Below are 57,671 nucleotides of genomic sequence, written 5' to 3'. Positions count from 1 at the left end.
ATGGAGGGTTTATAAGTAAAGATCAAAAGAAAATTATTAGAAATCAATTACCTTCTTTTAAAATTCAAAACAACATTTTAGTTCGTTTAGGATTTTTTGTGCTGGGATCATTTTTATATTCATCGATTTGTAGTTTAGTAACTGTAATTGGATTGTCTGGTGAAGAATTTTTTTTTAAAATTTGCTGCTTTCTTTTTGCAGGTGTTGGTATTGCCGGCGCAGAACTTATAACGAATCAAAAATTTTATAGACACGGCTTAGACGATGCTTTTATTTTGGGAACACTTTTGAGTGTCGGAGGAGGTGTTTTTGTAATTACAGAAGATTTTGAAACAGTTCTAACTCCTGCTATTTTTGTAGCAATTGCTTCTTTTTTAACTTACAAAAGATACCTGCATTTATTATCTATGCTTGTGTTCTGTTTTGCTTGTTCTGCCGTTTTGTTTTTCGGAATGTTTGAAATTGGAAATATTGGAAAAACAATTTTGCCTTTTGCGGCAATGCTGACTTCGGGAGTATTTTATTTTTTTACTAAACGAAAAATTAATAATCTAAAAGAAGTTTACTATTATAATGGCTTATTATTAGCTAATAATTTCTGTTTGATTTTATTTTATCTTTCTTGTAATTATTTAGTTGTAAGAGAGCTTTCATCAGAACTTTTAGGAGTTGATGTGCAGCCAGGACATGATATTCCTTTTGCTTATTTCTTTTACGCTTTTACATTTATTGTTCCAATTGTATATTTGGTTCAGGCATTAAGAACGAAAAACAGAATTATGCTCTGGATTAGTTTTGCTGCAATCGCTTTTAGTATTTTTACAATCCGTTTTTATTATTCGGTGTTGCCAATTGAAGCTGCATTAACTCTGGGCGGATTAGTAATGTTTGCAATTGCTTTTTTCTCAATCCAAAAATTAAAAAATAAGGAATCTGGACTAACCTTTAAACCAGATCGAATCAATCATTCAAATGCTATTTTAAATGCTCAAACTTTAATTGTAGCTTCAACTTTAGGTATGAAACCAGGAATTAAAACCGAATCTCCAATGGATTTTGGAGGAGGAGGATTCAGTGGAGGCGGATCTGGAGAAAGCTTTTAATTAATTATTAATTGTGAATGGTTGATTGTGAATTTGAAAATGAAAACTTATAACAAAAAACGCTGAATTTATATTCAGCGTTTTTTGTTTTTTTAATGAAGAATCTTAATCGAGATATGCTTCGTATTCTTCTATTTTAGTTTGTAAACGATTTTCTAAATACGTGTTACCGCCTTTTAATTTTTCCAGAATAATTGCTGCTTCAGCTTTATAATTTCTCCTTTTTAAATTGTCCCAGGTTTTAGGAGGTTTTTGTAAATTGGTAATTCTGTCCGCTAATTTTATTGCCCAGACTTCTTTTCTCAGCTTTAAAATTCGGTCTAAACTATCCAGCATTTTTTCTTCTTTAGGTAAATTGCTGTTTTTTGTAAGAGCAGAAACGCCTTTGGCAATTTCCAATCCAAATTCACGTTCCAGTTCCTCAAATGTGGTGTTGGTATCTTCTAAAGTGTCGTGTAATAATGCAACCTGCACCGCAAAGTTTAAATCAAAATTATCAGTATGATTCGATGCAATCAGGATTTCCATCGCCACATTACTCAAATGAATAACATACGGAAGATTAGAATCAGTAATAGTCTGATTATTTTCTAAATGCTTTATCGTGGCAAAAATTATGGTTTTTTGGTAAGCTGTTTGAACATCCATTCAGTTAATTTTAGAATTATTAAACTTTACTTTTCAAAGCCTCGGCATCAATATCACTGTGCGAAACATTGTAAACAGCTTTTCCGTTTTTAATTAAAATTAACTGAGGTGATTCATGATAAACTCCAAATCTGCTGGCAATTTCGTTTGAAACGTCTCTGTGAGCAATTAAATCCAGAAAATAAGCATCAACTACACCTTCCAGATCAAATTCTCTTTCAAATTGTTTTAATGCCATACGGCTGATACTGCATCTTGTACTATGTTTAAAAATAACAACCGGTTTTTCATTAGAAATGGCTTCTATTTCCATTAACTGAAGAATATCAGTTAATTCTGTCCAGTTTACTTTACTTTTTGATGCTTCTGAGTTCTCTGAACTTCCGAAGATTGAATTTAAAAAACTCATATTTGGCGGTTTTATGACTTTTTGACATTTAAAAATGATAAAAATCACGTTTTTAATGTCATTTTGTCTTTATTTTTACTATGGAATATAATTTGTCTATTCGAGTACAAAGTTAGATTATTTGAGTCAAAAATCTATCTCAATAAATTGTAACTTTAATGTAATCGAATATTTCAAACAAAAAATCAATCAAATCGAAAAAATATGAATATAAACAAGTTTACTATTAAATCGCAGGAAGCCATACAGTTGTCTCAGCAATTAGCACAACGAAACGGCCAGCAGCAAATTGAAAATGAACACATTTTCAAAGCTATTTTTGAAGTTGATGAAAACGTTGCGCCATTCATTTTAAAGAAATTAAATGTAAATGTGCCTTTGTTTTTACAAATTTTAGACAGTACAATTCAGAGTTTTCCAAAAGTTTCCGGAGGCGATGTTATGCTTTCGAGAGATGCAAATAAAGCTTTGAACGAAGCAGAAATTATTGCACAAAAAATGAACGACGAATATGTTTCGATCGAGCATTTAATCTTGGCTATTTTTGATTCAAAAAGTAAAGTTTCTCAAATTTTAAAAGATCAGGGAGTTACAGGAAAAGGTCTGAAAGCAGCAATCGAAGAACTTCGTAAAGGAGAGAGAGTAACTTCTGCTTCTGCCGAAGAAACCTATAATTCATTAAATAAATACGCTAAAAATCTAAATGAATTAGCACGTACAGGAAAATTAGATCCGGTTATTGGCCGTGATGAAGAAATTCGTCGTGTATTACAAATTTTAACTCGTCGAACTAAAAACAACCCAATGCTTATTGGTGAACCCGGAGTTGGTAAAACCGCTATTGCCGAAGGTTTAGCACATAGAATTGTAGATGGAGATGTTCCTGAAAACCTGAAAGATAAAATCGTTTTCTCTTTAGATATGGGAGCTTTGATTGCTGGAGCAAAATATAAAGGAGAATTTGAAGAACGTTTAAAATCGGTTGTAAAAGAAGTTACAGCCGCAGAAGGTGATATCGTATTGTTTATTGATGAAATTCACACGCTTGTAGGTGCAGGTGGAGGAGAAGGCGCAATGGATGCGGCTAATATCCTGAAACCAGCTTTGGCACGTGGAGAATTAAGAGCAATTGGTGCTACAACCTTAGATGAATATCAAAAGTATTTTGAAAAAGATAAAGCGCTTGAAAGACGTTTTCAAAAAGTACTAATCGATGAACCAGATACTGAAAGTGCTATTTCAATTTTACGTGGTATCAAAGAGAAATACGAAACGCATCATAAAGTTCAGATTAAAGACGAAGCAATTATTGCAGCTGTTGAACTTTCACAAAGATATATTACCAATCGTTTTTTACCAGATAAGGCGATTGACTTAATGGACGAAGCGGCTTCTAAACTGCGTATGGAAATCAATTCAAAACCTGAAGAATTAGATGTTTTGGATCGTAAAATCATGCAGCTTGAAATCGAAATCGAAGCGATTAAACGTGAAAAAGAAGAAAGTAAGCTGAAAATTTTAGGTATGGAATTGGCCAACCTTAAAGAAGAGCGAAACGAAATCTATGCAAAATGGAAACAGGAAAAAGATATCGTTGACGGAATTCAGGCTGTAAAACACGAAATAGAAGACTTTAAATACGAAGCAGAACGTGCAGAACGTGATGGTGATTACGGAAAAGTAGCCGAAATTCGTTATGGTAAAATAAAAGAAGCACAAGAACGTCAGGAAACTTTGCAAAAGCAGTTATTGGAATTTCAATCTGGTAATTCTTTAATTAAAGAAGAAGTTACAAGAGAAGATATTGCCGAAGTTGTAGCAAAATGGACTGGAATTCCAGTAACCAAAATGCTTCAGACAGAAAGAGAAAAGCTTTTACATCTTGAAGATGAATTGCACAAACGTGTAGTTGGTCAGGAAGAAGCGATTGAAGCTGTGAGTGATGCCGTTCGCAGAAGCCGCGCCGGTTTGCAGGATATGAAAAAACCTGTTGGTTCATTCCTGTTTTTAGGAACAACCGGAGTTGGTAAAACGGAGCTGGCAAAAGCCTTAGCGGAATATCTTTTTGATGACGAAAATGCGATGACTCGTATAGATATGAGTGAATATCAGGAACGTCATAGTGTGAGCCGTTTGGTTGGTGCGCCTCCAGGATATGTAGGTTATGATGAAGGAGGTCAGTTAACAGAAGCTGTTCGTAGAAAACCTTATTCTGTTGTACTTTTAGACGAGATCGAAAAAGCACATCCGGATACTTTCAATATTTTATTGCAGGTTCTGGACGAAGGACGTTTAACAGACAATAAAGGACGTCTTGCCGATTTTAGAAATACGATTATTATTATGACTTCAAATATGGGAAGTAATATTATTCAGGAGAAATTTGAAAACCTAAAAGGAAGCGTTGAGGCAGCAACTGAAGCCGCTAAAAACGAAGTTTTAGGATTATTAAAGCAAACTGTTCGTCCTGAGTTTATCAACCGTATCGATGAGATTGTAATGTTTACACCGCTTACTGTAGAAAATATTTCAAGAATTGTAAGTTTACAGTTAAAGAGTGTTACTAAAATGCTGGCTCTGCAAGGTATTACAATGGATGCGACTCCAGAAGCGATTGCTTATCTGGCAGATAAAGGTTACGACCCTCATTTTGGAGCGAGACCTGTAAAACGTGTAGTTCAAAGAGAAGTCTTAAATCAATTGTCAAAAGAAATTCTGGCAGGGAATATTACAACAGATAGTATTATCTTATTAGATGCTTTTGATGGTAATTTGGTTTTTAGAAACCAGACTGAAGAAGCTAAATAATTAAAGAGATGCACAGAAGATGCGTCTTCATGATAAAAAAACACCAGCAGAAATGCTGGTGTTTTTTGTTTATCAGATTATTATCTTATTTGTAAAATCTTTTTCATGTAAGAATTATTATATATTTGAATAATCAAATTAATCAACAGTTAAATCAATTATATATGAAAGAAAACCAACAAACTTTTTTATTGCTTTTAATTACTTGTATTTTCTGCATAACAAATAGTTATTCGCAGGAAAGCATAGTAGTTACAGGAGGAAATGCTTCTGGTGCTGGCGGTACGGCAAGTTATTCTATTGGACAAATAGCATATACAGTTTTATCAGGATCTGATCAAAACGCTATTCAGGGTGTTCAACAGCCATATGAAATAACAACCTTAGGCAATAATGAATTTGCCGAAATTAAGCTTACAATGACTGCTTATCCAAATCCGGTTATTGACGTGCTTAGTTTAGTTGTTAATGACGATACACTAGATGATTTATCTTATGGTGTATTTGATATAAATGGAAAAATGGTATCACAGAATCTAAAAGTAACAACTTCAGAAACAAGAGTTTCAATGCAGGGACTAAATCAAGGGGTTTATTTTTTGGTCATAAATAAGAATGCAAAAAATATTAAAACTTTTAAAATAATAAAAAAATAACATTTTAAACCGTAGAAAAATATATGAAAAAAATTACTCTAGCATTATTATTAAGTTCTTTTACAGTTTTATTTGCACAGGCTCCGCAGAAAATGAGTTATCAATCTGTTATTCGTAAAGCAGACGGAACATTGGCAGCGAGTACATTAGTGAATATAAAAACCAGTATTTTATTAGGTTCAGCAACAGGAACGGCTTCTTATGTTGAAACACAAACTACCACCACAAATACTAATGGATTAGCAACAATAGAAATTGGAGGCGGAACACCCGCTTCTGGAACTTTTGCCAATATCAATTGGGGAGCAGGATCACATTTTATTAAAACCGAAATAGATCCAACAGGAGGGAGTAATTTTACTATAAGCGGCACAAGCCAGCTTTTAAGTGTACCTTATGCTTTATATGCAGGCTCTGCTCAAAAACAAGGTAAAACAAGTATTGTATTAACAGGTGATATTACAGATGCACAAGCTGTTACACAATTACAGAATGAGTTAGGACCAAATACAGAAAATATTTATGTTTTAGGGACGACAAACCTTACAAATCTGGATTTAAGTGCTGTAAAGAATGTAGTTAATTTATCTGTAATGGAAAATTTAAAATTAGCTGCAATAAATTTTAATAATCTTAGTGAAATATATAATGAGTTGAAGATAGAAAATAACGATAAATTAGCAGCATTGTTATTTCCTGCTTTAAAGGCGGTACATGGATTCGATACCTATGTTTCTAGAAATTTATCATTAGTATCAATTTCCTGTCCTGTATTAACAAAATCAAAAAGCATCTATTTTCGAAGAAATCCTCTTTTAAGTTCTATAGATTTGCCTTTATTGGTTAAAGTTCATAATGGTGAAGCAAGTCTTAATTTTGATGAAAATGCACTTCCAAGCTCTCAGGTTAATTTAATTTTAAGCAGATTATTAAATATTTCTCCAGCTTCAGGAACTTATATTCAACTGCAGTATCAAAACCCTCCTGCACCGCCTACAGGACAAGGTCTTATTGATAAGACAACTTTAATAAACAGAGGTAACAGCGTTGCAACAGATTAAAGATTTGTTTTAGAATAAATATATTTAAAACACCAGCAGAAATGCTGGTGTTTTTTTGTTTATAACCGTGAATAATGAAACTTTTTTTAAAAGTCATATAAGTAAAGTTTTGGTTTAATTCTCAAATTTACAGTAACATAAAACAAATTATCATGAACAATATATTTAGAGGATTAATCGCCGGATATGGCGCAAAAAAGTTAGGCGGAGGGTGTTTTGGAACCATATTAGTTTTTATTATTATCTGGCTGTTATTAGGGCAGTGCAGTTAAAAATTAAATCCAATTTTAGTTAAAGAGATTCGCATAAAAAGTAGTAGATTCGCACAACTAAACATTAAACAAAGACAAATATAATGGCATCAGGTTTTTTCGTACTATTAGACGATATAGCAGCAATTATGGACGACGTTGCAGTAATGAGTAAAGTTGCAGCAAAAAAAACAGCAGGAATTTTAGGAGATGATTTGGCGGTAAATGCTGAAAAAGCTTCAGGATTTGCATCTTCAAGAGAACTGCCGGTTTTATGGGCAATCAGCAAAGGATCATTGCTTAATAAAATTATTATTCTGCCAATCGCATTTTTACTAAGTGCCTTTTTACCAGTTGCAATAATTGTCATTTTAGTTTTAGGAGGATTATTTTTAGCATATGAAGGTGCCGAAAAAATATATGAATTTGTATTTCCTCACAAACATGAAGAATCTGAAGGAATAACCGAAGAAACTTTGACTGAAGAACAAATCCTTGAAGCCGAAAAAGGTAAAATAAAATCAGCAATCATAACCGATTTTATATTATCTGTAGAAATCGTAATTATTGCTTTGGGTACGGTTATAGACCAGCCTATTACACAGCAGATTATTGTAACATCAATAATAGCCTTGATCGCTACTATAGGAGTGTATGGTATTGTAGCTCTTATTGTAAGAATGGATGAAGCAGGGTATAAGCTTATTAAGTTTAGTAAAGGAGAAAAAAGTATTTCAAAATTCATTGGAAATATCTTAGTAAAAGCACTTCCGTTGGTTATTAAAGGGTTGACTATAATAGGTACAATTGCATTACTATTAGTTGCCGGCGGTATCTTTGTACACTATATTCCGTATTTTCATCATTTAGCAGAAAAAATTAATATTCCTTCGATAATAAAAGAATTTGTAATTGGACTAATATTAGGTTTCGTTGTTTTAGGATTTGTAAATTTGTTCAAAAAGATTTTTAAAAAATAATTCTAATTTGAAATTTTAACATTTTTATACGCAACTAAAATCAATTATTACATCTATATATTATTAAGAACAATTTATTATACTATGAAAAAAATCAAATTACAATCTATTGCAGTGGTTCTAATGCTGGTAACTTTTTTGAGTTCATGCAGCAGTGACAACAATACACCAGATACTTCTGATGTTATTTTTAAAAGTTCTTTTGCAACTGATGTGAATGGACCAACAACCGGAAAAGTAAATCAAGAGCTGACTTATGTGATATCTTTTGAAGTAGAAAACAGCTGTGGAGAATTTCAGAGATTTACTGATGTTGAATTTAAAAAAGAACCAGGATTTCAAATTGAAGCTAAATATCCAAAAGCAGGATGCGAAAGTTCTACTCCTACAATAAAAAGAACTACATATAAAATTACTCCAACTCTAAAAGGAACTTATTATTTAAGAATTGCAAAATCTGATAGTGAATACATAGAAACAAAAGTTGTTATAGACTAAAACTAAAAGATTATTTAAAATAAGACCGCTTTACAAATTTTGTAAAGCGGTTTTTTTTATGGTTGTAATTCACAAACGCTGGATCATTTTTCGTAAGGAATTACGTTTGTTTTGTAAAATATTTTTACTGAATAACTTTTTGAAATTCAAATGTTTAATCTTTTTGTAAAACGAATTAACATTTTATCTAAGCAACCTTTGTAACTCAGTTACATCTTCATAGTAATTAACAATTAATTATTATTTTATATGAAAAGTTTTAAATTAAAATCTGTTTTGGTAGTATTATTTTTATCAATTGTATTTGTTTCGTGCAGTAATGATGATGATCATGCAGAAGCACCAGTAAAAACAAAAACAGCATTTGCTACAGAAATTAAAGGAGCAGGAACAGGAAAAGTAAATGAAGAATTGAGCTATGATGTAACTTATACAGTAGATAATGCCTGTGCTGAATTTGTAAAAATCAGCGAGACAACAATTGGTTCAGTAAAAGGATTTCAAGTTGAAGTAAAATACCCATCAGAAGTTTGCACGCAGCAAGTACCAGAACCTAAAAAAACAGTTTATAAATTTAAATCGGCTGTAAAAGGAACTTTTGAGATTAAATTCAAAAAATCTGAAACAGAATTCCTGACTCAAAAAGTTGTTATTGAATAATATTTTGAGTTGATATTCCAAGATAGAAAACCATTTTGCGATTGTTTAAAATTTTAAATTAATGCAAAATGGTTTTTTTATATAATTCAATTATTTCGATGCATTTCTTCGATGTTATATAAAAGTTATAGACTTTGCCATTCCTTTAAAAAGTATTATTTTTGCACTCTAAATTTTATGTCATGTCGAAAAGAAAGTATAAAATATCAGTTATTCAGTTAAATCTGAATGATGTAGCCGAAAATAATCTTAAAAAATGTATCAGCTGGGTAAGAGATGCTGCAAGCCAAGGTGCAGAAGTTATTTTACTTCCAGAATTATATAGCAGTCATTATTTCTGCCAAAGTGAAGATGTAGATAATTTTGCATTAGCAGAGCCACTTTACAGTACTTCATTTATTGCTTTCAGTGAGTTAGCAAAAGAATTAGGAGTGGTAATTATTGTTCCTTTCTTCGAAAAAAGAATGGCAGGAATTTACCATAACAGTGCATATATTATCGATACAGATGGTTCAGAAGCTGGTTTATACCGTAAAATGCATATTCCAGACGATCCGCATTTCTATGAAAAATTCTATTTTACTCCAGGGGACTTAGGTTTTCAGGCAATCGAAACTAAAAAAGGAACAATTGGAACATTAATCTGCTGGGATCAATGGTATCCGGAAGCGGCACGTATCACTGCTTTAAAAGGTGCTGAGGTTTTATTTTATCCAACAGCAATTGGATGGCATCCAAAAGAAAAAGAACAATACGGAGAAAACCAATACGGAGCATGGATGAATGTAATGAAAGGGCATGCTGTTGCAAATGGTGTTTTTGTTGCAGCAGCAAATAGAATTGGTCTTGAAAAATATATTGAAGGAACAGAAGGAATTCAATTTTGGGGAGCGTCATTTATCGCTGGACCTCAAGGAGAAATTTTAGCTCAGGCTTCTCATGATAAAGAAGAAATCTTGATTGCTGAGGTTGATTTAGATTTACAGGAAAATGTTCGTCAAAATTGGCCATTCTTTAGAGATAGAAGAATTGATGCTTTTGGTGATATTACAAAAAGAGCGATCGATAAATAATTCAGTTTATTTAAAATATAAAAAGGGCAAAATTGATATTTTGCCCTTTTTTTATAAGCTTCGAACAAGCGAATATTTATAACAAGAAATACACATTTGCATAAAGCTCCAGAGGAGCAAAATATTTATAGAATTTCAATAGGACAAATAAAAAAGCTCCAACGGAGCGACATATTTTTTACAATCTAATAGATATCACTCCGCTGGAGCTTTATATTGTAAAACATTATTCTTTGCTATAAATATTTTGCTCCTCCGGAGCTTTTATTAGATATCCATTAACTAGAAAGAAATCTATTGTCTGTTATATTATTAAACAAAAAGGCGGTTTCAATAATTTTGAAACCGCCTTTTTAAATATATAGACTAAGATTATTTTACTTGGAAAGTAACTCTTCTCACGATTTGACGTGCTTCTTTAGAGTTTTTGTTAACCGAAGTATCTTCTCCGTTAGCAATTACATTCAATCTTGAAGCATCGATTCCGGCGTTTACAGCTACTTTTTTCACTGCTTCAGCTCTTTTTCTTGATAATTCAGTATTGTAACTTGTTTTTCCAATTTCGTCAGCATAACCAATAATGTCAGCAGATTTTCCTGGATTATTTTTTAGATATTTCACTAAGAAATCAACACCAGATAAAGAAGCATTTGTAGGTTTAGATGAATTGAAATCAAAATAAACATTTACATAACCACCGTTAATTAACTCTTCAACCGTATTGTTTGTAGCAGTTCCGCTGCCTTTCTTTTCGTAAGTTTTATCTAAATAGCTTTCTAGCTCATCCGGCACACCATTTTGATTTGTATCAATAGATTGTCCTTTTGTATTAACAGCTACTCCTGCAATAGTATTAGGTTCTAAATCGTATAAATCAGCAACTCCGTCTTTGTCTGAATCGATAAGACCAGTTTCGATTAAGTCCACTCTTTTTTCCAATTCACCAATTCTGTCTTCTTCGCCAACCCAGTCAGCATGTTTTTCGTTTTTACCTAAGTAAAAAGTTAAACCAACAGAAGCGTTTAATAATACACCATCAAAAGAACCTGTAGTAGTATTACCCATACCGTCAAAATTCCAGTTTTGTCTTCCATTCACAATTCCTGTAAGGTCACCAGTCAAAGCAACTCTGTTACTAAGTTTGATTTGTCCTGTAATACCTGCGATTCCGTGAGCCATATAATCCTGCCCTCCAAATCCAGTTTCAGTACTAATTTGTGAAACCCCGAAACCACCATGTGCCAAAATACCAATTGTATTTGTCCAGGTTTCAAAATTTAAAGCACGTCCTACGTTAACAACCCCCTGGAAACTGGCTCTAACATAGCGGCTTTCAAAATCAGGTGTGTTTTTCTTTTCTTTAAACTGGTCGTAACCTACATCTAATTTTACCCCAAACTTAGGATTAAACATATATCTTACACCTAAATCACCGTGAAAGAAATTTAAAGATTCTGTAGTATAACCTGCAGTCATTGCACGGGTTGGTTTATTAACACCGCCATTAAGTTCGATAGACCATTTGTTGTATTCTGGTTGGTCAACACTTGGTTTTGCTGATGTGGTAGCCATATTTTGAGCACCTGCTGTAAGTGCTAATAGTAAAAGGGATACTGATGCTAATTTCTTTTTCATGATATCAAAATTTAATTGGGTTTTTATTTAAACTCCAGACAAAATTATGGCTCATGTTTAAGACAATGTTCTATATGCTCTTACATAATTCCCACTAATTAACGTATAATTCTGAAAATCTGTTAATTAAAATTGAATTTTTTATACAAAAAAAGGGTAAAATTTAAGTTTTACCCTTTTTGAATTTGCGAAATAATGGTTATTTTAAATCTGGCTGATATATTTTTACAGATCCGTCGCCTTCACTGCTTACTACTAATAAACTTCTTTTAGTTGGACTTTTTGAAGCCGGAATAAAAAGAATTCCTTCTGGAGCATCGCCTGTTTTTACTGTTTGTAAATATTGTGGAGAAACAGGATTTGTTACATCATAAACCATAAATGCATCAGATCTTTCAAGACCAACAAATAAAATGTTTTGATTTCCCATTTTAGCAACAACTACCGCTTCTGGTTCAGAACCCTTATCATCACTTCTCTTATCATCATAAGTTCCTAATTCGTTTGTTTTTTTATCAACATCGTTCTTACTGTCAAAAACAATTTTTCCTGTGTTTCCATTCCAGATAGAGAATGATCTTGCGCCAAAGCTTACCATTTCGTCTAAATCACCATCGCCGTCAATATCTCCCATATCAGCAACAAGATTTAATCTTCCTAAATTCGCATCTAGTTTTAAAGTAGCAGCATCAGGAAAAACAGTTGCATCAAGTGTCATGTTTTTCATTCGCTTCACATCAGTATAAGCTGTATATTCTCTTGCATCACCTTCATTAGCTGTTACAAAATACGGAACATTATTTAGAGAGAAATGGCTGATAGCATCTGGCATATACAATCCTTTTACTTTCCAAGGATTAAATGCAATTTTATTATCGCTGTCGCTTACATCAATTGCATTTTCAGCAGTATTATAATCTTTTAATCCTAAAGGATAAATAGCAGTAATTGTTTTAGAAGTTAAATCAACTTTTGCAACCCCATTATTTTCTTGCAAAGTTACCCAGGCAGTTTTAGAATCGTCAGAAATGGTAATGTATTCTGGTTCGATATCTTGAGCAAAACTAGTTTTAGCAAATTTTGAAATTCTAAACCCGTCTTTTGCTAAAGCAGCAGCTTGATTAGCAAACGAACTGAAATCTAAAGTTGTAACATTGTAAGTGCTAGTTTCAATGATTGAAATTGTTCCGTTTGGATCTTGAGAATAATCAGTATTTGGTTCACCTTCGTTAGCGGTCATGATGTATTTTCCATCTGGAGAAAAAGTAATCATATCTGGTAATGCACCAACAGTGACCTGTTTAATTAAGCTATAGTCAGATGTATTAAAAACAACTACTTTACCATTTGCCTGTTTGTTTGTGATTGACTCTAAAGCAACAGCCAGTTTTCCGTCAAAAACAGAAACACTATTTGCAGCACCTTCATAAACAGCTAAATCAATTTTTCCTATTCTAATTGGTTTTGCAGGATCTGAAATATTCAATAACGTCAATTTGGTTTACACCGCTGTTATTTACTGTAAAAAGTCTTTTTGTTTTTTCGCAGTAAGCAGAAATTTCTGCTGCAGCTTCACCGCCAATTGTAATTGATCCAATTTCTTTAAAAGTTCCTGGATTTTCATTTACAACTGCTTCTGGTTCATTGTTAGAGTTTTCATCGTTATTACAGCTTGTCATAAATACAAGAGCTGCTAACAATGTGATAGTTAATTTCTTCATTTTGTTGTGTTTTAGTTTTCGCCAAAAGTAATTCTCGGATTTGGGTGTAATATTAAGGCTGTATTATTTAATCTTTAACTTAAATTTTATAAGATATTATGGGTGAAATGTTATATCTTTTTAAGCAGCTGTTTTATAATCCTATCGAATGATTATCTTTGCACTTTCTAAATTAGAACGTATTTATGTCAACAAATAATAGAAGATTTCCAGCAGAATGGGAAAAACAGCAAGGAATTGTATTGTGTTTTCCGCATAATGGCAATGACTGGCCGGGAAAATACGAAGCTGTTCAATGGGCTTTTGTAGAATTTATTAAAAAAGTAGCCGCTTTTGAAACTGTTTTTTTGGTAGTAGCCGATGAAAAGCTGAAAGAAAAAGTTGCAGATATGCTTGAAAGAGCCCGCGTAAACCTTAAAAACATTTCGTATATCATTCATAAAACCAACAGAAGCTGGATGCGCGACTCTGGGCCGATTATTGTAAAAAATGGTTCAAAAAGAGAAGCGTTAAATTTTAACTTCAACGGCTGGGCAAAATATAAAAACTATCAATTAGATAAATTTGTTCCGGGTAAAGTGGCTGATTTTATCGACGTGCCTTTAACTCAGGTAATGTATAAAGGTAAACCGGTAATTGTAGAAGGCGGAGCAATTGATGTAAATGGAAAAGGAACTTTACTGACTTCTGAAGAATGTTTAATGCACCCAACAATTCAGGTACGTAATGCCGGTTTTACAAAAGAAGATTACGAAGCTGTTTTTAAAGAGTATCTTGGAATTACAAACGTGATTTGGCTTGGAGACGGAATAGAAGGTGATGACACACACGGACACATCGACGATTTATGCCGATTTGTAAACGAAGATACTATTGTAACTATTGTTGAAACAGATAAAAACGATTCAAACTATAAACCTTTACAGGACAATTTGAAACGTCTGCAGAATGCAAAATTAGAAAACGGAAAATCTCCGGTTATTGTAGCATTGCCAATGCCAAAGCGTGTTGATTTTGAAGATTTACGTTTACCGGCAAGTTATGCTAATTTTTTAATTTTGAATAATTGCGTTTTAGTACCAACATTTAATGACAGCAACGATCGCACAGCTTTAAATATATTAGCAGAATGTTTCCCAGACAGAGAAGTAATCGGAATAAGCTGTATTGATTTTATCTGGGGATTTGGAACTTTACATTGTTTAAGTCAGCAGATTCCTGCATAAAAATAATAACTGCAAAATAGAAAAAATCACTTTTCTATTTTTTAATATGTTATAAAATTATCAGATATACAGAGACTTTCTTATATCATTTGAGCTGTCACCAAAAGTGGCAGCTTTTTTTTGTTGTATATTTAACATACAGATTTGCCGTGTGTCCCAGCATCCTTCTTATATTCGTATGTTTAACAATGCAGAAATGCAGATTTAATTTTATATGAAGAAGATATTTTTTATCCTTTCCGTGCTTTCTTCCGGAGTTCTATTTTCGCAGTCTGAGGCACAGGAAAAAACTGAACTTACATTTGCTACTTACAATGTGAGTATGGAATCTGATAATTATTCTCCCAAAGGCGCAATGGGAAAATCGGAGCAGATACTGATTTATCAGCTTAATTCAGGGGTTAATGCTCAAATCAGAAATATTGCCCGCATTATTCAGACCGTTAGACCAGACGTTATTTTGCTAAACGAATTTGATTATATTAAAGACCCTGAACTTGGTGTAAAGGCGTTTATAAAAAATTATTTGAATGTGAGCCAAGGCGGGGCAGCGGCCATTGATTATCCTTACTACTATTATTCGACAGTGAATACTGGCCAGCCAAGTCCTTACGATTTGAACAATGATGGAAAGTTGAATAATTTTGGAAATGATGCATGGGGATTTGGTATGTATCCTGGGCAATATGGGATGATGCTTTTGTCTAAATATCCTATTGATGTTAACGCGGTTCGTACTTTTCAACATTTTAAATGGAAAGATATGCCGGGAGCATTGCTTACCAAAAAAGCAGATGGATCAGATTGGTACAGTAAGAAAGCATGGAAAGAATTTCCATTATCTTCAAAATCGCACTGGGATGTTCCTGTAGAGGTTGGTAATAAAACAGTTCACGTTTTAGTTAGTCATCCAACTCCTCCTACTTTTGATGGCGATGAAGATCGAAATGGAAAAAGAAATCATGATGAGATCCGATTTTGGAGAGACTATATTTCAGACAATTCGGCTTCGTATATTTATGATGATAAAGGGGTAAAAGGAGGTTTGTCTCCGGATTCTCGATTTGTTATAATGGGCGATCAAAACGCTTCACCAGTTGAAGGAAACGCCATTAGAGAAGGTATAAAGTCTTTAATAGACAGTCCGAAAATTAATAGCGACTTTACGCCTGCCAGTAAAGGTGGTGCTGCATATAGTCCTGAAAATCCTTTTGGAGTTAATCATACTGCTTTTTGGAGAATGCGAGCTGATTATGTATTGCCATCCAGACTTGGTTTTAAAGTTGTCAATAGTGGTGTATTCTGGCCTGCAAAAGGTGAACCAATGTCAGAATTAGTTGAAAAACGAGAATCAAGTTCAGATCATCGTTTGGTTTGGGTAAAAGTGATCTTAGAATAAATAACTTTTTTTCAATTTTTTCAAGATTAAATATAAAGCATAAAAAAAACCTTGGTTATCGTCAAGGTTTTTTTATTTCTATATATCTTCAGATTGCTCTGCTCTTCATTGTCTTGTAAATGGAGGTAAAAGCTGGCTGGCAACTTCACCAAAACCAATTCTTACTTCATTGTTTTCGCAGAAACCGCGAATAATAACAGTATCATTATCTTCAATAAATTTACGTTCACTTCCGTCATTTAGTTTCAGCGGATTTTTTCCTCCCCAAGTTAATTCCAGCATAGAACCAAAACTATCCGGAGTTGGACCAGAAATAGTTCCAGAGCCCATCATGTCCCCAGAATTAACACGACATCCATTAGAAGTATGGTGCGTTAATTGCTGTGCCATTGACCAGTACATATATTTAAAGTTGGATTTTGAAATCACAGTTTCTTCCTGATTCTCTGGTTTTAAAGAAACTTCTAAATGAATATCAAAAGCTTTTTTTCCTTTTGTCTGCAAATATGGAAGCGGAGACGGATCTTGTTTTGGGCCTTTGGTTCTAAAAGGCTCCAAAGCATCCATAGTCACAATCCACGGAGAAATTGAAGTTGCAAAGTTTTTAGCTAAGAATGGCCCAAGAGGCACATATTCCCATTTCTGCATATCGCGTGCGCTCCAGTCATTTAGTAAAACCATACCAAAAATATAGTCTTCTGCTTCGTAAGTTGAGATGTTTTCTCCCATTACATTCACATCGGTAGTAATAAAAGCCGTTTCTAATTCGAAATCTACTAAACGCGAAGCTCCAAAAACAGGAGTATCATGACCTGCAGGTAATGTTTGTCCCATTGGTCTGTGAACCGGAATTCCAGATGGTACAATTGTAGAACTTCTTCCATGGTAGCCAACCGGAATATGAAGCCAGTTTGGCAGTAAAGCATTTTCTGGGTCACGGAACATTTTACCTACGTTTGTAGCATGCTCTCTGCTTGAATAAAAATCTGTATAATCACCAATTAAAACCGGAAGCTGCATTTCTACATCTTCAATCTTAAATATAACAATATCTCGGTGTTTTGTTGAATCTCTTAGTTGTGGATTAGTCTCGTCGAAAATATCAGCGATACGATTTCGCACCAAACGCCATGTTTTTTTTCCGTCAGAAATAAAATCATTCAGCGTGTCCTGCATAAACATATCATCGGTTAATTCTATTCCTTCAAAATAGTTTAATTGTTGTAAAGCCCCTAAATCTATGGCATAATCGCCAATTCTAGTTCCCACTGTAACGACATTTTCTTTGGTAAGAAACACGCCGAAAGGAATATTTTGAATAGGGAAGTCACTATTTTCTGGTACTTCTAACCATGATTTTCTATTTGTATCGTTGGCGGTTATTGGCATGTTTGATGTTAATTATTTGTTGAAAAATTATATGTCAAATATATCATAATCTGCCAGTATCACAAACGTTTTTTTGTATTTTTGCAGGAAATTAACGAAAAACGAAAAAATGCAACGCGACGAACAAATTTTTGATCTTATCCAAGAGGAAAAAGATAGACAAATTCACGGATTAGAACTTATCGCTTCAGAAAATTTTGTAAGTGATGAGGTAATGGAAGCAGCTGGGTCTGTTTTAACTAACAAATATGCTGAGGGTTATCCTGGCAAAAGATACTACGGCGGTTGTGAAGTAGTTGACGTTATCGAGCAGATTGCTATCGACAGAGCAAAAGAATTATTTGGAGCTGAATATGCAAACGTACAGCCTCACTCAGGTTCTCAGGCAAACACTGCCGTTTACCACGCTTGTTTAAATCCAGGTGATACTATTTTAGGTTTCGATTTATCTCATGGAGGTCACTTAACTCACGGTTCTCCTGTAAATTTCTCTGGACGTTTATACCGTCCGGTTTTCTACGGGGTAGATGCTGAAACTGGTCGTTTAGATTATGATAAAATTCAGGAAATTGCAACTAAAGAACAGCCAAAATTAATTATCGCTGGAGCTTCGGCTTATTCTCGTGATATGGATTTTGCTCGTTTCAGACAAATTGCTGACAGCGTAGGAGCGATCTTATTTGCTGATATTTCTCACCCGGCAGGGCTTATTGCAAAAGGATTATTAAGCGATCCAATTCCACATTGTCATATCGTTTCTACAACGACTCACAAAACATTAAGAGGACCACGTGGAGGTCTAATCTTAATGGGGAAAGATTTCCCAAATCCACAAGGATTAACAACTCCAAAAGGAGAAATCAGAATGATGTCTTCATTATTAGACTTAGCTGTTTTCCCTGGAAACCAAGGTGGACCTTTAATGCATATTATCGCTGCTAAAGCGGTTGCTTTTGGTGAAGCTCTTAAAGATGAGTTCTTTACTTATGCAATGCAGTTACAAAAAAATGCAAACGCAATGGCTGATGCTTTCGTAAAAAGAGGATACAACATTATCTCTGGCGGAACTGATAACCACATGATGCTTATCGATTTAAGAAATAAAAATATTTCTGGTAAAGAAGCTGAAAATGCATTAGTAAAAGCAGAAATTACAGTAAACAAAAACATGGTTCCTTTTGATGATAAATCACCATTTATCACTTCTGGAATTCGTGTTGGAACAGCTGCAATCACAACTCGTGGTTTAGCTGAAAAAGATATGGAAACTATCGTGGCACTTATCGATAAAGTATTAACAAATCATACAAATGAAGACGTTATCGAAGAGGTTGCTGAAGAAGTAAACGAATTAATGAGCGAAAGACCAATTTTTGCGTATTAAAAATTAGTCGTAAAGTCTTAAAGTCGAAGGTCAAAAGTCTAAAAATGGAATGTGAATTTCTATGTTTAGTTTTTGATCTTCGATTTTTCTTTTTAGGTTTTCTAATGACTTTATAACTTTTGACTTTCAAACCTTAAGACTTAAAAAAATGGGCGTATTAAGATTACAATTGCCAACAGACCCAAGATGGGTAAATATCGTTGAGAAAAACATCGAAGAGATCCTGACAGATCATGCTTGGTGCGAGCAGAAAGCAGCAACAAACGCAATTACAATTATTACCAATAATTCTGAGCATCAGGATTTAGTAAAAGATTTATTGGCTTTAGCCAAAGAAGAAATTGATCATTTTGAACAGGTTCACAACATTATCATCAAAAGGGGATTGAAACTAGGACGTGAGCGTAAAGATGATTACGTAAACGAACTATACCAATATATGAAAAGAAGCGGTGACGGAAGCCGTGTTTCTGGTCTTGTTGAAAGATTATTATTCTCAGCAATGATTGAAGCAAGAAGCTGTGAACGTTTTAAAGTGCTTTCAGAAAATATTAAAGACGAAGAATTAGCTGTTTTCTATAGAGAATTAATGGAAAGCGAAGCAGGACATTATACGACTTTCATCACATACGCGCGTAAATACGGAACCGGAATTGACGTTGAAAAACGCTGGAGAGAATGGTTAGCATTCGAAGAATCAATTATTACCAATTACGGAAAAGGAGAAACGATTCACGGGTAGTTTTTTAGTTTTCACGTTTGTCAGGCTGAGCGGAGTCGAAGCCTGCGCAAAGTAAATCAATTGTTCAAAAGTTCAAGTTTTTGTTAATCTAAAATCTAAAGTCTACAATCTAAAATTCCTTACATTTGAGAGTAACCAAAATCTTGAAATATGAGAATAGAAATGGACTTAAAACTGGGGTTTAAAGATGTAATGTTTAGGCCAAAAAGATCAACGCTCAAAAGCAGGTCTGAAGTTTCTTTAGAACAAAATTTCAAGTTTTTGCACAGTACTGCAAGTTGGACAGGAATTCCAATTATGGCAGCCAATATGGATACAGTTGGAACCTTTGAAATGGCTCAGGTTTTGGCTAAAGAAAAATTGTTTACCGCTATTCATAAACATTACACTTTAGAACAATGGAACACATTTCTAAAGAACGTAACTCCGGATTTTTACGATTATATTGCCGTAAGTACAGGAACTGGAAAAGAAGATTTCGAAAAGATTGAAAAAATAATTACTGCAAACCCGTTGCTCAAATTTATCTGTATTGATGTTGCAAACGGCTATTCTGAACATTTTGTACAGTTTTTAAAGAAAACCCGAAAACAATATCCTGATAAAATAATCATTGCTGGAAATGTTGTGACAGGCGAAATGACTGAAGAACTATTATTAGCGGGTGCTGATATTGTAAAAGTGGGAATTGGACCAGGTTCTGTTTGTACAACTCGTGTTAAAACAGGTGTTGGTTATCCGCAGTTATCGGCTATTATCGAATGTGCCGATGCAGCGCACGGTTTAGGCGGCCATATTATCAGCGATGGCGGCTGCACAACACCGGGCGATGTTGCTAAAGCTTTTGGAGCAGGAGCCGATTTTGTAATGTTGGGAGGAATGCTCGCAGGACATACAGAAAGCGGCGGAGAACTAATAGAAGTAAAAGGCGAAAAATTCAAACAATTTTACGGAATGAGTTCAAAAACAGCAATGGATAAACATTCCGGCGGTGTTGCAGAATACAGGGCAAGTGAAGGAAAAACAGTGCAGGTTCCGTTTAAAGGAGATGTGATTCATACTGTTTTAGATATATTAGGCGGAATAAGAAGCACCTGCACTTATGTTGGAGCTTCAAGATTAAAAGAATTGACTAAACGAACGACTTTCATCCGCGTAAGCGAACAGGAAAATCAAGTTTTTAAAAAATAATATGATTAAAATTACCGAAGCATTTGTAGAAGATATTGCTAAAATTCAAGAAATTGCACATATAACCTGGCCAATAACCTATGGCGAAATTTTGACCGCAGAACAATTAGATTATATGTTAGATCTAATTTATTCTGATGAAGCGCTTTCAAAACAAATTCAAAATAAAGAACAGTTGTTTTATTTGATTTCTGATTCTAATTCTGTAATTGGATTTATTGGAATTGAGCATAATTATAAAAGCGAAGCGATTACCAAAATCCATAAAATTTATCTTTTACCAGAAACGCAAGGAAAAGGTTATGGTAAAATTGTTTTTGAAGAAATTGCAAAAATGGCTTTAGAGAATAATTCAAAAGAGCTTTTATTAAACGTAAATCGCTTTAATACCGCATTAAATTTTTATAAAAAGCTAGGTTTTGATATCAAAGAAACGGTTGATATAGAAATTGGGAATGGATATTTAATGGAGGATTACGTGATGGGGAAGAATTTAATTGTTTAATTGTAATATTCGATTTTTCGTTCAGCAACTAAAGTTGGTTCTCCATCTGGTGTTCCTTCAAGGAATATGTTGCATTTTATCCAGTTGTTATGGCTGTCGTATTCGTAGGTGTAGTAACTTATCTTTTGAATGATAACTTGGTTTGGATAATCAGGAATGTATTCTCTTTTTATAATATCGCCCTGTTCATTAAATGTTTTTAAGAAATTTTTAGTAGGATTGGCTATTTCTCCATTTCCTGTTACATAATACTTTACTGTTTCTACATAATCTTTAATAGAATTGTAGCTATAATCTTGTTGCGCAACAACTTTTCCACATCCGAACATAATAATCTTGGTAATGCGTGATTTTGAGTCGTATTCATATTGTAATTGTAAGTCTTTACAATAAGAACACTCAGTGCCTAAAAAGTGATATGCCATTTTATTCTGAGCATATAAACCAACTGTAATTTTTTGATTTACAACTTGCCCTTTTTCATTATAGATAAATGTTTTTTGATTTATTAAGTCATTATCATTGGCTTTTTTGTTCTTAGTTTCTTTACCAGTTCTATATACAAAATACTCTTTCTCATTAATAATTCTTCCTGCATCGTCAATTTCGTATTCAAATTTATCTTCTCTATAGTGAGGCCAAGTTCTTCCATCTTCTTTAGATATTTCATCTTCTTTAGGAATTCTAATTTGATTTAATTTGATTAATAAATTATAATCCATCACAGGATAATACTTTTTTAAAGTAGATCTTAATTCTTTTTTTTCTACCCAGTCAGTTTCATTATATTCATATTCGTATTCTGTTTTAGAATCATCTTCTAGATAGTTTAGACGTGGAAAAACAACGCCTGATCTTTTTTGAAGTCTTTGGAATTTATCAAAATAGAAATATACAGAGCCTCTAATTCCATTACTAAAGATAGCATCTGTTTTTTTATATTCCGGCATATCCTCTTTTGGTTTACTTATTTTGAGATGAACAGATTTTACAGAATCTTTTAAGTTTTGATTACTAATCGCATTATATTTCTCATAAAATAAGTTATCATATTTTTTATTGCTTTGAGCAATTGAAGTTGTAAAAGAGAAAAATATTAAATTAAAAGTCAGATAAGATAAACGAAAATTCATATGTATAATATTAAGTTTTATTGTCATAAAGAAAAAAGTTAACTCACTACCACATCATGCTTAAACAATAGTCCCTTCACTTCCTTCAAAGAAAAAACAGCCTTTTTTAATTTCGTTTTAGAAGGATCAATAGTATAATTATAACTCGTTTTAAAATCGGCTTTGTTGGCGATGGCTTTATCAAATTCTGATCGGTATAAATCACAATTATAGAAAACGGCATTCGTAAGATCTGCCGCCATAAAATCAACGGCAATCAAACTGCAGTTCGTAAAACAAGTTCCTTTTAATTTTAAAGTATAAAACTTCGAAAAGTCTAAAATACAGTCATTAAATTCAATTTCAAATATCAATTTGTCGCACATTGCAAAATTCACTTCTTTAATTTCACATCGGTTAAATCTCGCAGTCCTAAAAGCTGTATAATTAATTTTTGCTTCACTGAAAATACAGTCATTAAAAACACAATCGATAAAAGTAACGGCTAAAAAAGTGCAGGCAGAAAAATTACAATTATTAAAAACACAGCATTCAAAATCTTTAAAATTAAGATCATGTTTGTCATAAATAATCGTATTGTATTCTTTATCAATAAAATATTCGCTTTCTTTTTTCAACTCTTTTCGATAATTATTTGAAGGTGAAAAGGTAATAATTTACCACAAAATATTCTTCTTAAAAAGCAAATCATTTTGATTTCATTCACATTTTTAATCCACAAAATGCTGTAGCTTTACACTTATTTTTTAAGTTAAAACAGATCAATTTTATTATATGGAACCAACAAGAAAGGAACATGATTTTTTAGGAGAATTAGAAATTCCAAATCATTTATACTACGGAATCCAAACTTTTAGAGCGGTAGAAAATTTTAATATTACAGGAATTCCTATTTCAAAAGAGCCTTTGTTTATCAAAGCTTTAGGATATGTAAAAAAAGCGGCAGCTTTAGCAAATAAAGACTGCGGCGCAATCGATTCAAAGCTTGCCGAAGCCATTTGTTATGGAAGCGACCAGGTAATTTCGGGTAAATTTGATAAGGAATTTGTCAGTGATTTAATTCAGGGCGGAGCAGGAACTTCTGTAAACATGAACGCAAATGAAGTAATTGCCAATATCGGACTGGAATATTTAGGGCATAAAAAAGGCGAATATAATTTTCTGCATCCTAATAATCATGTAAACTGTTCTCAGTCAACAAACGATGCTTATCCATCGGCATTTAGAATTGCTTTGTATCTTAAAATGGAAAGCTTCATTAAAACTTTAGCTGGTCTAGAAGTTGCTTTCGCTAAAAAAGGAGAGGAGTTTAAAGAAGTCTTGAAAATGGGAAGAACACAGCTTCAGGATGCGGTGCCAATGACTTTAGGGCAAGAATTTAAAGCGTATGCGACAACAATTGGCGAAGATATTCAGCGTTTAAAAAATGCTCAGGAATTGTTGTTAGAAATCAATATGGGAGCAACAGCCATTGGAACAAAAGTAAATGCTCCAGAAGGGTATCCGGAAATTTGTGTTTCTTATTTAGCCAAAGAAGTTGGGATTCCGTTAACACTATCACCAGATTTAATTGAAGCAACAGTTGATACAGGCGCTTATGTGCAGATTATGGGAACTTTAAAACGTTCTGCGGTTAAAATTTCTAAAATCTGCAACGATTTACGATTATTAAGTTCAGGACCAAGAACAGGTTTTAACGAAATCAATCTTCCGGCACGCCAGCCGGGATCGTCTATTATGCCTGGAAAAGTAAATCCGGTAATTCCAGAAGTAGTAAACCAGACTTGTTTTTATGTGATTGGTCAGGATTTAACAGTTACAATGGCAGCAGAAGCAGGACAATTGCAATTGAATGTAATGGAACCTGTAATTGCTTTTGCAATGTTTACTTCGCTGGATTATCTTTCAAATGCTATTCAGACTTTAATTGATAAATGTATTAACGGAATCACGGCAAATGTAGATCACTGCTACAATATGGTTATGAACAGTATTGGAATTGTAACACAGTTAAACCCAATTATTGGTTATGAAGAAAGCGCCAGTATTGCCGGCGAAGCTTTAAAAACAAATAAAAGTGTTCATCAAATTGCAGTTGTAGAAAGAAAACTTATTACACAGGAAAAATGGGATGAAATTTATTCTTTAGAAAATTTGATTCATCCAAAATTTATAACAAAATAATATTGTTATAAAAAATATAATAACAAGCCGTCGGTAAATCGACGGCTTTTTTTGTTTTAGAGTAAAAAGTTATTGTGTAAAGTCTTGAAAATGAATTATATTTACAAGAGGTTTGAATTTGTCTTAATAGAAATTAAAATTTTTTGGAGAATGAAATTCTTAACGAATATAAATTTTCAGCATAAATTTAAAATTGCAGTTTTGCTATCTATTATACCTTTATTTTTAACAGCACAAATTAAAACAAACCCGGAAGAAAGAGAAATATGCCCACCCAAAACGATCTTTGAAGTCTTTAAAAAGAAAGACTCAGTTTTAGAAATTAAACCAGCAAAAAACAACTTTTTTCTCGTAATTCCTGCAATAGGTTCACAGCCCGCAACCGGATTCTTTTTTGGTGCCGTAGCACAATATACATTTAAAGGAAAACAAGAATCAGATAAATATTCTGTAGCCAATCTTGGAATTATTTATACCTTAAAAAAGCAGTGGATGATTAATGTAAAAAATAATATCCTGCTTAAAAACAACCGAATATTTTTAAGCGGTGATTATAGGCTTTATATTTTTTCACAGCCCAATTATGGTTTAGGAACCGATATAATTCCGCCTCGTAAGGATCGTGATCCAGGTTTTAGTATTGATTCTCTGGCTCAGGCAATGGATTATAATTATTTCAAATTTCACCAAACCGCTTCTTTTGAAGTTAGGAAGAATTTTTATGTTGGCGGCGGTATCAATATCGATTGGTATACAGATATAAAAGATAAAGAATTAGATATTGAAAACGGAAATTTAACCTATCATTACAATTACAGCCAAAAACATGGTTTTGATAATTTAGAATATTTTCTAACAGGTGTAAGTTTTAATCTCGTTTACGATTCTAGGGACAATCAGGTAAATTCTTCACGAGGCTGGTTTGCCAATATTAATTATCGATTTAATCCTGTATTGTTTGATAATCAAAAATACAGTAATATTTTATATGCAGAATATCGAAATTTTATTCCGCTTTCACGAAAAAACGATCGATATATTCTCGGTATTTGGGCTTACGGTCAGTTTGTAACCAGAGGAGAGGTTCCGTATTTAAATTTGCCTGCCATTGGCTGGGATCAGCGGAGCAGGAGCGGTGAAGGTTATACGCAGGGATTATTTAGAGGAAACGGTCTCATTTATTTTTCAACAGAATTTAGATTTCCCCTTATGTGCAATCAAATGCTGAGCGGTACAGTTTTTACCAATTTTGTAACAGCCAGCAATGCAGATAATAATATCGGACTTTTTCATTCCATTCAGCCAGCAGCAGGTGTTGGACTGAGATTGTTAATAGATAAAAAAACGCGAACAAATCTTGTAGCTGATTATGCCTGGGGAAATAATTCTAAAGGATTTTATCTCAATGCAGGAGAAGTTTTTTAAGTGTTGTAATGTGTTAACTATTTGATTTTGTGAAAATTATGTTTGTAAAATGTTAAAAATTTAGAAGAAAAACCTTAAATTTGATAACCATTTAACTTTCAAACACAAAATTTATGAAAAAGTACAGTTTATTATTAGCTGTGTTTCTGTCGGCGATAGGAATGCAGGCTCAGGATGCAAGGTCATTTTCTCTTAATTTGTATGGTGGTTACGTATTTTCAGATAAGGTAGAATATGACAATTCTTATGGTTATGTTGAAGACGGTTTTGAATATGGAGCTGGTCTTGAATATTTCTTTATGCAGAATAGTTCAATCGAATTGAAGTACAATAGGTTAGATACTAAACTGCCTCTTTATGGCCCATTAGGAACTCAGCTAAATGCTGGAGATGATAAAGGTGCAATCAACTACATTTTAGCAGATTATGCTCATTATTTTGATACGGGAACAAATCTGCTTCCATATTTAGGAGCTGGTGCTGGTGTCGCAATATTGGAAACTCCACAAAGTGGCAATGGAACTTATTTTGCCTGGGAAATAAAAGGCGGTGTCAAAATCAAAACAGCTTCTTCAGTTTCAATTAACCTAAATGCTTATCTGCAATCTGTGACTGCTGCTGTTGGCGACAGTTATTATTGGACTTATTACGGTATTGTTGGTGTAACAGATTATGTTTCTACATATCAATTTGGTTTAGGTGCGACATTGAGTTTTAATTTTAAAAATTAAGTTGAATTTCCTAAATTTCTTTTTCAAAATATAAAAAAGCATTCATCAAAAGTGAGTGCTTTTTTTATACTTGTAAAAGTCATTGTTCATAATTAAATCATAATTTATAACTATTATGAATAATATTTTTGAACTCAATCCTTATTTTTGTTGTATATACAAGTTAATATGAAGTTACTAATAGTCGAAGACGAACCAAATCTTTTATCGATTTTACGTAAAGGTTTTGCCGAAAATAACAACGAAGTAAGTGTGGCTCTTGATGGTAAAACTGCCCTTGAGATGATTGACAATTATAACTTTGATGTTGTCGTTTTAGATGTTATGTTACCGGATATTAACGGAATAGAGATTTGCAGAAGACTTCGCGCCAGTAAAAACTTTGTACCTATTTTACTTTTAACGGCTTTAGGAACTTCTGAAAATATTGTAACGGGACTTAATTCCGGTGCCGATGATTATTTGGTAAAGCCATTTAAATTTGGAGAACTTGATGCCCGTGTAAACGCCCTGCACAGAAGAGCACATCAGGAAACCGATAAAATTGACGTGATTACTATTGGCGATTTAGAAATAAACGGACGTGCCAAAACAGTTAAAAGAGATGGAGAATCTATTATTTTAACAGCAAAAGAATTTAAGCTCCTGTATTATTTGGGTAAAAATGCCGGAAGAATTGTTTCTCGCGATCAGATTTTAGATAATGTCTGGGACATTAATTTTGACATGAATACCAATGTTGTTGATGTTTATATTACCTATTTAAGAAAAAAAGTAGACAAGCCTTTTAAAACTAAACTAATTCATACCATGAAAGGTTTAGGTTACGTTATAAAGCCATAAAATGGATATTAGAAAAAAAATTACTTTTACTTATGTAGCACTTTCTACCTTTAGTACCTTGCTATTGAGTATTATAGTATTTGTTTTATTTAGAGAAAATAACCGTTATCATTTCTTGAAAAGGCTGGAAGACCGTGCAAAAATTGTAGCTTCTATTCATTTTCAGCATGATCCCGAAAAAATCAAATATTACAGCAATTTAAAGAAAAACGGGCTTGAGGAACTTATTGAAGAAGAAGAATATGTTCTTAAAATAAACAGTGCCAATAGTTTCGATTATAATACTAAATTAAATCTTCCAAATAAGTTTTATTCTAATATCCTTGCAACCGGAGAAGACTATTTTGAAGTCAACAGCAAATATTATCTTGGACAGGTTTTTACAGAAAGAGACCAAAAATATATTGTAATTGTTGGCGCGCGCGACCGCAGAGGAAAAACTACAACCGTTTATATTATCAAAATATTGCTTTTTGGCGGTATTGGTTTTATACTTCTGGCTTTCTTTTTAGGTCGTTTTCTGGCTAAAAGAGTTATAAATCCTGTAGCTAGAATAACAAAAGAAGTAAACAGAATCAGTGCTTCAAATCTTCATAATCGATTGCCGGCAGTTAAAAACTCTGATGAGATTTCAGATTTAACAGAAACCTTCAACGATATGCTTGACAGGCTTGAAACATCATTTGAAATTCAGGCCAATTTTATCAATAATGCTTCACACGAATTAAAAACGCCAATTACTACGATTATTGCCGAGGCAGAAATTATGCTGCTAAAAGAACGTGAAGTAGCAGAATATATAGAATCATTACAAAACATATACGGACAGGCTTCAAGATTAGGAAACCTCACCGAAAGTTTATTAAAACTGACTCAAACGGGTTACGATGGAAATAAACAGGTTTTGGATATAGCCAGAATCGATGAATTATTGTTGGACGTAAAATCTGATTTAGATAAAATTTTCCCGGACAACCGTGTGAGTATTAAAATGAATTTTGCGCCAAAAGATTCTAATTTACTTTTAATTCCATGCAATAAACCGCTTTTAGAACTGGCGATTAATAACATTATAACCAACGGCGTTAAATATTCAGACAACAATGAAGTATTTGTAACGCTTTCGGCAAATCAGGATGCGATTAAAATTTCGATTAATGATATCGGTATCGGAATTCCGCCAGAAGATATTCCGCATTTGTATGAACCTTTCTTTAGAGGTAAAATTGCTGCCAAATATATAGGTTACGGTTTAGGTCTTCCATTGGCTTCAAAAATCATTCGCATGCACGACGGAGAAATACAAGTACAATCAGAACAAAATAAAGGTACGATTGTAACCATCATCTTTAAAAAAACAAATCCGAAAAAGAACAACATTAAAAATTCTAATGTTGAATCTTAGAAAAATCTAATTTAAGATTAAGACCCTTCTAATTTTCAGGCAGTTATTTTGTATGTATAAACTAAAAGAGTATACATATGAAAAATTTCCTAATACCTACTACTTTAAAAGATGATACAATTTCTGCTGTAAAATCAGCAATTAGTCAGGCAAAAGAATCAGGCTGTGAAATTGTTCTAATGATGGTTTCTGAAACTCCGGATGCCTTTTCATCATCTAATTTTTTAAGAGAAATGAGAACCGGACTTACCAAAAGTCAGGAAGAAGTTCTGGAAACCTGCAGATATATGATTGATCATACTAAAAACTGCAAAATCAAAATCCATAATCAATACGGACTTTCGTCTCCCATTTTTAGAGGAATCATCGAGCATTTTGCTGTAAAATTGGTTATTCTGACCCATTCTTATAAACAGGAAACAAAGCGCATTCACCAATATTTAGTGCAATTAGCGGCAAATCAAAAATGCCCGATTCTGCATTTAGGAAACGAACAGTTCAAACAAGACTTCACAAAAGCACTTTATATCGAAAACAGCAGTGCTAATATTCATGTAAAAGATGTTCAGCAGTATTTAAATGAGAATTTCTCGTATGAAATTGTAAGCCAGACTTCAAAAATTGATGATAATTACGAAGAAGTTGCGCCTTACTTAACCGAAGCCATTTCGAAATACGAAATAGATTTACTGGTAGAAACCCGTAAAGGCGAAAAAATCAAATTTAAAAAAGTAAAAAAACAAGACATTAATGAAAAACTGGGACTTCCGGTGCTTTCATTATATGAGGAGCTGGCTTAGTTTTTTTCATAATCATTTAATTGTATTAATATAAATCTAACGTGCCGCTAGGCACCCCAATATTGGTAGAAAAATAATTGATAATAAATTCAAAACGTGCCGTAGGTACGCAGGAAATAATAACATAGCGTACCTACGGCACGTCAATGAAATTTAAACTCATTTATTGTCTACCAACGTTATGTGCCTAACGGCACATGCAAACTGTAATATTAATTTAATTTAAAACCGAAAATATGTTATTAAGAAAAAGAATACCAATGAAGTACGTTCTCGGGAAAATTAAAGTAGAAATTGCTCTGGTATTGGCTTACACCGTACTATTTGAAATATTTCACCATTATTTTGTTACACTTCCCGTAGATATTCCAATTGCGATTCCAACCATGATTGGAACCATTATATCTCTATTATTAGCTTTTAAATCCAATCAGGCTTATGACCGCTGGTGGGAAGCCCGAATTGTGTGGGGAGCCGTTGTAAACGATTCGAGAACCTTAATTCGTCAGGTGCTGACGTTTTATAAAGACCCTGATTTTTCTGTTGAAGCAAGCGAATTCAAAGAAAACTTTGCCAAAAGACAAATCGCCTGGTGTTATAGTTTAGGAGAGTCGCTTCGAAACCGAGATGCTATAAAACCGTTAAAAGGTTTAATGAGCGATGAAGAAATAAAATACATCAAGAACCATCAAAACGTTCCAAATGCTATTTTAATGCTTCATGCACGCGATCTGCGAAATGCTAAAATCGAGAAGAAAATCAATATGTACCAGCAGGTTGAAATTGATAATACGCTATCGAGATTATGTGACGAAATGGGAAAATGCGAGAGAATTAAAAACACCATTTTTCCAACCACATACAGCATGTACATTAGGCTGACCTTGTGTTTGTTTATTTTATTACTGCCGTTTGGACTGACTAGTGTATTAAGCTGGTTTGCAATTCCGTTAATTACAGCAATTGGTGCGGCTTTCTTTTTGATCGAAAGAATGGCAATTCATTTACAGGATCCGTTTGAGAACAGACCAACAGATACGCCTGTTACAGCAATTGCTAATACAATTGAAAAAAATATCAAGCAAATGCTGAACGAATATCAAAGTGAATTTGATATACTGAAAGAATTTGATCTAAACGACGAACCTAAGAAAGTCGAAAAAGACGCTTATTTCGTTTTATAACTTTTTAATTTTGGTCTCTTTAATTAATTGTTGGCCGGATGGTGAGTAGTTGCACTGTCCGGTTTTTTTATAAAAACATATTTTCTAAATACTTTTTGCCAGTCTTCCTAAAGTTCGAATAGATTCACGCAGTTCATTCGTCCACGGAAGTCCAAAACTCAAACGCATACAATTTGAGAATTGATCCTGAAAAGAAAAAATTCTTCCCGGTGCAATGCTTATATTATGTTTTAATGCCAAATGATAAAAAGCAGAAGTGTCGATTTTTTTATCCAGTTCAACCCAAAGGAAAAATCCGCCTTGAGGCTGGCTTACTTTTGTACCAGCCGGAAATGATTCTAAAACTGTATTGATGTAATTATTGCAGTTTCGGTTCAGGATTTGGCGAATTTTGCGGAGATGATTTTCATAACGTCCGTTTTTTAAAAAATCGCCTACCACTTCATGCGTAATAGTAGGAGAGGAGATCGTATGATATAATTTTGCTCTCAGAATTTCTTTTTTAAATTTTCCCGGAGAAACCCATCCAACGCGATAACCCGGTGCCAGAGTTTTAGAAACCGAACTGCAGCAAAGTACAATACCGCTTTCGTCATAGGTTTTACAGTTGGTTGGTCGGCTTGAGCCAAAATATAAATCGCCGTGAATATCATCTTCAATTAATGGAACATTATAGAAATCCATCAAGCGGACAATTTCTTTTTTGTGTTCATTCGGCATCATACTTCCAGACGGATTGCTGAAATTGCTCATCAAAACACAAGCTTTAACTTTGTTTGCCGAAAGTGTTTTTTTAACAGCTTCCAGTTCAATTCCCGTTGTCATATTAGTTGGAAGTTCCATTACATACAAACCTAAAGATCTGGCCAATTGCAGAATGCCAAAATACACCGGACTTTCGGTAATAATTGTGTCTCCCGGTTTTGTCAAAGCCAGTAAACAATCTGAAATAGCCGAAATACAGCCGGGAGTTGTAATAATATCTTCTTCAGTCAAAGAACCGCCCCATGTAAAAGACCAGCGCGCAATCTCTTTTCTTAAATTACTGTTTCCCTGAATTTCCTCATAACTCGTGCCGCTGTTTGGTAATTGGCGCATTGCCTGAACCATTCCTTTATTCAGCTTTGCTATTGGTAACAGTTCATTTGAAGGAAAGCCAAGCGAAAGCATCGTTAAATCTTTTTTGCGCATATCGCCGTAAACCAAATCGACTAAATCTTCGCGTTCAATATTTTCGACACTTAAAATTGGTGTGCTGGCAGAAGGTTCTGAAATGATTCGTGCCGAAATATTACTCACATAATAACCAGACTGCGGGCGCGATTCAATCAGCGAACGGCTTTCGACTTCATAATAAGCTTTGCTTACTGTACTCATACTATAACCCGTTTCTGCACAGACTTCTCTTATCGACGGCAGTTTGTCGCCAACATTTAAAAGACCTGATTTGATTTGTTTTTCAATCACGTCTGCAAACTGTAGATATAAGTAATTTGAGTTTCCCATAAAATTAAACTGTTATGGTGCAATTTACAAAAACTGTATCTGTATTGCTATTTTATTTTTTAGAAATTTGTCTCTTCAAAAAACAATAACTGTCGTGAAAACCACTAAATATTACATCGCTGCAATTACTGCCTATACCACTTGGGGATTTTTTAGTTTGGTTTTAAGACCAATACACGAATATCCTGCGCTGGATATTTTGTTTTATCGCGTTTTCAGCTGTAGTATTTTAATGCTTTTAATTACCTTTTTGTTTAAAAGAAAAGCATTTCAGGAAACCATTGCAATTTTCAAATCCTTATCTGATTCTGAAAAGAAAAAAGCAGTTTTATTAAACATTGGCGGGAGTTTCTTTTTAATGGCGAACTGGTTCACGTTTATTTATGTAATGAATCATGTAAGTGTAAAAGCAACTTCTCTGGCTTATTTAGTGTGTCCAATTTTAACCACACTACTGGCATTTTTTATCTTAAAAGAAAAACTGGCAAAAACACAATGGCTGGCTGTTGGTTTAAGCATTTTAGGATGTTTGTTATTGTCCTATGCCGATATTATGGATATGTTTTTCAGCATTATTATCGGTTTTACTTATGCATGTTATCTGGTAAGCCAGCGTGTTAACAAAGGTTTTGACAGGTTCATTGTACTGACATTTCATATTACTTTGGCAGCTATTTTATTATTCCCTTTTTATCCGGAATACAGCGGGCCTATTCCAACTGAATTTAAATTTTATTTCTGTATAGAAACCATCGCCATTGCATTTACAATTATTCCATTGTTCCTAAACTTGTACGCCCTTTCAGGAATCAACTCATCAACCGTTGGAATGTTGTTAAATATAAATCCGATGATTGCTTTTTTATTAGCAAATTTTGTCTATCACGAAAAAATCAGTGCTTTGCAAATCAGTGCTTACGGCATTATTTTTATTGCAGTGTTAGTTTTTAATTCACATCATATTTTTGCTATAAAACAGAAATATATCCTGTCGTCTAAAGATTCTCACTAAGTTAATCTTGTATTTTTTATTGGTTTAAGGTATAAAATTACGAGAATCTTAACAGGAATATTAAACAGGAATGAGTATTTTTCATTCCTGTTTTTTTATGCAGTAAAATGAAATACAGACCGCAGGTTGTACAGATTAAACGGATTATTTTCTTTATGTAGAAAGTCAGCCACGAATTACACAAATTTTCACGAATTCAAATTGATTTAAGAATCAGTATGAATGAAAATAAATTCGTGAAAATTTGTGTAATTCGTGGCTGTAAAAAAAACTTTTAATCTGTATAATCTGCGGCAAAAAATAAAAATAAAAACCGAATCTCTATTATATGAAACCAGCTAAACTTCAAGCCTTTACTCCGTTGTTTTATTTAGTGTGGTCTGACGATCTTTTGACTCAAAAAGAATTTTCGACACTAAAAGAATTTATAAACTCCTTAAATGTTTTATCACAAGAAGAAAAAGAATATTTATTGTCTAAAGTAGATATTTCAAATCCGCCTTCACGAAACGAACTCACACAATGGAAATTAGACATTGAAAAAAGTATTCAGGATAAATTTTCAATCAAATCAATTTTTGATATTGCAGAAGCGCTTTCGGGAAGTGATTTAGATTTAACGCCAATTGAATCAGATTTTATAAAACTTGAAAATGATCTTGGAATTTTAGGCGAAGAAGCGCTTCAGAACTTTAAAACAAAAGCCGATTCTTTTACCGCAAATTCACATACTATAAGCAATTTTGATATTCAGAAAATAACTGAATTTCTGGATGGGAAAGAAGCACCAATTATAAAAAAGGTAAAATCGGTTATTTCCCGACCAGAGTTTGCATACGAAACTTCTACAGATATTAACGTTTTCCGCCAGACGGTTTACAATTGGTGTAAAATCCTGGCCGATGAAAACTTAGGAAATATGGCATATCCAAAAGAATACGGAGGCGGAGGCAATGTAGAAGATTATTTCGCAATTATGGAAACGCTGAGTTATCACGATTTAAGTTTAGTGATAAAATTTGGCGTTCAGTTTGGACTTTGGGGCATGAGCGTTCAGTCTCTTGGAACCGAAAAACATTATGCTAAATATTTAAAAGATATAGGTTCGTTAAAACTTCCGGGTTGTTTCGCAATGACCGAAACACATCACGGATCGAACGTAAAAGGTCTGGAAACTACTGCAACTTATAATCATTCAGACAAAACTTTTACCATACATACACCAAACAAAAATGCTCAAAAAGAATATATTGGTAACGCAGCAGTTCATGGGCAGATGGCAACGGTTTTCGCAAAATTAGTTATAGACGATCATGATTATGGCGTAAATGCTTTTGTAGTGCCATTGCGTGACACAAACGGGAATACGGTAAAAGGTGTAACAATTGGCGACTGCGGTCATAAAATGGGATTAAATGGAGTAGACAATGGAACAATCAGCTTTGATAATGTCGTGATTCCAAAAGAAAATATGCTGGATCGTTTTGCTTCTGTAAACGATAAAGGAGAATTTGAAAGTCCAATTCCGAGTGATAACCGAAGATTTTTCACCATGTTAGGAACTTTGGTAGGAGGAAGAATCGGGATTCCGCGTTCAGCTTTAGCAGCAGCCAAATCCGGATTAACTATTGCCATTCGTTACAGCGACCAGCGCCGACAATTTGGTCCTGAAGGCGGATCTGAAGTTCCAATTTTAAATTACAGAATGCACCAGCGTAGATTATTACCGCATTTGGCAAAAACCTATGCCGTTCATTTTGCGCTTCAATACCTTACCAAAAGATTTTTGAATAAGAAAGAAGAGGAAATGCAGGAAATAGAAGCACTTGCTGCAGGAATGAAATCCTATTCAACCTGGAGTACAAGAGATATCTTGCAAGAATGCCGTGAAGCCTGCGGCGGAAAAGGTTATTTATCTGAAAACAGAATTGATGCACTTAAAAACGATACTGAAATTTATACCACTTTTGAAGGCGATAATACAGTTTTAATGCAGTTAGTAGCTAAAAACCGTCTGTCTGAATTTAGAAAGTCTTTTGGCGAAATGGGATCTTTGGGAATCATCAATTATGTATATGAAAATGCCAAAACCGCAATTACAGAAAAAAATCCAATCGCAACGCGAAGAACAGACGACGAACATTTACTTGATACGGAGTTTCATCTTCAGGCTTTTGTACATAGAGAAAAAACAATTCTGGCTTCGGCAGCAAGACGTATCAAGAAATTAGTCGACGGCGGATTAGAAGCCTACGATGCTTTTAATGTTGTACAGCATCAAATGATCGATGTAGCTCAGGCTTATCTGGAACGTATTGTTTTAGAACAGTTTCAGGAAGCTGTTAAAATAATCGAAGACGAAAATTCAAAGCAAATATTGACAAAATTATATCAGTTATATGCGCTTTCGCAGATAGAAAAAAACAAAGCCTGGTATTTGGAAGACGGCTATATGGAAGCTGTAAAAACCAAGGCAGTCCGCAAAATTGTAAACCAGCTTTGCTGGGATATTCGTCCGGATGCCGTAGCGTTGGTAAATGCCTTTGATATTCCGGAAAGCTGTTTAGCAGCGCCAATTGCAGTTTAGATTTTAATCTGTGCTAAAGAAATCTTAAATAGCCCGTGGTTTCACCACGGGCTATTTTTGAAAAAATTACCAGTTTCCTTTCAAACCTTCTTTTAGAGCTTCATTATATTTGGTTAAATCAAAGCTGTATAAATCCGGGGCTTTGTGCGCACCGCCTTTACGCGATTCGTCTAGTTTAATAAGAATATCATAACGAAGAATTTTTCGATAAAAATTACCGCGATTCAGTTTTTTGCCCAAAATAGCTTCATACAATTTTTGAAGTTCCGGCATTGTGAATTTTTCCGGCAGTAAATTATAACCAATGGGATGATTATTGAGCTGTTCTCTAAGAGTAAGCAGTGCTTTATCAAAAATTGTTCTGTGATCCATCATAAATTCTGGCAGAGTTTCAATCAATTTCCATTCGACTGCATTTGAGTATTGGTCAATTCTTAATTTTACCTGCGAATGTTCTGCAAGGGCATAATAACCAATAGAAACAAAACGCTGTTTGTTCCAAATGCTGTCATCGTAAGCCTCAAAAGCGCTTTCAGATCTTTTTAAATTTCCAAAAGTGTAAAACTGCTGTAAATAGATATTTTCGGTTCCGGTTCTGTCTTTTAAAATTCGTACTGCGGCATCATCTACATTTTCATCTTTTTGTACATAACCGCCGGGAAGTCCCCATAAATTCTGATCCTTCATATTTACGGTAAGAACATGAAGTGCATTTTCGTAAAAACTAAAAATAACACAGTCAACAGAAAGTGACGGAATATATTTTTCCCAAGCTTCGGCAGACTGTTGTTCAAGTAATTTCTTTAGTTCCATTTATTTCTATTTGTTTCAAATTTAATCTATTTAAGAATTTAAAAGCACTGCAAATCTCCAAAACTTTATTTTTTGCCAATAAAACCAGCATTTTTAAAGGTTTTTTGCTTCTGGGTATTTTTTAATGTATTTCATGTTACGCTGTGAATACAATAGTTTTAATTGTTTTTAATTGTGATAAATTAAAATTTAACCTGTTTTATTTGTTGAAACGAAAAAAAGTAATTAATATTGCTTCATAATGAAGCAATGAAAAAAAGCTGCATATTAAAACTTTACTATTTTCTAAACCACATTTTAGTTTCCCTTATGAAAAAAACAATTATAAAAACAGCACGAGTATCACTTTTGACTGCTTTAGTGATTTCGAATTTATCATGGAACAGTGTTTCTGATGATGAAAATAATCCGCCTTTTCTAACAGTAAAAGGATTTACTTTTAGAGATTTAAATAAAAATGGAAAACTGGATATTTATGAAGATACCAGACTTTCGATTCACGAACGTGCTGTCGATTTGGTCAAAAAAATGACTGATGAAGAAAAAGCTAATTTTTTAATGGGAACGGGAATGCCAGGTTTTGACGGAATAAAACCTGTAGTAGGAGCAATTGAAGGACGTGTTCCGGGTGCTGCAGGAGGAACTTACGAAATTAAACGTTTAGGAATTCCGGCCATTATTGTGGCTGACGGACCTGCCGGACTTAGAATAAAACCTATTCGTGAGAATGATAAAAATACGTATTACTGTACTGCTTTTCCTGTTGGAACTGCTTTAGCTTCAACATGGAATGAATCGTTGATTGAAAAAGTAGGTAAAGCAATGGGAAATGAAGTAAAAGAATATGGGGTTGATGTATTGCTGGCGCCAGCTTTAAACATTCACAGAAATCCTTTGTGCGGCAGAAATTTTGAGTATTATTCTGAAGATCCGCTGGTTTCTGGCAAAATTGCTTCGGCGATGGTAAAAGGGATTCAGTTAAATGGAGTAGGAACTTCAATTAAACATTTTGCAGCTAATAATCAGGAAACCAACCGCCTTTCAATCAATGAACACATTAGCGAAAGAGCCATGCGTGAAATTTATTTAAAAGGTTTTGAGATTACTGTAAAAGAATCAAATCCATGGACGGTTATGTCTTCGTATAATTTGATTAACGGAACTTATACTTCGGCAAGAAAAGACCTTCTAACAGATATTCTTCGTAATGAATGGGGGTTTAAAGGGATCGTTATGACAGACTGGTTTGGAGGTTTTGCCGGAGCACAATCTATTATGGCAGGTTCAAGCAATGTTACAGAACAGCTGAGTGCCGGAAACGATTTATTAATGCCGGGAATCGAAGCACAAAAGAAAGCCATTATTGAAAACATTAATAATAAAAAATTATCTAAAGAAGTTGTAGACAAAAATGTAGAAAGGATTCTCGAATTGGTTTTGAGATCGCCAATTATGGAAAACTACAAATACTCAAACAAACCCAATTTAAAGGAAAATGCACAAATTACCAGACAAGCAGCATCTGAAGGAATGATTTTGCTGAAAAATGATAAAAATGTGCTTCCGTTTACGAACAAAAAAGGAAAAGCAGCCGTTTTTGGAGTTACATCATATGATTTTATTTCTGGAGGAACCGGAAGCGGAGACGTAAACGAAGCTTATACAGTCTCTTTATTAGATGGTTTAAAAAATGCAGGTTACTCAATTGATGAAGAATTAAAAACAACTTACACACCATTTGTTGCAAAGGTAAAAGAAGCAGAAATGGAAAGCCGTAAAAAAGAAGGTTTTCTGGCTTTACCAAAAAGACTTCCTGAATTAAAATTGGAAAAACAAGAAATTGCAAAACACGCCGCATCATCAGAATTGGCAATTATAACTATTGGTAGAAATTCTGGAGAAGGAGGCGACCGCAAGGTTGATAACGATTTTAATCTTGCTCAGGATGAGGTAGAATTAATAAATAATATTTCTGAAGCTTTTCATTCAAAAGGAAAAAAAGTAGTTGTAATTTTAAATATAGGCGGTGTTATAGAAACTGCAAGCTGGAAAGATAAAGCTGATGCCATTTTACTTTCATGGCAGCCAGGGCAGGAAGGAGGAAATTCAGTAGCTGATGTTTTTTCAGGAAAAGTAAATCCGTCTGGAAAATTAACTATGACTTTTCCAATGAAATATGAAGATACACCATCGGCAAAAAACTGGTTAGGAACTCCTGCAGACAATCCGACAAATGTGACGTACGAAGAAGGCGTGTATGTTGGATATCGTTATTACAATACCTTTAATGTAAAACCATCTTATGAATTTGGTTTTGGAAATTCATATACAACATTCAATTATTCTGATGTAAAGTTAAGTTCATCGGTTTTTAATAATGCAATGACAGTTTCGGTTACAGTTAAAAATACCGGAAAAACAGCAGGGAAAGAAGTAGTGCAAGTATACTTGTCTGCACCTTCAAAATCTATCGATAAACCAAAAGAAGAATTAAAAGCTTTTGCAAAAACAAAAGAATTAAAACCAGGTGAAAGTGAAACTTTACAACTGGTATTATCACCAAAAGATCTGGCTTCTTTTTTAGAAAATAAAAATGCCTGGATTGCAGAAGCAGGAACTTATAAAGTTTTGGTTGGTGCTTCATCTTTAGACATTAAAAAAACGGCTGAATTTACAGTATCAAATGAAATTGTGGTCGAAAAAGTAAAAAAAGCTTTTGAACTCGACACTCTATTTAAAGAGTTAAAACAATAATAAATTAAGTAATTGGTTTTTGTAGCAAATTAATGTTTTAACTAAAAATTCCACTTGAATATTCGAACAGAATAATTAAGTGGAATTGTCTTTTTTATATCATTTTGTAATATGAAATAAGTTTGCTTATATCTCTTTTGGAAATAATCGGCTTTAAATCATTGTTTTATTGAAATAATTTGATTTTTCAAAATCCTGAATGTTGATAGAAATTACAGGAACTTGTGGAAGTAAAGAGTTTAGTTTTGTTACGATTACTTTAGATAAATTCCCTTTTTGATCGTCGTTTCGGCCTTCCATTATATAACTAAAAACGTGTATAAAATCATCCAGAGTATTTCCGTTGTTGTAATAACTAAAAGGATTGATGCGTACTTTAATTTCAGATGCTGTAAATAATCCAGTTGATAAAGCAGCATCAAAAACTTCCTGCATTATATCATCTGCAGATTTTAACCGAATTACATTCTCTGAACAATCAATTATAAAGTGCGGCATAATTTTAAGTTTTAGATTAAATTTTTATTGTAACAAAATTATGAAAAACGATACTTGTAATACGTGGTAGAAAAGATATTTTTCTATTTTACACTTTAGTATATTTGTGCGTTTCATTTATCTCTTTATTAGTTTGAAAAATCTATTTCTGTTATCTTTTATAGTTCTTATCTGCTTTCCGGTTTTTGCGTTGGATAGTACTGATACTATTTTAACTAAGCTCAATTTTGCTTTAAAAAATAAAGAGCATTATGTAAGGCTGAAAGAAGAACGAATTTTGAATTTCAAAAAAATAAAATCTGATAACTTAACTCAGGAACAAGAATACAATTACAATAAAACTTTATATACAGAATATCAAAAATTCAATTCAGATTCGGCAATATTGTATGTAAAAAAGAATTTGAAGATTGCTGTACAGCTTCAAAATAAAGAACTGGAAGATCTGGCTAATCTGCAATTAGTTACCTTATATTCATCTTCAGGAAAATACCGCGAATCTGAAGCCATTTTGAAAAGCATCAACAAAAAAACACTTTCGGCACATTTACTGCCTACTTATTATATTTCTTATCGCGAGTTTTTTGAACATTATGCGGCAAACAGCTACAATGAGGAATACCGCCTGCAGATTATAAAATATAGAGATTCGCTGCTTAAAGTTTTAGATCCTAAAACATTAGATTATAAAATCAACAGAATCCAGCAGAACATTTTTCTTAGAAAATTTGGTAATACACAAAAGCAATTACTGGCATTATTAAAAAATACACCAGAAGAGAATCCGCAGTATGCTATGATTACCTATTTGCTTGGTAAAATTAATGAAGCAACAAACAATCTGGAACTTAGAAAGAAATATTATGCACTTTCAGCTGCATCAGATTTAAAAAATGCGAATAAAGATAATGCTTCATTGCAGGAACTGGCTTTGGTTTTTTATGAAATTGGCGATGTAGATATGGCTTACAAGCTGACACAATCAGCCATTGAAGATGCTTTATATTGCAATGTACAATTCCGTACACTTTTAATGTCAGAAGTATATTCGATTATCAATACCGTTTATTTAGAGAAAGAAGCCAAACGAAAAACCGAATTACAGTTATACTTAATCTGTATCAGCCTATTATCTGTTTTTTTAGTTGCCGCAGTAATTTATGTTTACAAGCAAATGAAAAAGGTTTCTAAAATTCGTGCTGAATTGTATGAAACGACTCAAAAACTGGCAAAATTAAATAAAGAAATAACCGAGACAAACGAACAGCTGCAAGAAACCAATTCGCAGTTATCAGAATCTAATCATGTTAAAGAAGAATACATTGCGCATTTTTTCAGCCTTTGTTCTACTTATATAAACAAACTTGAGAATTACCGTATCATTTTAAATAAAAAAGCAACGGCTAAACAGTTTGATGAAATTTACAAAATGCTAAAATCGACTACTTTAGTTGATAACGAACTCGAAGAGCTTTACAAGAATTTTGACATTATATTTCTAAATCTTTATCCAACGTTTGTAAAAGATTTTAATACACTTTTAATTCCCGAAGAACAGATTGTTCTAAAACAAGGAGAACTGCTGAATACGGAGCTTCGAATTTTTGCTTTAATCCGACTTGGAATTACAGACAGTGTTAAGATAGCGGCATTTCTTCGTTATTCTTTAAGCACAATTTACAATTACAGAACACGAGGCAGGAATAAAGCCGCAGTTTCGAGAAATGATTTTGAAGAAATGGTCATGAAAATTGGCTCAATGGCATTGAAATCCTAAAAAAACATTTTAAAAGTACTACTTTTTTTAGTGCTTTTTTTTATTTATTTAATTGTTAATCAATAATTTAATTTTTTTAATCACTACTTTTTTGCGTTTAAAAATATAACATGTACGATAACGTTTTAGTTTTACAATATTATTAAAAGGTACAACTGACCACTAGTATCTTTTTAGAAATTGAATGCTTAAATAAATTATAATAGTTATGTTTAAAAACGTTAAAACAATCGTTGTTTTAGTTTTATTGAGTTCATTCGGATTGAATGCACAAAATAAAGTTCCGGTTTATCTTGATGATAAGAAGCCAATTGATGAGCGCGTAGAAGATGCGCTTAAAAGAATGACAACCGAAGAGAAAATTGCCATGATTCATGCGCAGTCTAAATTTAGTTCACCTGGAGTGAAACGTCTTGGAATTCCTGAAAACTGGATGACCGACGGACCTCACGGAATTCGTACTGAAGTAAAATGGGATGAATGGGATCAGGCTGGATGGACAAATGACTCTTGTATCGCATTTCCGGCTTTAACAGCTCTTTCTTCAACATGGAACAAAGAACTATCTTCTTTATACGGAAAATCAATTGGAGAAGAAGCACGTTACCGTAACAAAAACGTACTATTAGGACCAGGAGTAAACATTTACAGAAGTCCATTAAACGGCCGTAATTTCGAATACATGGGAGAAGATCCATTTTTGGCTGCAAAAATGGTTGTACCTTATATTAAAGGAGTACAGGCAAACGGTGTTGCTGCTTGTGTAAAACACTTTGCATTAAACAATCAGGAAACAAACCGTAATTCTGTAAACGTAATTGTTGATGATCGTGCATTATACGAAATTTATCTTCCGGCTTTTAAAGCTGCAGTTCAGGAAGGCGATGTTTGGTCGATTATGGGATCTTACAACAAATACAAAGGACAGCAATGCTGCCATAACGAATATTTGTTAAACGATATTCTTCGAGGCGAATGGGGCTTTAAAGGTGTTGTAGTTTCAGACTGGGGAGGAGTAAATGATACTAAACAAGCTATTCACAATGGTCTTGATATGGAATTTGGTTCTTGGACAAATGGTCTTTCATGGGGAACAAGTAATGCTTATGATAACTATTACTTAGCAAAACCATATTCAGAAATGATTAAAAAAGGTGAAGTAGGCACAAAAGAGTTAGACGAAAAAGTACGTCGTATTTTACGTTTATCTTTCTTGACTACAATGGATAGAAATCGTCCGTTTGGATCTTTTGGAACACAAGAACACGCTGATGCAGGCCGTAAAATTGCCGAAGAAGGAATTGTATTATTACAAAACAACAATAACATTCTGCCAATTAACCTTTCTAAAACTAAGAAAATTGCAGTAATTGGAGAAAATGCTATTAAAATGATGACAGTAGGAGGAGGAAGTTCTTCTCTTAAAGCAAGATACGAAATTACACCTCTTGAAGGTTTAAAGAAAAGAATTGGCAGTCAGGCAGAAATCGTGTATGCACGAGGTTATGTGGGAGATCCAACAAGTAACTACAACGGAGTTGTTGCAAAAGTAAGCTTAGAAGAAAAACGTCCACAGGCTGAATTAACTGCCGAAGCTTTAAAAGCAGCTAAAGATGCAGATATCGTTCTTTTTATTGGAGGTTTGAACAAAAGCCCAAATCAGGATGACGAAGGACACGATCGTAAACAATTAGAATTGCCTTATGGTCAGGATAAATTAATCAGCGAATTAGCGAAAGTAAATAAAAACATTGTTTTTGTAAATATTTCTGGAAATGCAGTTGCAATGCCGTGGGTAAAAGAAGTTCCTGGAATTGTTCAGGGATGGTTTTTAGGAACTGAGGCTGGAAACGCTTTGGCAAATGTTTTAGTTGGAGACGTAAACCCTTCTGGAAAACTTTCTTTTACTTTCCCTGTAAAATTAGCTGATAACGGAGCTCACGCTTTAGGAGAATTTCCAGGCGGCGATGACGTAAAATACAACGAAGGAATTTTTGTTGGATACCGCTGGGCTGATAAAAATAAAGTTAAACCATTGTTTCCTTTCGGACACGGATTAAGCTACACAACTTTTGCTTACGGAAAAGTAACAGCTGATAAAAAACAACTTTCAAGCAGCGATAAAATTACATTTTCTGTGAATGTGAAAAATACAGGAAGCAGAGAAGGATCTGAAGTTGTTCAGCTTTATATCAGCGATTTAAAATCTTCATTACCACGTCCGGTAAAAGAATTAAAAGGATTTGAAAAAGTTTCACTAAAAGCGGGAGAAGAAAAAACAGTTACGTTTACTATCGATAAAACGGCTTTAAGTTTCTTTGATGATAAAAAACACGACTGGGTTGCAGAACCGGGAGCTTTTGAAGCAATTGTTGGAGCATCTTCAACAGATATAAAATCGAAAGTGGGCTTCTCACTTCAATAATTTCATTATTTCTAAATTGGTTGGTTAGTAAAAGCTGCAAGTGTAAAAATTTGCAGCTTTGCTTTTGATTTAATTTTACCATTAAGATGATTAAGAGAGCTTTATTTTCTAAATTGTTTTGAAGCTAAAACAACATTTATTAAGTTCAGCTTAATTTTCTTAATATCTTTTATGACAAAAAATATATCATGACCAGAAATGCACCTTTACAAGATAATACACCTGTACAGGGTGGGTTAATGGCAGCATCGCCAGACGGAAAAGGTTTCGAAGCTAGATTCGAAAATTTCACTGTAAAAACATCTTCCGGACCAGCGAAGATCAGAATGGCTTAAAATCACCAATAAAACAATTATAACTAACTATTAACCATTAATAATTAACCATTTTATGAGTTCAGTTTCAGTTGACATTCAACCAAAAAAACACTATGAAATTTTAGACGGACTTCGAGGAGTTGCTGCTGTATTGGTTGTAATTTTCCACATTTTCGAAGCTTTTAATGAAGGAAGCCGTTTTAAACAAATTATGAATCACGGTTATCTTGCCGTAGACTTCTTTTTTCTTCTCTCCGGATTTGTTGTAGCATACGCCTATGATGACCGCTGGAGTAAGTTAACCCAATGGGAGTTTTACAAACGACGCTTAATCCGCTTACAGCCCATGGTAATTATGGGAATGATAATTGGAGCCATTTTTTATTATTTTCAAGAATCAAGTGTTTTTCCGCAAATAGCAACAATGCCCGTTTGGAAGTTATTATTAACAATGGTAATTGGGTTTACACTGCTTCCAATTCCGCCTTCAATGGAAATTAGAGGCTGGGGAGAAATGCATCCTTTAAATGGTCCGGCATGGTCACTTTTTTTTGAATATATTGCTAACATCTTGTACGCCCTAATTTTTCGCAAATTTTCAAATAAAGTACTATCAGTATTCGTATTGATATTTGCCGGACTTTTAATAAACTATACTGTATTTGGGCCAAAAGGAGATGTAATTGGCGGATGGTCGTTAAATCTGGAACAAATGAATGTGGGTTTTACACGTTTATTATATCCATTTTTTGCTGGAGTTCTGCTTTCTCGTTTAGGAAAACTAATTCATATTAATGGTGCTTTCTGGATTTGCAGTATTATGATTGTAGTTATATTCTGGATGCCAAGATTTGGTGATGAAAATACTTTATGGATGAACGGTTTATATGAATCTTTTAGTATTATTTTTTTATTCCCGTTAATTGTTGCCATTGGTGCAGGAGGCGAAATTAAAAATTCAATTTCTCTTAAAATATGTAAAGCCTTAGGAGATATTTCGTATCCTATTTACATAATACATTATCCATTAATTTATTGGTATATGGGCTGGGTTATTGAAAATAAAGTTCCATTAAAAGACGGTTATCTATTAGGAATCGGTGTTTTATTTGCCAGCATAACTATTGCCTATTTATGTTTAAAATTATATGATGAACCGGTTCGTAACTGGCTTCAGAATAAATTTCAAAAAAGAAGGAGTTAAGTTTAGGTTCAAAGGTTCAGAGGTTCAAAGGGAAAAACTTTGTCCCTCTGAACCTCACTAAAAATATTGAATTTCTTAATTTTGTTAGTTATGAAATTTCAAAAAAGGGATAGACTTAATTGTTTATCCCTTTTGTTTTTCGAAAAAAGACAATCAAAGAAACCTTTGTCTCTATGTCACTCTGTTTCTCTAAACCTAAAATCTAAACCAATTCATAGAAATTTCGTTTTCCAATTTTAATTTTGGTTTCCTTTTTCAACTCAATCAATTCGTACGGATTTGTAATTTTTAGATTGTTTATTTGAACAGCACCGCTTTCGATCAGTCTTCTGTTTGCTGATTTTGTAATGTCATTTTTTATAAAAGTACAAAGATCAATTAAAGCCATTTGATCAGATTTGTTATCTAAAGAAGAAATCAAAACAGGAACAAACGATTTTTCTGCAAAGTTTTTGTTCTGAAACTGATTTACGAAAAAATCTTCTGCTTTATCTGCTTTTTTTTCATCATGGTATTGACTGATGATATTTTTTGCAATTATTTTTTTGATGTTCATTGGGTTTTCCTCTTTCAACCGATTTTTGATTTCTTGTTTTTCTTTTGCAGAAAAATCAGTTGTCAATTCTAAGAATTCCAAAATAAGATCATCAGGAATTGACATTGTTTTACCAAACATTTCATTAGGTTCGTCTGTTAAACCAATGATATTATTGAGCGATTTGCTCATTTTTTCCTTTCCGTCCAATCCTCTCAACAAAGGCATACACATTACAATTTGCAGAGATTTTTTAAAGGTTTCCTGTAATTGTCTTCCCATAGTGCAATTAAAAAGCTGATCTGTACCGCCCATTTCAATATCGGCATTAATTTTAACCGAATCAAAACCCTGCAAAATTGGGTACACTAATTCATGCATGGCAATAGGTGTATTTTCGGTAAAACGTTTATTAAAATCATTTCGCTGCATGAGCTGCGCAACCGTTACGTTTGACATAATCTGAATTACTTCAGAAAAAGAAAGCGAGTCGAGCCAGTCAGAATTAAAAACAATCTGCGCTTTCTCTACATCAATGATTTTCGATAATTGAGCAATATAAGTTTCGGCATTGTGCTGTACTTCTTGGGCATTTAGAGGTTTTCTGCTTTTATTTTTTCCGGTTGGGTCGCCAATTCTGGCTGTAAAACTTCCCACCAAAATCACAATTTGGTGTCCTAAATCCTGAAATTGCTTTAATTTTTTTAATACAACGGCATGTCCTAAATGCAAATCAGGCGCAGTAGGATCAAAACCCAGTTTAATAATCAGTTTTCTGTTTTCTTTTTCAGCCTGATTTAATTTTTCTTCCAGACCATTTTCCGGTAAGAAGATGGCGGTGTTTTCTTTAAGTTTTTGAATTGTTTCCATTTTTTTGAAAATAAAAAAGCCCGGACAAAATGCCCGGGCTTTAAGGTTTATATAATTTATAATACTAATTTACAGTCGTGAATACGTTGAATTATATGCATAGCCTATCCGAGCAGGTATTATTGCATAATAATAAGTGCTGAAAAAAGGAAGGCGTAATATGCTGTTCAAAAATTTCATGACTGCAAAGATAAAATTTTTAATTATAAATTTTAAAATTATTCTAAAAACCAATTCTCCTAAAGCTTTAAAAAAAATTTGTTCCCCAAAATTTTTCTAAAAATATTGAATTTCAGTTTTGTTAGTTATGATACTCAAAAAAGGGATAAAATTAATTGTTTATCCCTTTTGTATATTTAGTTCAAAAAGAAAGCCTTTGTTCCTTTGAACCTTTGTAACTCTTAACCTTTAAAAAACTTATTCTAAAACTAAAGCTCCTAAAGCTTCTTTGCTGAAACCTTTTAACTGATCTGTTTTTCCTGCTTTAATTTTAGCTACCCAGTTAGGATCAGATAAAAGAGGTCTTCCTACGGCAACCAAATCAAAATCGCCTCTGTCGAAACGTCTGTTTAATTCGTCTAAAGAAGTCGGCTCAGAACTTTCTCCGGCAAAAGCACCAAAGAAATCACCAGAAAGTCCAACAGAACCAACCGTAATAGTTGGCGCTCCGGTTACTTTTTTAGCCCATCCCGCAAAGTTTAAATCAGATCCTTCAAATTCAGGTTCCCAGAAACGACGCTGTGAAGCGTGAATAATATCAATTCCGGCATCAACAAGAGGAGTAAGCCATGCTTCTAATTCCTGTGGATTTTTAGCCAGTTTATAATTGTAATCAGAAGGTTTAAATTGAGAAAAACGCATGATTACAGCAAAATCATTCCCAACTTGTTTTCTAATTTCTTTTATAACTTCAATTGCAAAACGATTACGTTCCGGCAGTGTTTTTCCGCCATAAATATCTTCACGTAAATTCGTTTCGGCTCTAAAAAACTGATCAATTAAATAACCGTGTGCACCGTGAATTTCGATAGTATCAAAACCAAGTCTTTTAGCATCGGCTGCGGCTTTACCAAAAGCAAGAATCGTGTCTTCAATATCTTTTTCAGACATTGCAATTCCGTTTCTAAAATCAGGACGGTTTAATCCAGACGGACCTTCAAATGGAACAGGAGGAACCCAGCCGGAATGGTGGTTATCCATAATTCCCATATGCCAGATCTGCGGGCCCATTTTTCCGCCGGCGGCGTGAACTTCGTCAATAACTTTTTTCCAGCCGTTTAAAGCCAGATCGCCATAAAAATGAGGAACATTTGCATCATTAGATGATGATTTTCTGTCGATAACAGTTCCTTCAGATAATATTAAACCAACTTCACCTTCAGCTCTTTTTTGGTAGTAAGCTGCTACATCATCAGTTGGAACTCCGTTTGGAGAAAATGAGCGCGTCATAGGCGCCATTACGATTCGGTTTTTTAAGTTTAACGTTTTTAGGTTAAACGGAGAAAACAGGTTGTTTGTGCTCATAGTAATTTACAAATTAGATTGAATTAATTTACTGAGTGCTTCAAAGGCACCTTCGTTACGTTTATAATAAGTCCATTGCCCAACACGTTTGGCTTCGATAAAACCGGCGCGTTGTAAAATAGACAAGTATTCAGATACAGTAGATTGTGTCAAACCCGCCTTAGCCTGAATTTGACCCACACATACTCCGTGTTCAAATCCGCCGTGTTCGAGCTGGCCGGGAAAGTTTATTTCGGGTTCCTTCAGCCATTCCAGCATTTGAAGTCTGGACTTGTTAGAGAGTGCCTTAAAAATTTCTATATTTTCCATGATGCAAATATATCGACTTTTCTCGATATACCAATTAAGCAAAATGTTTTTAGCATAATTTTATGATAGAGGAGAGAACCATGGAGTAAAAAGATGGAATATTTAATAAAGAAATTTATATTTGTAAACGTTATGATTTAATAATCCCCAAATAAATTAAACTTAATAAATTATGAAAAAAACATTACTTGTTTTAGGATTTTTATGCTGTGTAATTACCAGTTCAAAAGCGCAGGTTGTAGGTACTGACATTGGTGATATTGCGCCAGAAATTGATCTTCCTGATACAAAAGGAAACAACGAGGTGCTTTCGTCTTTAAGAGGTTCTTTGACTTTGATCGATTTTTGGGCTTCATGGTGCGGACCATGTATTAAAGAACAGCCTTTACTGCAAAAATTATACGCAGCTTATCCTGATAAATTTTCTATTTACAGTGTTTCTATGGATACTAAAAAGCCTTTGTGGTTAGCTGCAATTGCCAAAGGAAAATTACCGTGGATACAAGTAAGTGATTTAAAATACTGGAAGTCTCCGGTTGTAGCCGATTACATGCTTCAATCTGTTCCGTTAAATTTTTTAGTAGATAAAAACGGAATTATTATAGCTAAAAATATTCACGGAAAAGAGTTAGAAGATAAGGTTAATAGTCTGCTTGCAATACAATAAATTTATTTCAGATTTTTCTTAATTTTAATTTCAGGTGAAAAAGAAAAACTTTGTAAATTTCACATTTAAAAATTAAATCATGATGCAAAAATCAATCTTATTAGTGTTTGTTTTGGCTTCAATGTACTGTAATTCACAAACACTTGAAACGGTTTATAAAATGAAATCCGATTATCAAAAATGTTTGAATAAAGGTCAAAATATGCGTAACTGCGCCCTAGAGTATTACAATCAGTCAGATAGTCTGCTAAATGTGTCTTATAAAAGTCTTAAGTCTAAGATAAGTTCAAAAGAACAATCTAAATTAAAGAAAGAACAATTAGAATGGCTCAAAAAACGAGATCAATTCTTTCAGAAAGTATATTCAGATACAAAAAAGGAAGGAAATTTTATTGAAGGAACACAAGACTTTGAAATGATCATTTATGATGAACAGGCAAAATTTGTGTTTGGAAGAGTAAAAGAACTTATAAATAAAGGGTAATTTTTGCTTCAGGTTTCAGATATATCTTTGTAAAAGTTTAAAACTTTGAAAAAGATTGATAGTTACAGAAAACTTGAAACCTGAAACAAAAAAATCTAATATATTAACAGCTTCCTCCCCAAAAGCTATCATATAGGTTTCTTCTAAAGTTTAAAATTATATACTTAAAAAGCAATTCCGAATTGAAAACCAACCGTAAAAGAGGCAGGATGATCGTTGCCAAAACGAATAGGAAAAGGAATAGCGGCGAAGTAACTGCAATTATCGCTTTTTAGAATCGTTTTATTGATTACGGGAGTTATGCCATATCTGCCGCTGCTTTCAAAAGCGGCTCTTCCTGCAAAAGTATAACCGTTTCCAAGAGCAACTAAAACGCCGGGATGGAACAATAAATTAGTTACTTTATCACTGTTACCCTGAACTCTTATGTTAGGTACAACTTCAAAAGAAAAACCTATTTTCTGATTCTTCCAAATATTAATCCCCGTTGGAAAACCTACAGCATAATAATCCCTGAAATTTACGCTTGTTTGTTCACTATTAAAAGTTACTATGGGATGAAGAATTCCAAAATAACCCGTGATTTTTGGATAAGTGGTTTGAGAAAACAAGTTGAAACTGAAAGAAAATAAAGTGATTGCAAAAATGTGTCTGAATGAAATCATGATAGTCTGGTTAATTAAAAAACAAAACTATCAACAATGTCAATTTAGAAATAGAATGCTATTTACCTTTTGTATCTGAATTACTTTTCAGGGCATTTTTTCTATATGAAGAAGGGTTTTTTCCTGTTTGAAGCTTAAATATCCTGGTAAAATGACTTTGATCTGAAAAGCCTGTCATGTACGCAATTTCAGTTAAGGTATAATTTGAATTTTGAATTAGATTGATTGCTTTTTCAATTCGCAGTTTTCGAACATATTCGCCAAAATTTAAATCTTCAAAATATTTAGAAAACTCTCTTGATAAATAAGAAGGGTTTAACTCTAAATCACTTGAAATTTTCTTTAAATCAAAAGTAAACTGTGCATCAATTTGATCCTGAATTATGTTTTTTAATTCTTTAACCCATAAAGGTGTTTTTTGGGTTGTTTTCTTTTCGATTAAAAACTTCTTATATACTTCATGAAGTAAATTTTCGAACGGGCTGTTTTGCAGATGATTTTGCTTATACAAATGTTTTGCCCAGCTGTACAAAGCATCATAAAGTTTTAGTCCGGTTTCTAATAATTCGGTATCGTTTGTAATATTATACGAAAGTCCGGCAGAAATTGCCCAGAGCCCGGCAGCTTCTTTGGCAAGATCGTGGCGGTCCGTATCGGCGCCGCGAACAATTTTTGCCATAATTAAAACCGCCGGATCGGCAATTTGATATTTTTTTATAATGTAGTCAAAAGTACATTCTTCATTATAATGTGTAAATTCTACTTCCGGAATATCAAACGGAATTGCATCTAACTTTTTTGCTTTCTCTAGAACTTCACTAAAAGGAACGTAAATAAATTCTGCATCAGCGTCGACAAAGTTTTTGATAAGCCACGGACAGGCTATTCGATCAATTTTAGGTTTTTCGCGCGTGATCCATTTCATTTTTTATGAAAACTTAGAATTAATTGTTTTCTGCAGATGTAATTTTCTTTACGCCGCCAAAATTCGTTTTCATTATTTCTCTAATCTGAAACTGGGTTTTATTTCGGGTAACACTTTTCCATTCGTCAAAATCGTAAATGTGAATTTTATCAGCATACGGATTTGTTACAAAGAAAAGTCTTGATATAGAGAATTTATAATATTTTAATTCATGCGAAATGTGGCGGTCGGGTACGACAATAAGAATCGTATCCCAATCCAGAAAATTCTGGGGAACGTCCTCTCTTTCTGTTAATCCAAGAGATTCAAAAAAGGCCATTATCTTTTGATCATTATTCTTATCGATCTTTTCATCGATACGTTTAATGGTGCTAAGAAGCTTTTTTTCATCTTTAATAACACTCATATAATCTCTGTTTTTTAAATTTTTATATAAAATTACATCAAATCAAAATTATTTTGAAAAGTATAGCCAATAGAATGATTCTAAATTTTTTGAAGTCCGTTTTTAGAAGGGGTATAGGAAGTTATTGTGCAGTTTTTGATAAAATACTATTAAAACAAACCAGTTTAATACTCTATTTTTATCGTTCTAACTTACCTAACCCTGTTTTTATGAAAATTTTTTACGTAAAAAGAATTTTTCTGTGTATCCTATTTTTGGTTTCCGTTCTGGCTTTGGCCCAAAACAAATCAGAAAGGGAATTGATATTGATTGATAACGACTGGCGTTTTTCATTTGGTCATTTATATGATACAGAAAAAGATTTTAAACATGCAGAAGGCCATTTTTCATATTTAACCAAAACCGGATTTGGCGACGGCCCGGCGGCAAAAGATTTTGATGACCGCGCGTGGCGAAAATTAGATCTGCCTCACGATTGGGCTGTTGAACAAGAGTTTAGTGAAAGCGGCAGTTTCAGCCACGGATTTAAAACGTCTGGAAAAGGTTTTCCGGAGAAAAGCATTGGCTGGTACCGAAAAAAAATCACTATTCCTGAAACCGATAAGGGCAAAATTATTTCAATAAAATTTGATGGTGTTTTTAGAAATTCGAAAGTTTTTTTTAACGGCTATTATCTGGGAACAGAACAAAGCGGATACAATGGTTTTGAATATGATGTATCAGCTTATGTAAATTATGGAGGCGAAAATACGATTGTAGTTCGTGCCGATGCTTCGATGGAAGAAGGCTGGTTTTATGAAGGAGCCGGAATTTACAGACATGTTTATCTGCAGAAAACAAACCCAATTCATGTTACAGTAAACGGAACTTACGTAATCTCAGAAATTATAAATAGTAATGCCGAAATAACTGCCGAGGTTTCTATTGAAAACAAAGGAAATTATAAAGGTTCTGTTGAAATTATTCAGACTGTTTTTGATGCTTCAAACAAACAAATTACAGCTGTTTCTGAAAATGTAAAAGCTCCGGAATTTTATAAAACAGATAAGTATACTTCAAAATTACACGTAAGTAACCCGCTTTTGTGGGATATTGATTCTCCAAATTTGTATCGTTTAGTAACACAGATTAAGCAAAACGGAAAAATAATCGACAATTATGAAACGTCTTTTGGAATCAGAACCATTAAGTTTGATTCGGAAAAAGGATTTTTTTTAAACGGAAAACCTGTAAAATTAAAAGGCACGAATAATCATCAGGATCATGCGGGAATTGGAACAGCGCTTCCAGATGAAATTCAGTATTACCGAATCAAAAAACTAAAAGAAATGGGTTCGAATGCGTTTCGCTGTTCGCATCATCCGCCAACACCAGAACTGCTGAAAGCTTGTGATGAACTTGGAATGCTGGTAATTGACGAAACTCGCTTAATGGGAATTAACGACTATCATTTGAATGATTTAAAACGAATGATGGAGCGCGACCGAAACCACCCGAGTATTTTTTGCTGGTCGGTTGGAAATGAAGAATGGAATATTGAAGGCAATATTGTGGGCGAACGCGTGACAAATGTAATGCAGGATTTCGCAAAAAGCATCGATCCAACAAGACCTGTAACTGTTGGAATCAGCAGCGGATTTAAAAGCGGCATTTCGTCTGTAGTGGAAATTATGGGGTATAATTATCTTGGTAACGGCGATATCGATGCGCATAGAAATCAGTTTAAAAACCAACCCGGAATGGGAACAGAAGAAGGTTCAACTTTTACAACACGCGGTATTTATTTTACAGATGATGCTAAACATTACCAAAGTGCTTACGACCGTAAACCGCGTCCTACTTTTTATAGTATTGAAGAAGGCTGGAAGTTTTATGCCGAAAGACCGTATCTGGCCGGAATGTTTATTTGGACAGGTTTTGATTATCGCGGCGAACCAACTCCGTATGGCTGGCCTTCGGTAACTTCATATTTCGGAATGATGGATGTATGCGGTTTCCCAAAAGATAATGTATTTTATTTAAAATCGTGGTGGGGAACGCAGCCTGTTCTGCATATTATGCCGCATTGGAACTGGAGCGGGATGGAAGGAAAGGAAATAGATGTCTGGGTGCATTCGAATTGCGATGAAGTAGAACTTTTTCTAAATAAGAAAAGTCTCGGCAAGAAAAAAATGGAGCAGAACAGCCATTTAGAATGGAAAGTAAAATATATGCCCGGAACTCTGGAAGCCATTGGATACAAAAACGGCAAAAAAATATTAACAGAAATCCAGAAAACGACCGAAAAGGCTCAAAACATAAAACTATCTATAGATAAAGAAAACATTCCAAACTCTAAAGTTTTGGTTGTAACGGCAGAAGTTACCGATAAAAACGGATTGCATATTCCAACCGCAAATGATGAAATTACCTTTTCTATAAAAGGAGGAAAGATTTTAGGAGTAGGAAACGGCAACCCGACTTCTTTAGAAAAAGATCAGTTTATCGATGCTGTTTCGTTAATTCAAATAACGAATTTTCAGGAGCAAAAAGGATTGACGGCTGATTTGCCTCAGGAATTTCAAAATTATCCTGAAAATGATTGGAAAACAGCCTTTAAAGACCGTGATTATAAAAATCAGGCACCGTCTTATGTTTATAAAGGAGAATTTGACTTAAAAAATAATTCCGCTTTAAATAAGGTGAGCTTCTTTTATAAAAAAATAGGAGTAGAGGCAGTAGTTTTCATCAACGGAAATAAAATAAATCCAAGTTCAGAAGATTCTCAAAAATATATTTTAGACTCGAGTATTTTAAAAGAAGGAAAAAACACGATTCATATTGGAGCAACACCTTTGCAAAAAATAAAAGACTGGGACGTGCTGAATACAGATCCGGGAATTATACAAGTTATAACACCCGCAGAATCCTGGAAAAGAAAACTTTTTAATGGTTATGCGCAAATCATAATTCAAAAAGAAGAAAGTGCAAATGAAGTTGTTTTATCGGCTTTCGCCAAAGGATTTAAAACAGGAATTTTGAAAAAATAGATTTTTCGATTTTATAAAACCCTGCAGATTTTTAAAATCTGCAGGAAAAAAAATTAATGATCAGAAATTACCATGTTGGTTTTTGGCTTTTTCGATTTGTTCATTACAAATAAAAGAAGGGGCAGTGTAACAACAAAAAACAAACCGACAAGAAAAAAAGCGTCTCTGTAGCTTAACAGCGAAGATTGTTTCATTACGATATTTTCCATCAGCTTTAAGGCTTTTGCTCTCGCTTCATTATAAGTAAAACCTCTATATTGAAAGTACTTTATGTAAGCATTTATACGATCCATAGCGAGAGTATTACTTGGTGTCACCTCTGAAATTAATTCATTTCGATGTGCCGCAAATCGATGAGCAACATAAGTATTAATGATCGATACCCCAAAAGAACCGCCCAATTGTCTCATCATATTATTAAGCGCGGCACCTTGCCCAACATCTTTATCATCTAATGAAGAAACAGCCAGCATAGTAAGCGGTACGGTAAGCAGTGCCATTCCTAAAGCACGAAAAACAAGAGATGTGGCAACTTCGGCAGCACTTGTGTTTAAAGTCATACCAGACATTCGCCAATTGAAATAGATAAATAACAGAAATCCAGCTGCAATAATAATAACCGGAGAAACGCCTTTTTGTAATAATGTACCGCAGATTTTTAAAGCCAGTAAAGCAAATAATGCACCCGGAAGCAAAAGTAATCCTGTTTGATACGGTGAAAAACTCAATAAACGCTGTGCGACAACCGGACTTATATAAATGGAAATAAACATTCCAAAACCGGTTACAAAAGTTAAAATTGCTGCAATGCTTAATGATTTGCTTTTAAGTACCCGAAGGTTTACGACTGGTTTTTCTATTGTTAATTCCCAATAAATAAAGGCGAGTAAAGTTGTTACCGCAATAATCGTTAGTACAACAATATATTTGGTTTCGAACCAGTCTTCGACTTCGCCTCTTTCTAATACCGTTTGTAAAGCGCCCACTCCTATAGCGAGAAGTGCAATTCCGGTCCAGTCGACTTTGGCAATTTCTGGTTTTACAGTCGGTTCGCGTAAAAGGAAATAACAAGAAATCGTGACCAAAATTCCAATAGGAATATTAATTAAAAAAATCCACGGCCAGTCATAATTTTCAGTAATATAGCCGCCAAGTGTCGGCCCAATTGTAGGGCCGATAAAAATTCCGGCTCCAAACAAAGCTCCGGCTGTTGATTGTTTGTCTTTTGGAAAAAGTTCAAATACAACAACCTGTGAGATAGATAATAAAGCCCCGCCGCCAATTCCCTGAAAAAATCTAAAAAAGACCAGCATCCAGATATTAGAAGAGTGACCGCACATAAAAGAGCAGAACGTAAATAAAACCACTGAGCCAATATAATAATTGCGTCTGCCCAGATTGGCGCTTAAAAAGCTCGTTATGGGAATAATAATAACATTTGCAATGGCATAAGCAGTAATTACCCACGAAGTATCTTCGAGAGTAGCACCCAGATTACCGCTCATATGCGAAAGCGCCACATTTACGATAGAAATATCAATCAGTTCCATAATGGCAGCAAGAATGACGGTAATAATGAGCAGGTTTCGGTTTAAAGGTGTCATAAAAATATTTTATACCAATTGGTATATTTTTGTTTAAAAAAAGAGGATAAAAAATCAGGTGCTTTTAGGACAGCACCTTTTTTACCACATTTGTTTTAAATAAATTAGAAGTTGCTCTGGCAATTAATCGCGTTTCGTTAGCATTCCAAATTTCGCATTGTGCATTCACCATCTGTCTTCCTTTTTTAATGATTAATGTTTTCGCAAGAATAGTATCGCCAACATGTGCGGGAGCAAAATAATCAACAACAAGATTTATGGTGGTGTAAAAGGTTTCTTCGTTAAGTGAAAACATCGTAGCGCCAATACAATCATCAGCAATTGCAGCAGTAACTCCTCCATGCAGACTTTGAATTGGATTGGACATTTCTTCCCTAATTGCATATTTAAAAGTTACGGTTCCTTCGTCGGCGGCTAACACAATAGGTCTCATCCAAAGCATAAAAGGGGAAGGAGAAGCGGTAAATTCTCGATTTATATGATCCTGTAATACTTGTAATCTTGTTTTTGTTTCCATTTTAGTTTTAATATTAGATTTTATAATTATACCAATCGGTATATTTTTAAGTAAAAAAATTATTCTAAGTCTTCAATAATTTTTGTGACAGAAAGCATAATATCGGCCAGAGTTGACAGGTTTCCGGTAATTTTAGCAATCATAACAGCTCCTTCAATCATAGCAATAATAGTTAAAGCCGTTTTTTCGGGATCGATAG

Annotated in this window: 51 protein-coding genes (2 of these 51 only partly in view); 31 read left to right on the top strand and 20 right to left on the bottom strand. The window is 33.8% G+C overall.

The features are described from left to right. Nucleotides 1-1,103 carry the 3' portion of a hypothetical protein gene (locus tag ACTJIW_RS07840; RefSeq protein WP_440715993.1) on the top strand. Its footprint begins 67 nt before the window's first position, so only the last 1,103 of its 1,170 coding nucleotides appear in the window; its start codon lies beyond the left edge, outside the window; it ends in the stop codon at nt 1,101-1,103. A 105-nt stretch (nt 1,104-1,208) separates the two neighbouring features. Here the strand turns inward: ACTJIW_RS07840 and ACTJIW_RS07835 are convergent, their stop codons facing one another. Both ACTJIW_RS07835 and ytxJ read right to left on the bottom strand, forming a co-directional pair. Further along, nucleotides 1,209-1,751 carry an HD domain-containing protein gene (locus tag ACTJIW_RS07835; protein ID WP_440715992.1) on the bottom strand — a complete coding sequence of 181 codons (543 nt, stop codon included), beginning with the start codon at nt 1,749-1,751 and terminating at the stop codon, nt 1,209-1,211. 19 nt (nt 1,752-1,770) lie between these two features. Beyond that, on the bottom strand, nt 1,771-2,160 hold the full coding sequence (gene ytxJ / locus ACTJIW_RS07830; protein WP_440715991.1) for a bacillithiol system redox-active protein YtxJ: 390 nt from the start codon (nt 2,158-2,160) through the stop codon (nt 1,771-1,773). A 204-nt stretch (nt 2,161-2,364) separates the two neighbouring features. Between ytxJ and clpB the strand changes: the two genes are divergently transcribed. The 7 genes from clpB (at nt 2,365) to ACTJIW_RS07795 (ending at nt 10,147) form a co-directional block, all read left to right on the top strand. After that, nucleotides 2,365-4,968 carry an ATP-dependent chaperone ClpB gene (gene clpB / locus ACTJIW_RS07825; protein ID WP_149207678.1) on the top strand — a complete coding sequence of 868 codons (2,604 nt, stop codon included), beginning with the start codon at nt 2,365-2,367 and terminating at the stop codon, nt 4,966-4,968. A 164-nt stretch (nt 4,969-5,132) separates the two neighbouring features. Beyond that, nucleotides 5,133-5,624, top strand: coding sequence for a T9SS type A sorting domain-containing protein (locus tag ACTJIW_RS07820; RefSeq protein WP_440715990.1), 492 nt, complete (start codon nt 5,133-5,135; stop codon nt 5,622-5,624). A 23-nt stretch (nt 5,625-5,647) separates the two neighbouring features. After that, entirely contained in the window at nt 5,648-6,685 is a 1,038-nt protein-coding gene (locus tag ACTJIW_RS07815; protein WP_012025403.1) for a hypothetical protein, read from the top strand. Nucleotides 6,686-7,040: 355 nt separating this feature from the next. Further along, a complete protein-coding gene (locus tag ACTJIW_RS07810; RefSeq protein WP_121361564.1) occupies nt 7,041-7,916 on the top strand; it encodes a DUF808 domain-containing protein in 876 nt (291 codons plus the stop codon). Between the two features lie 84 nt (nt 7,917-8,000). Next, nucleotides 8,001-8,414 (top strand): hypothetical protein, encoded by a 414-nt coding sequence (locus ACTJIW_RS07805; protein ID WP_073409248.1) that lies wholly within the window; start codon nt 8,001-8,003, stop codon nt 8,412-8,414. A 249-nt stretch (nt 8,415-8,663) separates the two neighbouring features. Then, nucleotides 8,664-9,074, top strand: coding sequence for a hypothetical protein (locus ACTJIW_RS07800; protein ID WP_433810491.1), 411 nt, complete (start codon nt 8,664-8,666; stop codon nt 9,072-9,074). Nucleotides 9,075-9,256: 182 nt separating this feature from the next. Next, the gene (locus ACTJIW_RS07795; protein WP_073409250.1) at nt 9,257-10,147 is read left to right on the top strand and encodes a carbon-nitrogen hydrolase; all 891 of its coding nucleotides are present in this window, start codon (nt 9,257-9,259) and stop codon (nt 10,145-10,147) included. Nucleotides 10,148-10,519: 372 nt separating this feature from the next. Here ACTJIW_RS07795 and ACTJIW_RS07790 read toward each other — a convergent pair whose 3' ends face one another. The 3 genes from ACTJIW_RS07790 to ACTJIW_RS07780 form a co-directional block, all read right to left on the bottom strand. Then, nucleotides 10,520-11,782 carry an OmpA family protein gene (locus ACTJIW_RS07790; RefSeq protein WP_012025398.1) on the bottom strand — a complete coding sequence of 421 codons (1,263 nt, stop codon included), beginning with the start codon at nt 11,780-11,782 and terminating at the stop codon, nt 10,520-10,522. A gap of 199 nt (nt 11,783-11,981) precedes the next feature. Further along, a complete protein-coding gene (locus ACTJIW_RS07785) occupies nt 11,982-13,268 on the bottom strand; it encodes a choice-of-anchor I family protein (RefSeq protein ID WP_440715989.1) in 1,287 nt (428 codons plus the stop codon). Beyond that, complete coding sequence (locus tag ACTJIW_RS07780) at nt 13,237-13,503, bottom strand: hypothetical protein (protein WP_440715988.1); 267 nt, start codon at nt 13,501-13,503, stop codon at nt 13,237-13,239. Before ACTJIW_RS07780 ends, ACTJIW_RS07785 begins: the two co-directional genes overlap by 32 nt. Nucleotides 13,504-13,688: 185 nt before the next feature. On the opposite strand from ACTJIW_RS07780, the gene ACTJIW_RS07775 reads away from it, so the two are divergent. Both ACTJIW_RS07775 and ACTJIW_RS07770 read left to right on the top strand, forming a co-directional pair. Beyond that, complete coding sequence (locus ACTJIW_RS07775; protein ID WP_440715987.1) at nt 13,689-14,729, top strand: agmatine deiminase family protein; 1,041 nt, start codon at nt 13,689-13,691, stop codon at nt 14,727-14,729. Between the two features lie 214 nt (nt 14,730-14,943). Next, nucleotides 14,944-16,128, top strand: a complete 1,185-nt coding sequence (locus tag ACTJIW_RS07770; protein ID WP_440715986.1) for an endonuclease/exonuclease/phosphatase family protein — start codon at nt 14,944-14,946, stop codon at nt 16,126-16,128. 105 nt (nt 16,129-16,233) lie between these two features. Here ACTJIW_RS07770 and fahA read toward each other — a convergent pair whose 3' ends face one another. Then, the gene (fahA, locus tag ACTJIW_RS07765; protein ID WP_012025394.1) at nt 16,234-17,517 is read right to left on the bottom strand and encodes a fumarylacetoacetase; all 1,284 of its coding nucleotides are present in this window, start codon (nt 17,515-17,517) and stop codon (nt 16,234-16,236) included. 109 nt (nt 17,518-17,626) lie between these two features. Here fahA and glyA point away from each other — a divergent pair, with 109 nt between their 5' ends. The 4 genes from glyA to ACTJIW_RS07745 all read left to right on the top strand — a co-directional run bounded on the left by glyA (nt 17,627) and on the right by ACTJIW_RS07745 (nt 21,339). Continuing rightward, complete coding sequence (glyA, locus tag ACTJIW_RS07760) at nt 17,627-18,901, top strand: serine hydroxymethyltransferase (RefSeq protein ID WP_440715985.1); 1,275 nt, start codon at nt 17,627-17,629, stop codon at nt 18,899-18,901. Nucleotides 18,902-19,049: 148 nt separating this feature from the next. Next, on the top strand, nt 19,050-19,643 hold the full coding sequence (locus ACTJIW_RS07755; protein ID WP_012025392.1) for a tRNA-(ms[2]io[6]A)-hydroxylase: 594 nt from the start codon (nt 19,050-19,052) through the stop codon (nt 19,641-19,643). Between the two features lie 150 nt (nt 19,644-19,793). Further along, the gene (locus tag ACTJIW_RS07750; RefSeq protein WP_073409253.1) at nt 19,794-20,834 is read left to right on the top strand and encodes a GMP reductase; all 1,041 of its coding nucleotides are present in this window, start codon (nt 19,794-19,796) and stop codon (nt 20,832-20,834) included. Nucleotide 20,835: 1 nt separating this feature from the next. Next, on the top strand, nt 20,836-21,339 hold the full coding sequence (locus tag ACTJIW_RS07745) for an N-acetyltransferase family protein (RefSeq protein ID WP_440715984.1): 504 nt from the start codon (nt 20,836-20,838) through the stop codon (nt 21,337-21,339). Here ACTJIW_RS07745 and ACTJIW_RS07740 read toward each other — a convergent pair. Then, complete coding sequence (locus ACTJIW_RS07740) at nt 21,336-22,472, bottom strand: hypothetical protein (protein WP_440715983.1); 1,137 nt, start codon at nt 22,470-22,472, stop codon at nt 21,336-21,338. The genes ACTJIW_RS07745 and ACTJIW_RS07740 overlap by 4 nt on opposite strands. Before the next feature lie 38 nt (nt 22,473-22,510). Next, entirely contained in the window at nt 22,511-23,089 is a 579-nt protein-coding gene (locus tag ACTJIW_RS07735; protein ID WP_440715982.1) for a pentapeptide repeat-containing protein, read from the bottom strand. Nucleotides 23,090-23,246: 157 nt separating this feature from the next. Here ACTJIW_RS07735 and aspA point away from each other — a divergent pair, with 157 nt between their 5' ends. From aspA to ACTJIW_RS07700, 7 genes are all read left to right on the top strand, one after another. Then, the gene (gene aspA / locus ACTJIW_RS07730) at nt 23,247-24,656 is read left to right on the top strand and encodes an aspartate ammonia-lyase (RefSeq protein ID WP_012025386.1); all 1,410 of its coding nucleotides are present in this window, start codon (nt 23,247-23,249) and stop codon (nt 24,654-24,656) included. 150 nt (nt 24,657-24,806) lie between these two features. Further along, the gene (locus tag ACTJIW_RS07725; protein WP_440715981.1) at nt 24,807-26,081 is read left to right on the top strand and encodes a BamA/TamA family outer membrane protein; all 1,275 of its coding nucleotides are present in this window, start codon (nt 24,807-24,809) and stop codon (nt 26,079-26,081) included. A 113-nt stretch (nt 26,082-26,194) separates the two neighbouring features. Next, nucleotides 26,195-26,812 (top strand): outer membrane beta-barrel protein, encoded by a 618-nt coding sequence (locus ACTJIW_RS07720; protein WP_440715980.1) that lies wholly within the window; start codon nt 26,195-26,197, stop codon nt 26,810-26,812. Between the two features lie 168 nt (nt 26,813-26,980). Next, nucleotides 26,981-27,655, top strand: coding sequence for a response regulator transcription factor (locus ACTJIW_RS07715; protein ID WP_012025383.1), 675 nt, complete (start codon nt 26,981-26,983; stop codon nt 27,653-27,655). A 1-nt stretch (nt 27,656) separates the two neighbouring features. Continuing rightward, on the top strand, nt 27,657-29,060 hold the full coding sequence (locus ACTJIW_RS07710; protein ID WP_440715979.1) for a HAMP domain-containing sensor histidine kinase: 1,404 nt from the start codon (nt 27,657-27,659) through the stop codon (nt 29,058-29,060). 77 nt (nt 29,061-29,137) lie between these two features. After that, a complete protein-coding gene (locus ACTJIW_RS07705) occupies nt 29,138-29,860 on the top strand; it encodes a hypothetical protein (RefSeq protein ID WP_440715978.1) in 723 nt (240 codons plus the stop codon). Nucleotides 29,861-30,096: 236 nt separating this feature from the next. Further along, nucleotides 30,097-31,044 carry a bestrophin family protein gene (locus ACTJIW_RS07700; RefSeq protein ID WP_012025380.1) on the top strand — a complete coding sequence of 316 codons (948 nt, stop codon included), beginning with the start codon at nt 30,097-30,099 and terminating at the stop codon, nt 31,042-31,044. Between the two features lie 84 nt (nt 31,045-31,128). Here the strand turns inward: ACTJIW_RS07700 and ACTJIW_RS07695 are convergent, their stop codons facing one another. Continuing rightward, entirely contained in the window at nt 31,129-32,550 is a 1,422-nt protein-coding gene (locus ACTJIW_RS07695) for an aminotransferase-like domain-containing protein (protein WP_012025379.1), read from the bottom strand. Nucleotides 32,551-32,644: 94 nt separating this feature from the next. On the opposite strand from ACTJIW_RS07695, the gene ACTJIW_RS07690 reads away from it, so the two are divergent. Continuing rightward, nucleotides 32,645-33,562 (top strand): EamA family transporter, encoded by a 918-nt coding sequence (locus ACTJIW_RS07690; RefSeq protein WP_440715977.1) that lies wholly within the window; start codon nt 32,645-32,647, stop codon nt 33,560-33,562. Nucleotides 33,563-33,890: 328 nt separating this feature from the next. After that, nucleotides 33,891-36,149, top strand: a complete 2,259-nt coding sequence (locus ACTJIW_RS07685; protein WP_440715976.1) for an acyl-CoA dehydrogenase family protein — start codon at nt 33,891-33,893, stop codon at nt 36,147-36,149. A gap of 66 nt (nt 36,150-36,215) precedes the next feature. Here the strand turns inward: ACTJIW_RS07685 and ACTJIW_RS07680 are convergent, their stop codons facing one another. Beyond that, nucleotides 36,216-36,962, bottom strand: a complete 747-nt coding sequence (locus tag ACTJIW_RS07680; RefSeq protein WP_440715975.1) for an NUDIX hydrolase — start codon at nt 36,960-36,962, stop codon at nt 36,216-36,218. 309 nt (nt 36,963-37,271) lie between these two features. Between ACTJIW_RS07680 and ACTJIW_RS07675 the strand changes: the two genes are divergently transcribed. Beyond that, nucleotides 37,272-39,716, top strand: a complete 2,445-nt coding sequence (locus tag ACTJIW_RS07675) for a glycoside hydrolase family 3 C-terminal domain-containing protein (protein WP_440715974.1) — start codon at nt 37,272-37,274, stop codon at nt 39,714-39,716. 153 nt (nt 39,717-39,869) lie between these two features. On the opposite strand, the gene ACTJIW_RS07670 is transcribed toward ACTJIW_RS07675, so the two are convergent. Then, nucleotides 39,870-40,214: a 5-carboxymethyl-2-hydroxymuconate Delta-isomerase gene (locus tag ACTJIW_RS07670; protein WP_073409263.1), complete on the bottom strand. Its 345-nt coding sequence runs from the start codon at nt 40,212-40,214 to the stop codon at nt 39,870-39,872. A gap of 133 nt (nt 40,215-40,347) precedes the next feature. Between ACTJIW_RS07670 and ACTJIW_RS07665 the strand changes: the two genes are divergently transcribed. The 4 genes from ACTJIW_RS07665 to ACTJIW_RS07650 all read left to right on the top strand — a co-directional run bounded on the left by ACTJIW_RS07665 (nt 40,348) and on the right by ACTJIW_RS07650 (nt 45,937). Then, on the top strand, nt 40,348-41,991 hold the full coding sequence (locus tag ACTJIW_RS07665; protein ID WP_073409264.1) for a DUF6377 domain-containing protein: 1,644 nt from the start codon (nt 40,348-40,350) through the stop codon (nt 41,989-41,991). Nucleotides 41,992-42,199: 208 nt separating this feature from the next. Next, nucleotides 42,200-44,416 (top strand): glycoside hydrolase family 3 C-terminal domain-containing protein, encoded by a 2,217-nt coding sequence (locus tag ACTJIW_RS07660; protein ID WP_440715973.1) that lies wholly within the window; start codon nt 42,200-42,202, stop codon nt 44,414-44,416. A gap of 188 nt (nt 44,417-44,604) precedes the next feature. Beyond that, nucleotides 44,605-44,751: a DUF1349 domain-containing protein gene (locus tag ACTJIW_RS07655; protein ID WP_012025371.1), complete on the top strand. Its 147-nt coding sequence runs from the start codon at nt 44,605-44,607 to the stop codon at nt 44,749-44,751. A 55-nt stretch (nt 44,752-44,806) separates the two neighbouring features. Beyond that, entirely contained in the window at nt 44,807-45,937 is a 1,131-nt protein-coding gene (locus ACTJIW_RS07650; protein ID WP_440715972.1) for an acyltransferase family protein, read from the top strand. A 202-nt stretch (nt 45,938-46,139) separates the two neighbouring features. Here ACTJIW_RS07650 and tyrS read toward each other — a convergent pair whose 3' ends face one another. From tyrS to ACTJIW_RS07635, 3 genes are all read right to left on the bottom strand, one after another. Next, nucleotides 46,140-47,342 carry a tyrosine--tRNA ligase gene (tyrS, locus tag ACTJIW_RS07645; protein WP_440715971.1) on the bottom strand — a complete coding sequence of 401 codons (1,203 nt, stop codon included), beginning with the start codon at nt 47,340-47,342 and terminating at the stop codon, nt 46,140-46,142. 417 nt (nt 47,343-47,759) lie between these two features. Beyond that, nucleotides 47,760-48,866 (bottom strand): NADH:flavin oxidoreductase, encoded by a 1,107-nt coding sequence (locus ACTJIW_RS07640; protein WP_073409269.1) that lies wholly within the window; start codon nt 48,864-48,866, stop codon nt 47,760-47,762. Nucleotides 48,867-48,872: 6 nt separating this feature from the next. Then, complete coding sequence (locus ACTJIW_RS07635; RefSeq protein ID WP_012025367.1) at nt 48,873-49,175, bottom strand: ArsR/SmtB family transcription factor; 303 nt, start codon at nt 49,173-49,175, stop codon at nt 48,873-48,875. A gap of 172 nt (nt 49,176-49,347) precedes the next feature. Here ACTJIW_RS07635 and ACTJIW_RS07630 point away from each other — a divergent pair, with 172 nt between their 5' ends. Both ACTJIW_RS07630 and ACTJIW_RS07625 read left to right on the top strand, forming a co-directional pair. Beyond that, nucleotides 49,348-49,842, top strand: coding sequence for a TlpA disulfide reductase family protein (locus ACTJIW_RS07630; RefSeq protein WP_121361545.1), 495 nt, complete (start codon nt 49,348-49,350; stop codon nt 49,840-49,842). 79 nt (nt 49,843-49,921) lie between these two features. Further along, entirely contained in the window at nt 49,922-50,326 is a 405-nt protein-coding gene (locus ACTJIW_RS07625; protein WP_440715970.1) for a lysozyme inhibitor LprI family protein, read from the top strand. A gap of 164 nt (nt 50,327-50,490) precedes the next feature. Here the strand turns inward: ACTJIW_RS07625 and ACTJIW_RS07620 are convergent, their stop codons facing one another. From ACTJIW_RS07620 to ACTJIW_RS07610, 3 genes are read right to left on the bottom strand one after another with little or no spacing between them, the layout of a single operon-like run. Further along, a complete protein-coding gene (locus ACTJIW_RS07620; RefSeq protein ID WP_440715969.1) occupies nt 50,491-50,991 on the bottom strand; it encodes a hypothetical protein in 501 nt (166 codons plus the stop codon). Between the two features lie 58 nt (nt 50,992-51,049). After that, a complete protein-coding gene (locus ACTJIW_RS07615) occupies nt 51,050-51,916 on the bottom strand; it encodes a chromate resistance protein ChrB domain-containing protein (protein ID WP_149207656.1) in 867 nt (288 codons plus the stop codon). A gap of 19 nt (nt 51,917-51,935) precedes the next feature. Then, nucleotides 51,936-52,322 carry a hypothetical protein gene (locus ACTJIW_RS07610; protein WP_012025362.1) on the bottom strand — a complete coding sequence of 129 codons (387 nt, stop codon included), beginning with the start codon at nt 52,320-52,322 and terminating at the stop codon, nt 51,936-51,938. Nucleotides 52,323-52,531: 209 nt separating this feature from the next. Here ACTJIW_RS07610 and galA point away from each other — a divergent pair, with 209 nt between their 5' ends. After that, complete coding sequence (gene galA, locus ACTJIW_RS07605; RefSeq protein ID WP_440715968.1) at nt 52,532-55,351, top strand: beta-galactosidase GalA; 2,820 nt, start codon at nt 52,532-52,534, stop codon at nt 55,349-55,351. 53 nt (nt 55,352-55,404) lie between these two features. Here galA and ACTJIW_RS07600 read toward each other — a convergent pair whose 3' ends face one another. The 3 genes from ACTJIW_RS07600 to ACTJIW_RS07590 all read right to left on the bottom strand — a co-directional run. Then, nucleotides 55,405-56,955 carry a DHA2 family efflux MFS transporter permease subunit gene (locus tag ACTJIW_RS07600; protein WP_440715967.1) on the bottom strand — a complete coding sequence of 517 codons (1,551 nt, stop codon included), beginning with the start codon at nt 56,953-56,955 and terminating at the stop codon, nt 55,405-55,407. 64 nt (nt 56,956-57,019) lie between these two features. Beyond that, nucleotides 57,020-57,472 (bottom strand): PaaI family thioesterase, encoded by a 453-nt coding sequence (locus ACTJIW_RS07595; RefSeq protein WP_440715966.1) that lies wholly within the window; start codon nt 57,470-57,472, stop codon nt 57,020-57,022. A gap of 59 nt (nt 57,473-57,531) precedes the next feature. Then, a protein-coding gene (locus ACTJIW_RS07590) for a TetR/AcrR family transcriptional regulator (protein WP_440715965.1) crosses the window boundary here: on the bottom strand, nt 57,532-57,671 show its final stretch. The gene runs 451 nt beyond the window's last position; the window shows 140 of its 591 coding nt (coding positions 452-591); the start codon falls outside the window, past its right edge; the stop codon is at nt 57,532-57,534.

This window comes from Flavobacterium sp. 22659, assembly GCF_052044235.1.
Classification (GTDB): domain Bacteria; phylum Bacteroidota; class Bacteroidia; order Flavobacteriales; family Flavobacteriaceae; genus Flavobacterium; species Flavobacterium johnsoniae.
Note: the sequence above shows the minus strand (reverse complement) of the source record. Positions and strands in the feature narration are given on the sequence as shown.

Coding starts and splice junctions, on each gene's coding strand:
- ACTJIW_RS07835 (WP_440715992.1), bottom strand. CDS start 1,751: ATGGATGTTCAAACAGCTTACCAAAAAACCATAATTTTTGCCACGATA.
- ytxJ (WP_440715991.1), bottom strand. CDS start 2,160: ATGAGTTTTTTAAATTCAATCTTCGGAAGTTCAGAGAACTCAGAAGCA.
- clpB (WP_149207678.1), top strand. CDS start 2,365: ATGAATATAAACAAGTTTACTATTAAATCGCAGGAAGCCATACAGTTG.
- ACTJIW_RS07820 (WP_440715990.1), top strand. CDS start 5,133: ATGAAAGAAAACCAACAAACTTTTTTATTGCTTTTAATTACTTGTATT.
- ACTJIW_RS07815 (WP_012025403.1), top strand. CDS start 5,648: ATGAAAAAAATTACTCTAGCATTATTATTAAGTTCTTTTACAGTTTTA.
- ACTJIW_RS07810 (WP_121361564.1), top strand. CDS start 7,041: ATGGCATCAGGTTTTTTCGTACTATTAGACGATATAGCAGCAATTATG.
- ACTJIW_RS07805 (WP_073409248.1), top strand. CDS start 8,001: ATGAAAAAAATCAAATTACAATCTATTGCAGTGGTTCTAATGCTGGTA.
- ACTJIW_RS07800 (WP_433810491.1), top strand. CDS start 8,664: ATGAAAAGTTTTAAATTAAAATCTGTTTTGGTAGTATTATTTTTATCA.
- ACTJIW_RS07795 (WP_073409250.1), top strand. CDS start 9,257: ATGTCGAAAAGAAAGTATAAAATATCAGTTATTCAGTTAAATCTGAAT.
- ACTJIW_RS07790 (WP_012025398.1), bottom strand. CDS start 11,782: ATGAAAAAGAAATTAGCATCAGTATCCCTTTTACTATTAGCACTTACA.
- ACTJIW_RS07780 (WP_440715988.1), bottom strand. CDS start 13,503: ATGAAGAAATTAACTATCACATTGTTAGCAGCTCTTGTATTTATGACA.
- ACTJIW_RS07775 (WP_440715987.1), top strand. CDS start 13,689: ATGTCAACAAATAATAGAAGATTTCCAGCAGAATGGGAAAAACAGCAA.
- ACTJIW_RS07770 (WP_440715986.1), top strand. CDS start 14,944: ATGAAGAAGATATTTTTTATCCTTTCCGTGCTTTCTTCCGGAGTTCTA.
- fahA (WP_012025394.1), bottom strand. CDS start 17,517: ATGCCAATAACCGCCAACGATACAAATAGAAAATCATGGTTAGAAGTA.
- glyA (WP_440715985.1), top strand. CDS start 17,627: ATGCAACGCGACGAACAAATTTTTGATCTTATCCAAGAGGAAAAAGAT.
- ACTJIW_RS07755 (WP_012025392.1), top strand. CDS start 19,050: ATGGGCGTATTAAGATTACAATTGCCAACAGACCCAAGATGGGTAAAT.
- ACTJIW_RS07750 (WP_073409253.1), top strand. CDS start 19,794: ATGAGAATAGAAATGGACTTAAAACTGGGGTTTAAAGATGTAATGTTT.
- ACTJIW_RS07745 (WP_440715984.1), top strand. CDS start 20,836: ATGATTAAAATTACCGAAGCATTTGTAGAAGATATTGCTAAAATTCAA.
- ACTJIW_RS07740 (WP_440715983.1), bottom strand. CDS start 22,472: ATGAATTTTCGTTTATCTTATCTGACTTTTAATTTAATATTTTTCTCT.
- aspA (WP_012025386.1), top strand. CDS start 23,247: ATGGAACCAACAAGAAAGGAACATGATTTTTTAGGAGAATTAGAAATT.
- ACTJIW_RS07725 (WP_440715981.1), top strand. CDS start 24,807: ATGAAATTCTTAACGAATATAAATTTTCAGCATAAATTTAAAATTGCA.
- ACTJIW_RS07720 (WP_440715980.1), top strand. CDS start 26,195: ATGAAAAAGTACAGTTTATTATTAGCTGTGTTTCTGTCGGCGATAGGA.
- ACTJIW_RS07715 (WP_012025383.1), top strand. CDS start 26,981: ATGAAGTTACTAATAGTCGAAGACGAACCAAATCTTTTATCGATTTTA.
- ACTJIW_RS07710 (WP_440715979.1), top strand. CDS start 27,657: ATGGATATTAGAAAAAAAATTACTTTTACTTATGTAGCACTTTCTACC.
- ACTJIW_RS07705 (WP_440715978.1), top strand. CDS start 29,138: ATGAAAAATTTCCTAATACCTACTACTTTAAAAGATGATACAATTTCT.
- ACTJIW_RS07700 (WP_012025380.1), top strand. CDS start 30,097: ATGTTATTAAGAAAAAGAATACCAATGAAGTACGTTCTCGGGAAAATT.
- ACTJIW_RS07695 (WP_012025379.1), bottom strand. CDS start 32,550: ATGGGAAACTCAAATTACTTATATCTACAGTTTGCAGACGTGATTGAA.
- ACTJIW_RS07685 (WP_440715976.1), top strand. CDS start 33,891: ATGAAACCAGCTAAACTTCAAGCCTTTACTCCGTTGTTTTATTTAGTG.
- ACTJIW_RS07680 (WP_440715975.1), bottom strand. CDS start 36,962: ATGGAACTAAAGAAATTACTTGAACAACAGTCTGCCGAAGCTTGGGAA.
- ACTJIW_RS07675 (WP_440715974.1), top strand. CDS start 37,272: ATGAAAAAAACAATTATAAAAACAGCACGAGTATCACTTTTGACTGCT.
- ACTJIW_RS07670 (WP_073409263.1), bottom strand. CDS start 40,214: ATGCCGCACTTTATAATTGATTGTTCAGAGAATGTAATTCGGTTAAAA.
- ACTJIW_RS07660 (WP_440715973.1), top strand. CDS start 42,200: ATGTTTAAAAACGTTAAAACAATCGTTGTTTTAGTTTTATTGAGTTCA.
- ACTJIW_RS07655 (WP_012025371.1), top strand. CDS start 44,605: ATGACCAGAAATGCACCTTTACAAGATAATACACCTGTACAGGGTGGG.
- ACTJIW_RS07650 (WP_440715972.1), top strand. CDS start 44,807: ATGAGTTCAGTTTCAGTTGACATTCAACCAAAAAAACACTATGAAATT.
- tyrS (WP_440715971.1), bottom strand. CDS start 47,342: ATGGAAACAATTCAAAAACTTAAAGAAAACACCGCCATCTTCTTACCG.
- ACTJIW_RS07640 (WP_073409269.1), bottom strand. CDS start 48,866: ATGAGCACAAACAACCTGTTTTCTCCGTTTAACCTAAAAACGTTAAAC.
- ACTJIW_RS07635 (WP_012025367.1), bottom strand. CDS start 49,175: ATGGAAAATATAGAAATTTTTAAGGCACTCTCTAACAAGTCCAGACTT.
- ACTJIW_RS07630 (WP_121361545.1), top strand. CDS start 49,348: ATGAAAAAAACATTACTTGTTTTAGGATTTTTATGCTGTGTAATTACC.
- ACTJIW_RS07625 (WP_440715970.1), top strand. CDS start 49,922: ATGATGCAAAAATCAATCTTATTAGTGTTTGTTTTGGCTTCAATGTAC.
- ACTJIW_RS07620 (WP_440715969.1), bottom strand. CDS start 50,991: ATGATTTCATTCAGACACATTTTTGCAATCACTTTATTTTCTTTCAGT.
- ACTJIW_RS07615 (WP_149207656.1), bottom strand. CDS start 51,916: ATGAAATGGATCACGCGCGAAAAACCTAAAATTGATCGAATAGCCTGT.
- ACTJIW_RS07610 (WP_012025362.1), bottom strand. CDS start 52,322: ATGAGTGTTATTAAAGATGAAAAAAAGCTTCTTAGCACCATTAAACGT.
- galA (WP_440715968.1), top strand. CDS start 52,532: ATGAAAATTTTTTACGTAAAAAGAATTTTTCTGTGTATCCTATTTTTG.
- ACTJIW_RS07600 (WP_440715967.1), bottom strand. CDS start 56,955: ATGACACCTTTAAACCGAAACCTGCTCATTATTACCGTCATTCTTGCT.
- ACTJIW_RS07595 (WP_440715966.1), bottom strand. CDS start 57,472: ATGGAAACAAAAACAAGATTACAAGTATTACAGGATCATATAAATCGA.